Raw genomic sequence first — 57,671 nt, 5'->3', positions numbered from 1 at the left:
AAGTAGATAATGCTGTAGATGGTTTAACCTCTATGATGGAACCCTTAATTATGGCCATTCTCGGGATTTTAGTAGGGGGGCTTGTTGTCGCAATGTACCTCCCAATCTTCCAAATGGGTTCAGTGGTTGGTTAAAACCAAGGAAAGGGAATATTTTGTTTACTGATTTTTTTAGCTACTTAATCAACAACCCAACTGCGATGTATATCGCAGTTGGGATTTTTAGTCTTTGCATCGGCAGTTTTTTGAATGTGGTGATTTACCGCACGCCGAAGATGATGGAACAAGAATGGCGCACGGATTGCCAACTGTTTTTACATCCAGACCAACCGATTATTGATGAAACAAAGATTACCCTGAGTACCCCTGCTTCAACCTGTCCAAAATGTAAAACGCCAATTCGTTGGTATCAAAACATTCCAGTCATCAGTTGGATCGTGTTACGCGGAAAATGTGGAAGTTGCAAAAACCCGATCAGTAGCCGTTATCCACTGATCGAATTACTCACCATGATCTGTGCGCTGATTGTTGTTGCAGTTTTTGGTCCAACCATCCAGATGCTGTTTGGTTTGGTGCTGACTTATGTATTGATTGCCTTAACATTTATTGACTTTGACACCCAACTTTTACCTGACCGTTATACCCTTCCTTTGGCTGCACTCGGGCTTGGCGTGAATAGCTATGCCATTTATACCTCTGCAACCTCAGCCATTTGGGGATATATCATCGGCTTCTTATGCCTATGGGTTGTTTACTATTTATTTAAAATCATCACTGGCAAAGAAGGTATGGGCTATGGTGACTTTAAGCTTTTAGCTGCCTTGGGTGCATGGATGGGCCCTTTCCTGCTTCCACTGATTGTATTACTCTCTTCACTGGTGGGTGCAATCATTGGCATTATTTTGCTCAAAGTCCGTAAAGAAAACCAACCTTTTGCATTTGGTCCCTATATTGCCATCGCCGGATGGATCGCCTTTTTATGGGGTGATCAAATTATGAAAATTTATTTGGGTCAGTAAGGTCGTTGTATGACATTTGTCTTGGGTTTAACAGGTGGTATCGGTAGCGGTAAATCTGCTGCAAGCAATTGGTTTGAACTCCAAGGCATTCAAGTCGTCGATGCTGATATCGTTGCACGGGAAGTTGTTGAACCGGGGCAACCCGCACTGAATCAAATTCAGCAACAATTTGGTGATTGGGTTTTACTTGCAAATGGCGAGTTAAATCGGCGTGCATTACGTGAACATATCTTTAAAGATCCTACAGCACGTCAAGCACTTGAAGCCATTACCCATCCAGCAATACGTCAATCCATTATCCAACAATTAAACGAAGCCACTAGCCCCTATGTCATCTTGGTTTCACCACTGTTATTTGAAACCAATCAACATGAATTGACCAATCACACCTTGCTGATTGATGCCACGGAACAATTGCAAATTCAGCGTGCATCACAGCGTGATGGTCAAAATATCGAACAAATCCAAAAAATTATTCACGTACAAATGCCACGTCAGGAAAAGCAAAAAATCGCCGATGATATCGTGCTGAATGATGGTCATTTAGATCATCTTTATGCACAGCTTCGACCCTTGCATCTCAAGTACTTAGCGCACGCTGAAAAAAGCTAAATAAAAAAGCAGTCTTACTCAGACTGCTTTTTTTGTTGTTCGAGTTGCTGCTCTAGACTATCCTTTCGTCCCAACCATTTCCACGGTTGAATCGCTCCAATCCCCATCCCGACCAATCCGCACACGATTGCAAAACTTAAAGGTTCATTTAGCAGCGGCACCGCTAAAATCGCAGCAATAAAAGGTGCCAAAGTTACGATGCTTCCGGCTTTAAATGCACCTAAGCGTTTTATTGCCTCTACATACGTTAAAGTCGCAATAATCACCACAAAAATACCGTGAAAGATGACTTGCCCAATGAGCTGCAGCGGCTCAGGATCGGACCAATGTTTAGGGAAAAATATTAGATAAATTGGCACAAATACCACGGCAGACCAAATCGCAACCCCTGCCATGGCATGCCAAGCAGAGAGCTTCCATTGCTTAAGCAATACCGTAAATATCCCCCACCAAATGGCACTGATAAAAAACAGCAAATCACCGAGACCAAACGCTACACCGGTTTCCACATACATCAAATAGCTCATTAAGCTAATAGCAGAGACCATAATCACTACACTGATCCATGTATGCTTATCGAGCGGCTGTTTGAAGATCAGAAACGCGGCTATGGCTGTACATAAGGGAATACAACCATTGAGAAAAATTGCAGCATGGGCCGCAGGAGCATAATGAAACGCACTATAGGCCGTTAAGCAATAGGTCACCCCGCCGAGCATGGCAAGGATAAAAGGCTCTTTCTTCCATAAAAAAGCCGTATCTTTTTTATAAATCAAAATTGGCATTAATATACAAAATGCCAAAGCAAACCGAAGTGCGGTAATGTCCCAAGCACTGATTCCCCAATTGGCGCTTAAACGTGCTGTTAAGGTGAATCCGCCCCAAATACACATGGTAATGAAAACATATAAATAACCTTGCTTTTGGGGAGACATCATTACTTCTATTTCAATTCATTATTACGTTGACGACATGCTTCATACAATGCCATACCGGTTGCGACACTGACATTTAAGCTTTGCAAGTTTCCAGCCATTGGAATATAAACAGTTTGATCACATTGCGCCTGCGTAATAGGACGCAAACCTGTATCTTCAGCGCCCATCACCACACATACACCCGTACCAGTAAAGTCAAATTTTTGAATCGGCAACGCTTTTTCATCTAGCATGGTGCCGACCACACGCACGTTAAAATCTTCTTTGATTTGAGCCAATGTACGTGCTAAGTTGGTCACCTGAATAAACTTCACTTTTTCAGCACCACCAGCAGCAACTTTGCGGGCTGTTGGGGTAAGCGTCGCTGAACGATCACGCGGTGCAATCACGGCTTCAACGCCCATAGCTGCCGCTGTACGGATACATGCACCAAGGTTATGTGGGTCTGTAATATGATCTAAAGCCAATAGCAACGCATTGGGATTGGCTTGTAATAAAGCCTCTAAATCTTTTTCGTTTAAGACTGGATGGGGGCGTACAGCCGCGACCACACCTTGATGGAACGGTTGTCCCGCAAGTTTTTCCAAACTATCACGGCTAGCTTTTTGAATGCTGACACCAAACGGTTCTGCCAACTCAAAAATACGTTTTAAACGCTGATCATCACGTCCTTTTAACGCAAATAAAGTTAATACGCGTTCTGGCTCAAGTTCCAGTAATGACTCCACTGAATGAACGCCATAATAATATTCCGGTTTCGCCATGAACGACCTCTAATTTGCAAACTTCGAAAACTTTTAAACAGGGTATGATCACCCAGCGCACAGCTTAGGTTATCAAAAAGAAAAATCCTGCAAAGCAAGCTTTACAGGATTTATGCTATGACACATAGTTTAACCGATTTGAAGTTAAAAAACTGTGCCTAAATGGATTGAATTATTAGCCTTCTAAGTGGCACACATAATCCAAGACTTCATCTGTTTCAATTTTAAAACGGCTATTACCTGGCACGTAGAATGATTGACCCGCACGGAATAGTTCGCTTTCTTCGCTATCAGCAATTTGAACACGACATTCACCTGAAATAATTTCCATACGTTCAGGTACATGGGTTTCAAAAGTCAGCGCTTGTTCAGTTGGAAGCAACACACCCAGTGTTTTCTTGGTTCCATCTTCAAATTGCACAGTGTGGCTGATACATAGACCGCCAAAATAAACATTTGATTTTTTGATGACTGATACATGATCAAACTGTGCTGACATGCGTTTTCTCCAGATAAAGCATATTTATAATATTTTGATCGAAGTAGTTTAATTGTGCTGCAAAAACTAATCAATCAGTGTTGAAAATTTTGAGATAGATAATTACAAAAATCTGAGAAGTGGATATGTCCCAATACCATCTCACTATCTTGACATTGAGAATCTAAAACAAACTGTACTTTTGTACAAAATACTTTTTTTATTTCATCCACTAAAGTCCTAGTTAGGGTCTATAGAAACGCTGCAAAATCATTTCACAGATATACATGGATAATGAATTATATGGACGGATTTAAGAGACCAAATCATGACGTTTTAAGGCAATAACACGTTAGATTAAATACAAGAATACATACACAAACGTGTTTTGTGAGAACTTAGCAAAATGTTGGATGGTTTAAGCTCACGTTATGCAAGATCATTTACTCTTTGCATCACTACACTGCGTGCTTACGGCAGATACGAAACTAATTTCTTATTAAACTGAAATTTAGGATAGAATTATGAGGTTTTTCGTCATCTTAAAATAAAACTTATCTTGTGACTAAAACAAAACTTAATTATCTTTAACTAGAACTTTTCGCAGCTCGGATGCGTGTATGCTGACACATTTAACTCTGATCAATTTTGCATTAGCCGACCATTTAGCCATCGACATTGAACAAGGCTTTAACGTCCTGACGGGTGAAACAGGTGCAGGTAAATCTTTGCTGCTAGACGCACTATCAGCATGTTTAGGTGAACGAACAGACACCAACTATGTGCGCTATGGATCAGACAAAGCCGATGTGACAGCGACCTTTAGCTACCAAGAGCACAGTCCTGAAGCACTGTGGCTCAAAGAACACGAACTAGATGATGAGTCTGGAGAAATTCATTTACGTCGCGTGATTTTTGCAACAGGTCGCAGCAAAGCATGGATTAATGGACGTCCGAGCAGCTTATCTGAGTTAAAAGAAATTGGCCGCTTATTGGTACAACTCTATAGCCAACACAGCCAACAACAACTCTTAGAACCGCCCTATCCAAAACATTGGCTAGATCGCTATTACAATTTTTATCAGCCGGCTCAAGCCGTTCGTGATGCCTATAGCAAGTGGCAAAAGGATATTCGACAGCACCAAGCAGCACTCGATGCCCAAGCCACACGTAAGCAACGGATAGAAACGCTTGAACTTCAATTAGAAGAACTTGAAGACCTTGTGCAAACGGACTACAAAGAAATCGAGCAAGAATTTGACCGTCTCAGTCATCATGAACATATCATGCAGGATTGTAGCTATGGTCTAAATGCCCTCGATGATGCCGAGCAAAATATCACTCAAGAAATGGGCGCGATCATTCGTCGAATTGAATCGCATGCAGGACGTAGTGAACAACTTTCTGAAATTTATACGTCGCTACTGAACGCTCAAAGTGAAATTGAAGATGCCACCGCAAATTTACGTCAGTTTATTGATCGTCAAAGTTTTGATCCTGAACGTATGGACGAATTAAATACCAAACTGGAAGTTTTTCATCGCTTAGCGCGTAAATATCGTACTCAGCCTGAAGATTTAAAACAAGAATACGAAGCATGGCAACTTGAGTTAGAGCAACTGCATCAGCTGGAAGATCCTGAAACGTTGGCAGAACAAGTGGAAGTGTCTCATCAAGACTTTTTAACCAAAGCACAGCATTTGGATGATATTCGTCGTGAAGCATCTACCCCATTGGCGAAGCAGTTGACTGAACAAGTGAAGCAGCTCGCGCTCCCAGAGGCTCATTTTGAATTTAAATTTGAGCCTCTAGAACAAGCTTCAAGTGAAGGTTTAAGCTTTATTCAGCTGTTATTCACAGCCAACAAAGGGATTCCTGCTCAGCCTCTAGCACGCGTGGCATCGGGGGGTGAATTGTCACGTATCGCCTTAGTCATGCAAGTGATGAATGCTGAAAAAACCGAATCCGAAGTGTTAGTCTTTGATGAAATTGATGTCGGGATCAGTGGCGGAACGGCAGAAATTGTGGGGCGTTTGTTGGCTGATTTGGCGCAGCATGTTCAAATTCTATGTATCACGCATCAAGCGCAAGTTGCAGCACAATCCGATCAGCACTTGTTGGTGAAAAAACGTCAAACGGATCCTGCAAGCAGTACCATTATCGAATTAGAAGAAGATGATCGGATCCAAGAGCTGGCTCGAATGACTGGTGGTGTGGAGATTAGTCAAACGACCTTACAACACGCAAAACAGTTGCGACAATTAAAATTTCAACATAGTTAATTTTTGATGCTTTCAAAAAAGCCTGTGTATTCAAAGTACACAGGCTTTTTTCTTAAATACACTATTTGACAATCCCCTGATACACAAAGGCTTTCGAGCCTAAGCTATAGCGTAAATATTTATACTGCGGCTGATGTTGTTGATTGAGTAACATAACATCCACGTGTTTCGGACTGATTTTGAGATATTCATTACCGCTACGACGATCGGTTTCATAATGGCAGTCATAATCTACCGAGATTTGATCTAGTTTCTTTTGCTTAGTTTGAAATACATAAGATTTAAGTAACTGTTTTGGTCCAACTTCAACAGCTCTTAGATGATGTAGTCCACTGCAATTATCACCTTTATAATAACTCTTCACCAAATATACGGTTTTATTTTGGATGTTGATCGGCAAAATTTGATTGATATAGCCTGAGTCAAATTGATCTAAATGTTGCGTTTTTCCCGTTGCATATTGCACATAGCTGCTCCACTCCCCCATGGTGCCTCCACCAGACACATCAAAACTATAAAATTTAAGTTTTTTATCTGGTGAATATTGCACATGAACAAAACCTTGCTTTTCGAGTTGCGTAAATCCGTAGTGAAAACTGCTCGGATCTGCCGCAATGACATCCACAATTTCACGTTCTATCGCTTCATTGACCTCATAAAAATTTAAGTTTTTATATTTTTTAATTACTTGAGATTCATGTTTTTGTAAGTCAGCAATTCCTGCAAAGCCCGAAATAGGTAGGCTTACACAGAGTGCCATCCCTATTATTTTTGAATAATGTGTCATTGTTTTACCCTCAGTTTATCCTGCTATTTTAAGCAATATCAGTCATCCATCACGTATATCTTCTCCTCGCTTTTGTACTGCTGTTGTTCAAATCACCTGTCATCGCTTTACAATTCACCGTATTGTAGACCTGCCTGCACGATGAAGATATTTATCTTGCCCCTCACCGGTCGAGCATGACAAATATTGAATTTGCAGAAAAACTCATTGTTGAAAACTTGTGAGTCTAGTATGTTGATAAATACAACGTTATTCGAATGCAATTCACCCCAAGAATCAAACTTACCCCAATAAGGAGAAGCCATTAGGTGACTAAACAATACCTCACACACCGCTGCCTGATTGCTCCACCCGAAATGAACGATGAATTCTTTGCCAATACGGTGATTTATTTAGCGCGACATGATGAAGATGGCGCTCAAGGCATCATTATTAATCGTCCTTCGGGCTTGCAGATCAAAGAACTATTGAATGATTTGGAAATTGAGGCAGATAATGTGCATCCTCATGAAGTGTTGCAAGGTGGTCCTTTGCGCCCAGAGGCAGGTTTTGTTCTTCATACCGGTCAACCGACATGGCATTCGTCTATTGCTGTAGGTGAAAATGTCTGCATTACCACGTCTAAAGATATTTTAGATGCGATTGCACACAATGAAGGTGTGGGTCGTTATCAGGTGGCTCTAGGCTATGCCAGTTGGGGTAAAAGCCAATTAGAAGAAGAAATTGCTCGGGGTGATTGGCTCATTTGTGACTCAGACATGGATTTAATATTTAACTTACCTTATGACGACCGCTGGGACGCTGCCTATAAAAAAATGGGCGTAGACCGCATGTGGTTATCATCTGAGATTGGACATGCCTGATTTACCACAATATCAAATGATTATGGCCTTTGACTTTGGCACACAAAAAACAGGAATGGCTGTTGGACAAGCCCTGATTGAAAGTGCAAATCCCCTACCACTCTTTCCCATGAAAGATGGCATTCCCAATTGGGATAATCTACTCAAGATTGTGAAACAGTATCAGCCGGATTTGTTCATCGTGGGTCTACCACTCAATATGGATGATAGCGAATCTGAGCTCTCCACACGTGCGCGTAAATTTGCACGACGTCTTCGCCACCAAACCAATATTGAAACCTTAATGGTCGATGAACGCTTAACTACGCGTGAAGCGCGTGATGAATTAGATCATTATCAAGCCCAAGGCCGTGCGAAGAATCTTTCTGCCGACAGCCTTGCTGCAGCATTGTTTATTGAAAGTTGGTATCGGAATCCAGTCGGGCTAAAACCTTAAGCGCTTTCAACAAACAGGCAAATAAAAAAGCATCCAAAAGAGGATGCTTTTTTATGCGCAAGATTGATCACTCAATGCTGCGCAAATGAAATGATTGGGGATAACTTAGTTTTTATCCACAATATGAATCGTAGTGGTTCGACCCGCGACAAAAGCCAACTGATCATGCGGCACTTCATCCAGTACAATTTTCACTGGTACACGCTGTGCCAAACGGACCCAACTAAAGGTTGGATTAACATTAGCAAGCAAACCATCAGTCGATGTACGTTCACGGTCTTCAATCCCTGTTGCAACGCCTTGTACATGGCCTTTATAAACTTCAGAACTTCCCATCAGTTGGATTGTTGCAGGTGCGCCAACATAGATTTTATCCAGTTTGGTTTCTTCAAAATATCCCACAACATACAATTGTTGACGGTCAATTAAGGCCGCTACGGCTTGACCTACTTTGACATAATTCCCCGCTTTGAGTTCAAAGTTAGACAAAGTTCCATCTGTTGGGGCAACCACTTCCGAACGTTTTAAATTCAACTCAGCCAAATGCAAACTGCTATTCGCTGCTTCAATTAGGGCTTTTTGCTGCACCACACTGGCTTTGGCTTGTTCAATCGCGGCCTGAGTTTGCTCATGTTCTGCATGGGATTGATCACGTACTGCAAACATTTGATCTTGTTCTTGTTTTGAAATCGCACCGTCCATCAAACTTGCATAACGATTTGCATTTTTATCTGCAAGATTGATATTGGCTTGTGACTTCACTAGATTTGCTTTGGCTTCAGAAAGCTGTGCTTCAGCCCCTGCTAGTCCTGCTTTGGCTTTCGCCAAGTCAGATTTGGCTTGCTCAACATCCAACGCTTGACGTGCCACATCTATACGAAATAACACTTGGCCTTTTTTCACTTGTTGGTTGTCTTGAACCAAAACGTCTGTGACTAAACCCGAAACATCCGATGACACTTGAATCACATCACCACGTACACGCCCATCTCGCGTCCATGGTTCCGAATTGTAATAGTCCCAAATATGTTTCAGCGCAAGTAATGCGCCGCATAGCACGATTATCAACAATACAGGCCGAACATATTTTCGGACATTCAAATTGGTCATACGATTACCTCAATCATTTCATTTTTTTAGGGGCTTAGAACTGGCAGAAAATAAAGATTTCATGCACCAGCCAAAGCAACATTACAAATACACCCAAATAAAAAATATTGGGCATCGGCACCCAATCTTGCGCCATCCATCGGTCAAGCAAACGCATGATGACCCGCAATAACAGATAGGCCAATACCGCTTGAATCAATAGAATGGGCACATAGACGCCATACACATTTAGCTCACCCATGTTGTGCCTCGACCTGTAAATGATTTGGAATCTGCTGTGTTAGGACATGACACAAACTGCTTTGAATATTGTTCAGTGAATACTGAATTCGATGCATAACATCGTCGTTTTCCACACCCTGAACGGCCTGATTCAATCGTTGAATTCGCTCTACAATTTGCTGTTTCAAGCTCATAGACACATTCTTTTGCCCTTGTTCCATGGCCCGAAAATAGTCATCTAAATCTTGTTGTAACTCTTCGAGTTCGCTGAGCAGTGCATCATTCGGATCGAGTTTATTCATCAGTTCTTGCAAGCGGGTCAAATCAATCACCGCACTGGCTTCCACCAAAGCCCACTCGATCTGTTGTTTCAAGTTCCCTGATTGCACCATTTTGCTATTTAGGATGCCGATTCGGTCCAACATACTGCGTAAATGCACCCGAAACGGTAAGCCGTATGGCAGATATAAAGCCTGACGCAGTGCCTTGTAATGCTGTGAAAGTATGCGTTGGGCCGTCATATCTGGTGACATCGCACGCACTAAATGAATAATAAACACCGAAATAATGGGTCCCAAAACCGTCCCAATCGATGCATCAAAGAAAAACACCTGATCAAGGCTAAAGCGGTTTTGAAAATTCAACCCCATGATGGTCCCCATCAAAAGCGGCAAGCTGATCCCAATCAAAGGCGGATGTAAAAACAGCATCAGACAGAACATCACAAACGGTGCTAGCACCACGATCAACTGCCAAAAGGCGGTCACATGCGGAAAAATGCCATAGGCGTAGATGAACACCATGAACGCCGCATACATATTGGCGCGAATAAACATTTTCAATGCAGGAACAGGATTATCCATTGCCGTTAAAATACAAGCACTGATCGCAGCCATTTCAGCCATCATAAATCCAGCTTTCCAACCACTAACGATCCAAAAACCCGTAGAAATTAAAATAATCAAACATGCAGACACCCCGCCACGAATAGCACCCCCCGCATCTCGGTGCAAAGTCGGATAATGACTATTGCTCAAGGCGGTCAGTGTGGTTGGTAAAGTGGAGTCGCCTTGCTGTACCCGCTGCCAAAGCAGACGAATCGCACGAATATTCTGAATAAAATGGCGAATATCCATTTTTAGACTGCCCAAAATCACCTGCTGTGATGGCAATGCCTGTGCCTGAATCTGTTGAAAATCTTGCTCAAACTGTTCAGGCAATTGATTAAGTTTACTTTCCTCAATCTGATGTTGATCTAATAAAAACGCGGCAATATGTTCATGGGCTTGCTTGAGTGCCGTCCGATAATGTATGTCCAGACCGTCTAATTGTTTCATCCGTTCAGACATGGCCACCAAGTTACTGACCAACAAACTCAACTGATGCAAGATTTCCTGCAATGGACGTGTCATACCTTTTAAGGTGGATTTTTCATAAGACAAATGCACCGCCATGACATGTATATCCGCGATATCTCGTGCAATATTGCCGAGATTTTTTGAATAATTTTCTAGTTCGGCAGGCTCTAATAAAATCTGATCAAAAATTTCTTTGGTATCGGCAAAGGTTTTACTCACCCGTGTTTCGACTGCAGGGCCAATATGCATTGGAAATAATGTCGTAGTCACGATGGCACTACATACCACACCCACCGTAATTTCGAGAAAACGCCCCAAAGCCATATCGAAGATCGAAGCGGTATCAATAAAATACACCACGTTAAAACAGATAATGACCGTGGTATAACCCGCCAACATGGAAACATAACTACGAGGCGTACGGTCTAGCAGTGACAAATACAGGCAAAACCCAACCCAAACCGCCAAAAAAACTGTAAACAGTACTGGCATATGAATAAGATGTGGCAGTGCCACCACTGACACAGCCGCCCCTAAGAATGTTCCTAATACACGATACAAACTTTTTGAAGACGTCATCCCTGAATATGGATTCGCGATCACGAAAACGGTGCCAATTGCCCAAATCGGATAAGCCAAATTCAGTACAAAGGCCACATACAATGCCAACATGCCCGCGATGAACGTTTTGGTCGCAAAAATCCAGTCCATTTTATTGGGCCGAAAAGCGAGTATTTGTTTCGTCAGCAGCATGATTGATCTCGTCGGTTTGCTTCTTTTTAGTGAAAACGGCCTCGTATCGAATGCTTAAACATTCGACAGCACAACCTGTATCACGGCACAGGAATGACTAGAAATTTCAATAAGTAAAGAAGCGATTCAAATCGTGTTTCAAACCATTTGAATACAAAAAGTAATGTGCAACATTGCCTGCGCATCGAAAAAATTGGCAATATTTATTCAATATAGGATATTTTCACAACAATTTTGCTAAAAAAACAAATTAAAGTCAATATTAATATCTTATTTTGATAATTGACCCATATTTTAAATGCGTATTTCAATTTTTTATTATGCTTTTATCAGAATAACCCAAGAAACCCTGTGATATTTCAGATTTGTTTCATTTTCAATGTAGAAAAGCGCAACATCAGGCCGAGCAATTTGTTATAAAGTAACTTAACGATTCATTTTTATTGTGACCAAGCAGGTTCTTATGGCGCTTTCCAGTTTTGGTAAAATTCTCACCGTACTCGACTTATTTTCAGTTGCTCGTCCCATCATCAATGTCGACATTATTAGTGAAGAATTAGGCTTATCTAAACCAACGAGCTATCGCTATTTAAAAGAACTGGTTTCTGCTGAATTATTGCAGCGCCTCAGTGGGACTTCTGGCGATTACACACTGGGTTCAAAAATTGCTGTGCTTGATTTTATTTCTCGCACCACCGATCCATTGGTGCAAATTAGCATTCCCTTCATGAAAGAAATTGTGGAACGCACAGAGTCTTGTTGCTTATTGACGCATCTGAATATCGACTCATGTATTGATGTACATCATGAACTTTATAAGGACTATACTGCCTTGGCATATGGTCGAGGTAGCCCACGTCCAATGTACAAAGGCTCATCGTCTAAAGTGATTTTGTCGCAGTTACCTAAGCAACGGATTTTAGATTATTACCACCGTTTTGCGGACGAGTTATCTCAAGTTGGTTTTGCGCATAATGAAGAAGAATTTATGCAGCAAATGAAAAAGATTAAAAAGCAGGGTTATTATTTTTCCAATGGTGAAGTTGACCCGAATATGTCGAGCCTATCGATTCCGATTAAATTTTCCAGTAAAGAACCCCCGCTTGCTTTGACCCTATTGGCGTCTAAAAATCGTTTTGAATTTATGAATTTTCAAAAAGTCGTAGAAATGATGCAAGACTGTACAGCGCGTATTGAGAAAAAATACAGCAGTATGATGGAAGAATCGGACGCCATTTAAATCTGATCAGTTTGCACACAACTGATGCAATGTTGTAAAGATGATATTTAATTAATCTGATAAATTTATATTATTAATTGAATTTATTAATTATAAATATTAGATAAATTATCATAATATGATTATTGTTCTTTAGCAGTCATCTCAACCATGTGTTCCATGATTTCAGTTGATTGTCGCTATACTCTTCCTCAGAGAAAGAAAAAAGCTCATCTAGATATGGGCTTTTTTTACGGCTGTTGATCATAGAAATAACGAAAGGTTAAATTCACCCTCGGCTCGGTCACTTTCATCGACTTCATTAGGGCATGTTTCCAATACCGTTGGGTTTTCCCACGCATCACAATCAACTGTCCACTTTGCAGTAAAAGCTGTACTTTCTCTTGAGTGCTTTTATGTTTAAAGCAAAACTTTCGGCTTGCGCCAAAACTCAAAGATGCGATCACCACCTGCTGTGTGGGTGAAAGCAAAGATGGCTCATCATCACTATGCCACCCCACCGCTTGCGTACCATTTTCGTATAAATTGGCCAAACAGGAATTAAACGTCTGACCCACCCGTTGCTCAATATGTTGCTTTAAGCGCAGTAAAGCTGGATTCCAGATCAATGCCTGCTTTTGCATGCCTGAATAGTGATACTCATAATGAGCATCTCCATACCAAACCACTTTTCGTTCCGTTTGAAAATACTGTCCATGCAAAATGACTTCATCATGCTGCCAAGCCAACTGCGTGAGGAAATAGCGTAAATATTTTTCACTCTCTTCGGCGTTGAAGATCAATCCATAATCTTCAACTTCACCATCATAGGGCAGCAGGTTTGCATGCGGTTCAGGCGCAAATAATTCAAAATTCATCGGTTCAACTCAACACTGTTTGGCGCAGCACCATGATGCTGATGTCGTGAGCACATTTAAAAAATATCTTAGCCGAAAAACTCTCGTCACAAATCAAAACATTGTCATTACTTGTCGCATAGAATTTTCAGTCTTAGACTAAAGCTCATATTCACAATAAAAATAATTGCTTATGAACCTGTGGCAGCTTTTCCAAAAATTACGTCCATTCGTACAGCCATACCGCTGGCTGGTGGTCGTGACGCTGATCTTGACCTTAATTGGCTCACTCACGGCACAGGTGAATGCCCTGACACTCAAATATGCCGTAGACAGCATCAATCAGCTTTTACAACAAGGCCTTGGTCTAGCCAATGGTTGGCATATATTAATCACCATCACCGTAGTCTTACTAGGAAAAGAAGTCATCAATGCCATCGTGCAATTTGGACAAAAATCGTTTGGTGAAAAATTACGTATTTTAATTTCTCAGGATTTGTCCCAAGGCATTATTGAAAAATTTATCACCTATCGATTGGCATTCTTCGATCAACAAGACAACCAAGCAGGCAAACTCCAAACTCGAATTGATCGGGGGGTTAGCTCGCTCACACGACTGGTTCAAATCTTTTTTATTGATATTTTACCGCTATTTACCAGTGCTATTATTGCACTGGGCTTAATGTATTATGCCAATGTTTGGGTTGGCGTGGTGGCCACAATTATTGTGCCGATTTATTTTTGGCTAACTTTCAAACAATCACAAAAACTGGCAGGCAAACGCCGTGCCCTACGCGATAATTTTGAAAAGAAAAATCAGGGTATTCTGAGTATTATCAACTCGATAACGGTCATTAAATCTTTTAACAAAGAAGCCGTCGAATCGAAAAAGCAATTAAATCTGCAAAAGTCACTGACTGAAAACCAAATGCAGACACGGCAAACCAGTTATATCTTTGACGGACTCAAAACCTTTATTGAACAGGTCGGTGTGGTACTGATCATCATTCTAACAGCCTATTTTGTTTTGGATGGGCAAATGAGTATCGGGATGATTATGTATCACGTGTTGTTATTTAATAATGTCTCTGCCCCGATTCGCTCGCTGCATCGTATCTATGATGAAATTAACTCTGCGATGATTTATTCGGAAAGCTTCTTTAACATCTTAGAAGCGGATCATGAAATTGAAACCAGTGGCACTGCTCAACCTCCGATTCAAGGTCAGTTTGAATTAAGCAATGTCGACTTTAGCTATCCCAATGGTTTTCAGGCATTGCACCGCATCAACATGACCATCCAACCGAACAAAATCACCGCCTTGGTTGGTTTATCTGGGGCTGGAAAATCGACATTAATTAGCTTACTGGATAAGTTTTATCATCCTCAAGCGGGCAATATCAAACTCGATGGCATCGATTTAGAACAGATTGATACGCAGTATTTACGTGAAAATATTGGTTTGGTTTTACAAAAAAATCATATTTTCCCAGGTTCAATTTTTGAAAATATTCGCTATGGAAAAAGTACAGCCACAGAGCAAGAAGTCTTTGATGCAGCACGGAAAGCCTCGATCCATGATCAGATCTTAAAACTGCCGCATGCCTATGAAGCCGATGCCTTACTGCTCTCAGGTGGACAGCAACAGCGTATTGCCTTGGCACGTATGTTCCTAAAAAATCCGCCGATTATTTTCTTAGATGAACCGACTGCAAGTTTAGATGCTATCGCGGCTGAACAAATTAAAAATAGTCTGGATCAAATTAAACAAGGGCGTACCGTCATCATGATTTCACATAGTTTGTCGCAAATTATCGATGCCGATTACACCTATGTGATGAAAGACGGACAAATCGTAGAACACGGGGAGCATCATGATTTGTACCATCAAGAAGGTGCTTATAAGCAAATCTTCGATGCGATGGCGAAAAGTTTAAATATTGACAAAATTGCCCGTACTTTTGAAGAAGACGAAGAAACACATAGTTAATTTAGACCGAAAAAAGCCCATCATTTGATGGGCTTCGTTCATCTTGATGTTAATCAATTAACGCTGAACTTTTTGCTCAATTTCTTCAACACTGGTGTGACGGACATCTAGACCTTTCACCATATAAATCACTTGTTCAGAGATATTTCGTGCATGGTCACCAATACGTTCAAGTGAACGCAGCACCCAAAGTACATTCATGACTCGAGTAATGTGCCGTGGATCTTCTATCATATACGTCATGAGGGTACGGGTTGCCGATTGGTACTCACGGTCAATATCGGCATCGGCCAAAAGGACACGTAAAGCCTGATCTACATCCAAACGTGCAAAGGCATCAAGCGCATCATGAATCATCACGCGGACTTGGTTGCCAATATGACGTGTTTCCATATAGCCACGCGGTGAACCACCCTCTTCACACAAGCTTTGTGCAATACGGGCAATTTTTGCCGCTTCATCACCAATCCGTTCTAAATCGGTGTTGGCTTTCGACATCGCAATCACCATGCGTAGATCAATCGCAGCAGGATGACGACGTGCCAAAATTAGGGTAAGCGCTTCATCAATTTCAGTTTCCATACGGTTCACCGTATTGTCTTGAAATTGAACATCGATCGCCATCGTTGCATCCGTATCCAATAAGGCATGAATGGCATTTGCAACCTGCTGCTCCACCAAACCACCCATGGTCATAAATTTGGTATGCACATCCTGCAATTCTTCATTGAATTGCGAAGAAATGTGATGGTTTAAAACAGGATTATTAGGCAAAGCGAGTCTCCACTACAACGTGAATCGGCAGATTTTAGTGCCATATTAAAGCATATTGATTGTGAAACTTTTATGACCATGGATTATTTCTTTAGTAAGATCGATGGCTGATTTTTCTGATCGACCAACCACGCATTCATTTCCACTAAATCAGCTTCTGTTAATTTCCCAACTGAGGCTTTAAGTTGTAGAACATGAATTAAATAATCGTACTTGGAATTTAAATAATCTTGACGGGCTGAGAAGGCATTACGCTGTGCCAGTAGCACATCAACCATAGTTTTCAGACCTTCTTGGTACTGAGCTTGTGACGCCAAAGACACTTGCGCGGAAGAATCCATCGCGGCTTTACGTGCCTGTAATTTACTTTGATCCATTTCGACTTGCATATAAGATTTTTTTACATCGGTTTGTGCTTTTCGAATTGCTGCATCCACCTGTGCTTGGCTTTTCTCAACATTGATCGCCGCTTGCTTAATGGATTTCTGTGTCCGTCCACCATTAAACACATTCCAGTTCATTTCAATCCCCACCTGATCAAATTGACCATCTTGCGACATGATGGATTGTGGACTTTGCTTGTTATACCCATAGGTCCCTACCGCTTCAATCTGAGGATATAAAGCGGCTTTTTCGACACGTTTACCATCTTCCGCATAACGTTGTTGCATACGCGCTTGTAAAATACCTAGGTTCTGCTCCTGAGCCAGTTCTTCCCACGCTTGTACATTGTTTGGAATCGGTTTTTCAAACTGAAAATCTTCACGTAACACCGCCAAATTTTCTCGATATGGCCCAATCAACTGTTGTAATTGTTCCTGCGCCAAAACCAATTGAACATTGGTTGCCATGCGGTTGGCCCGAGCATTTTGATATTGAGCATTGGCTTCGCTGACATCACTTTTTGCCACCAAGCCTTCTTTTAATTTAGCATTCATCATGCGTAGCTGTTCCGATAGCGCCTGTTCTTCTTGTAAGTTGGCAACCGTCAATGCTTGCTGACGTAGGACATTAAAATAAGCTTCAGAGACATTTAAAATATGATCTTGTTTTTGAATCCGCAGATTGATTTCACTTAAATTAATCGAGGTCTTGACTTGCTTCAGCCCTTCCCATGCATCCCAACGAAAAATGGGCTGACGAGCAGTGAGCGCAATTTGTCTTGTTGTGGTGCTGTCTGGCATAATCAGCCCGGCTTGAGCGCCGCTTTGGTTGGAATTTTGATTTTTTCGAGTCACATTCCCAGAGATTGTTACCGTCGGGAGTAAGTTCCCATTGGCAATCCCCAAATTCAATTTATCCGCTTCATATTGTAGTTTATTGGCTTGCCAATTGGGGTCTTCTTGTTTTGCACGTTCATAAGCTTGCACAAGATCTAGCGCACACGCCCATTGACTCGTGAAAAGCAAACAAAGACCCACCACAACTTTTTTGTTCATTTTTTTTGTAAATTCCTAATATTCAAATGCCCGAGATTGAATATTCAAGCCTAAAACTAAGCAGATACTAATCATATCCTTGCAAATTTCCGTATGATTTTTATTAATTTTTTATATCAAATGCGACAAAACCGGATAATTTCAGTCGTTTTCGGACACTACTCACAACGCTATAACAAAGAACTGTACAATAGTACACATATTGCACGTGTTTCATCTATAAAATAGTCGACATTCCATCGGACAATACCACTTCTATAGCGCATCGAGTTCCTGTGTCAAAATTTTTTCAGCTGCCTGCAAAGTTTAGTGCAATGTTTTTATGTTTCAGTATGTTGAATGGATGCCAACAACAGCCTGAACCTCAACCTGCACCAGAGTTTCCCAATAATAAGACTGTTCAAAAAGAAGCAGTCGATTTGTCTTTGCTGTGCAGAAAACTTGAAAAAAACATGCTGGAAATAGACGATCAACGAACAACTTTCGCTTTAGAACAAATCAACCAAGATCTCAAAGTCTGCTTACCGCTATTAAAAGCGGACGAACAAAAAAAATTACTGCGTTTGTCCAATCAAATGTATCGCAACTTTTTACATGTTGAACGTACAGCTCAACAGCAAATGGCATTCGAACAATTTGCCTTTGATATGGCTCAGCATCCCACCATTCAACAAAATCATTATGAGCAGCTCACTGCCCGAGATCAGTATTTACTGAAACATAAAGGCCAAGCTTATGTGGAGTTGTTCGATGCAGGTGAAGGACAATTACGCTATCGCCGCAGTCCTGAATATTTAGCCAAAATTTTTGCGCCTTATATGGAAGAATCTGAGCAAGTCTTTATTGAAAAACTGGCTGAACAAAATGCACAACCTGCCTTGCTGCAACAAAGTTTAGCCATTGAGCCACAAGAGATTGCGACACGTGCAATTTTTTGGGAAGACTATCTCAAACAATATCCAGATAGCCCCTACAAAAAAGATGCACAACAATTGCTATATCAATATAGCAAATTGTTATTTATTGGTTCGGCACATAGTCCCGTTTCTAATGATTTTTCAGACCGCCTCAGTATTCAAGCCAGTTCTTTAGAAGAAATTGAACGCTTGGCTCAATTAAAAAACTCCAAATTGGCAGATCAGGCGCGTTTATTTTTAAAATTATTAGATCAAAATACTGCTGCATCTAATCAGCGATCAGAAGCGCAGCTGTTGAATTTAATTGGTGTCCGTAATCCTGATCCGCATTATAAGAAAGACTGTTTTAGTGACGCCATCTGTGTAAATCAGTCCTCTATTTAGCCAATGCAAGTTCAATTGCACACGGACCTAGCCAAAATTCTGCACTGCAAAATCGATGAAAAATAACACTGTTTTAAAACAGCCTTCATGCTAATATCCGCACAAAGCTTGACGGAGCGCAGGTAATTTCCTGCTGAGATCATCTAAATTTAGTTCGCTAAATTTAAGGATGAGTACCGTTGAACCTGATCAGGTTAATACCTGCGTAGGAATCAAGCCATCTAAAAACTTAAGCCCTTCTTATCTCTTGGTTTTACGCCTTTATTTTCAGGTGAATCCATCAGATAAACTGCCACGTTTTTGGTCGTGCTTGATTCGTTGATGTCATTCACAAGGATCATTGCAATGAACCAATTAACGAATCTCACCGCTTCAGATCGCGCTGCTCAACATGAACAAGATGCTAAAGATCTCAATCGTATTCTCCCCGCGTCAAAAAAAGTCTATATCCAAGGCTCACGTCCAGATATTCGCGTACCAATGCGTGAGATCAGCCTTACAGATACGCCTACAGGTCTGGGTGGAGAAAAAAATCTACCGATTATGGTCTATGACACCTCTGGTGCTTATACCGACCCCAATATTCAAATTGACCTGAATCAAGGTCTACCTAATGTCCGTGAATCTTGGATTGAGTCTCGAAATGATACGGAAATACTCGATACCTTAACTTCAAAATTTGGACAAGAGCGTCTTCGAGATATTCGTACTGCAGAGATTCGTTTTGCGCATATTTCAAAACCCCGTCGCGCTCGTCGTGGACACAATGTCTCTCAAATGCACTATGCCAAACAAGGCATCATCACCCCTGAAATGGAATACATTGCGATTCGTGAAAATCAGCGCCAGCGTGAAGGTGTTGATATGCGCCAACATGCCGGTCAAAATTTTGGCGCACGCAATTTAACTGAAATCACCCCAGAATTTGTACGTCAAGAAGTGGCTGAAGGTCGTGCCATTATCCCTGCCAACATTAACCACCCTGAATGTGAACCGATGATTATTGGTCGTAACTTCTTGGTGAAAATCAATGCCAACATTGGTAACTCAGCACTTGGTTCAAGCATTGATGAAGAAGTGGCAAAAATGACTTGGGCAACTCGTTGGGGCGCTGACACCATCATGGATTTATCGACAGGTAAAAATATCCATGAGACCCGCGAATGGATTATTCGCAACTCCCCTGTACCGATTGGCACCGTGCCGATTTACCAAGCTTTGGAAAAAGTTGATGGTGTTGCAGAGGACTTAACCTGGGAAATTTTCAAAGACACACTGATTGAACAAGCCGAGCAAGGTGTCGATTACTTTACGATTCACGCAGGCGTGCTGCTTCGTTATGTTCCACTCACCGCCAACCGTTTAACTGGGATTGTGTCACGTGGCGGATCCATCATGGCGCAGTGGTGCTTAGCGCATCATGAAGAAAACTTCCTGTATACGCATTTTGATGAAATCTGCGAAATCATGAAAGCCTATGATGTGTCATTCAGTTTAGGTGATGGTTTACGTCCAGGGTGTATTCAAGATGCCAACGATGAAGCTCAATTTAGTGAATTACGCACCTTAGGTGAATTGACTCACCGTGCATGGGAACATGATGTACAAGTCATGATTGAAGGCCCAGGCCATGTACCAATGCACATGATCAAAGAAAATATGGATCTACAACTCGAGGTTTGCAAAGAAGCGCCTTTCTATACGCTTGGACCACTCACCACCGATATTGCCCCGGGCTATGACCACATTACCTCTGCGATTGGTGCGGCAATGATTGGTTGGTACGGCACCGCGATGCTGTGTTATGTGACCCCGAAAGAGCACCTTGGTCTACCAGATAAAAAAGACGTCAAAGATGGCATTATCACCTACAAAATTGCAGCCCATGCCGCAGACCTTGCCAAAGGTCATCCCGGTGCGCAGGCTCGTGATAATGCATTATCCAAAGCACGCTTTGAATTCCGCTGGGAAGACCAATTTAATCTGAGCTTAGACCCTGATACAGCGCGTAGCATGCATGATGAAACTATGCCGAAAGAAGCACATAAATCAGCCCATTTTTGTTCAATGTGTGGACCTAAATTTTGCTCGATGAAAATCACACAAAATGTGAGAGATTATGCAAAAAATCAGCAAGATATGCAGCTTTCTTCAGAATCTAATCCTGAAATTGAGACAGGTTTACAAAGCATGAAAGCGGCCTATCATGAACATGGTCAAAAGTTGTACCATAAAGTGTAAAGCTTAAAAAAAATCTTTTGTATTCAACAAAATCTCGGTTAGGATGAAATGGAAGATTTCATCCTAATTAGCGCTTATGAATATTATTAAACAGGCCACATATAACAAAAAAGATTACAGCATTGAAGGGCGTGAACATCTTTATAAAGGCTTTATTCAAGTTGAAAAAGTTCAGCTTCGACACCGCTTATTCCATCAAGACAGCATGATTCCAACCATTCAGCGTGAATTGATTCATCGTCCTGAAGCAGCAGGTGTGCTGATCTATAGTCATCAACAACAAAAATTTGCCTTAATTGAACAATTCCGCATTGGAGCGATTGATGATGAAACTTCGCCATGGCAACTAGAGATCATTGCCGGCGTGCTCGATGATGATGAATCTGCTGAAAGCTGCATCCGCCGTGAAAGTTTGGAAGAATCAGGCTGTGAATTAGATGCACTACAGCATTTATTTAGTTTTTATCCCTCTGCGGGTGCCTGCGCGGAATTATTCCACCTTTATAGTGCTGAAGCAGAACTGCCTGAACATGGAGGAGTCTTTGGCATGCCTGATGAAGGAGAGAATATTCAATTGCATATCTTAGATTATGCTGATATTCCTGAATTATTAACCAATGGTCGGCTAAAAAACGCACCTGTCATTATGGCCTTGCAATGGTTACAACAACAAATACATACTACAAGGAATGTCTAAGGGGAAGGACATGACTTTAAGGGATACACCACAATACGACTGGACACTGATCCAGATCTCGGACACACATTTAATGGATCAGGAAGATCTTGAATTTGTCCGCATGAATCCAGAGCAGAGTTTTCACGATGTGATTCAACAAATTCAGTTGAACCATCATCACATCGATACGCTTGTCCATACTGGCGATCTTGCACAAGTGCCGGTAGAGCGTACCTATGCGCGTTATCTCGAATATATGCAACAGCAGCCGTTTCCGTTTTATCAGATTCCGGGGAACCATGACGAAGCGTCTTGCTTCCCATTTCATCAACAGAAAGATCGTGCTCACTGCATCGCATTAGGCAATTGGTGTCTGATTTTACTGAACAGTGCGGTCAAAGGAAAAGTCGATGGTTGGGTATCACAACAGCAGTTGGAACAATTAGATCAGTTGCTCACAGCACACCCACAGCAACATATCATTGTGGCATGCCACCACCACCCTTTTGCCATGCAATCGCATTGGATTGATCAGCACAAATTAAAGAATGCTGAACATCTGATGGATGTGCTTTCACGCCATGACAATGTCAAAATTGTACTATGCGGACACGTACATCAAGACTCGTCTAATCAATGGCGCAATATTCAGTTTTTATCGACGCCTTCGACCAGTGTTCAGTTCAAACCGCATAGTGAAAATTTTGCCTTAGATGAGGCTTTACCAGGGTATCGTGCACTCTATCTGAATGATAATGGTGAATTTAAAACTGAAGTTGTTCGGGTCAAATTAAAACAACCTCAAATTAATGTTGAAATTTCAGGTTATTAACTTTTCAATTTGATTTTTTTGCTTTACTTTATGGCTTCTAAAGGAAAAGTGATAGTTAGAATCCAAACATCAAAGACTATCAATAAGCAGAAAAAGTCTATATGATGACGACCCCCACAGAAGGAAACTCTGTGTTGGGTGGATAAAAAACTTGCATATCACCATATTTTTTGCGTATAGATATATGCATATGATGAGGAATGCCCTACATGGCGAATGACAACCAAAATCAAGTCTTAGACGAACAAACTGATGTAGTAGACGAAAAGTCTACCAAACGCGTGCGCAAATCAAAGCCAAAGGCGACTGAAGGTGGTTCTACTGCAAGCTTATTTGGTATTGAACCTTATCAGCCTAAAAAGAATGAAGAATACATGTCTGAAGGGCAACTTGAGCATTTCCGTCACATCTTATTGGCGTGGAAAGCTGAGTTAATGTCTGAAGTAGACCGTACTTTGAATACCATGCAAGACGAAAATACTGCGCTTCCAGATGTGAACGACCGTGCAACGCAAGAAGAAGAATTTGCGATTGAACTTCGTACACGTGACCGTGAACGTAAACTGATCCGTAAAATTGAACAATCAATTGAAGCGATTAAAAATGATGACTACGGCTTCTGTGAAACGTGTGGTATCGAAATTGGCTTACGTCGCCTAGAAGCACGTCCAACAGCAACTTTATGTATCGACTGCAAAACACTTGCAGAGATCAAAGAGAAGCAAAATAACGGTTAATTCTGTGTTGAGTAATTCCTCTCTAGCCCTCCCTTTAAAAAAGGGAGGGAAAGCTGCAGAGCATTACGTGGGTCGGTTTGCGCCATCGCCAACCGGCCCTTTGCATTTTGGCTCTTTAATTACAGCAGTCGCAAGCTACTGCGATGCCCGTGCCCATCAGGGGCAATGGGTGGTTCGTATCGAAGATACCGACATTCCACGTATATTCCCCGGCAGCGAAGAACATATCTTACGTTGTATTGATGCATTTCAATTCGAACCAGATACCGAGATCATTTTCCAAAAAGACCGCTTAGAAATCTATGAGGAAGTCATTGCACATTTGTATTCCCAAGACTTAATCTATGCTTGTCAATGCACCCGAAAAATGCTTGGTTCGAATCATATCTATCAAGGCACATGTCGCAATCTTGGCCTTCCCCTTCAGGATCAGGCTATTCGAATCAAAGTCGATGCACAGAACATTTGTTTTACCGACCGCTTACAAGGGATGCATTGCTCGAATCTGCAACAGGATTTGGGTGACTTTGTCTTAAAACGCCGTGATGGCATTATCAATTATCAACTTGCTGTCGTGGTTGATGACTACCTACAAGGGATGACCCATGTCGTACGTGGGGCTGATCTTTTGGACAATACCGAACGTCAAATTTGGCTCGGACAGGTTTTGGGTTATCCGCGCCTTGAATACATGCACTTGCCATTGGCAATGAATGATCAGGGACAAAAACTGTCAAAACAGAATATGGCTCAAGCTCTTGATTTAAGCCAAGCGGCACCTTTATTACAACAAGCATTACAAGCCCTACACCAACCGCCAGTCGACTTGGATACGCCGCGTATTATGCTGCAACAGGCGATTGCGCAGTGGGATATTCAACATATTCCCCATGGCACAGCATTGCCTCAAATCTATCAATAAACCCAAATATTGATCTAAGCCAATCACTCGATTTTCAATTGAATTATGCTTTAATAAAGTGATCAATCGACCATTGGAGAGCCTAATGTTTTTTATTTTTGGAGTTGGTCCGAAAACCAAAGTCATTGAAAAGAGCCAATTTACTTGCCCTGTCTGCCGAAGCAGAACTCAGTATGAGTTAAAACAGCAACGTAATTATTTTTCTTTATTTTTTATTCCATTGATTCCACTATCTAAAGCCAAGGCGAGCTTGGTCAAATGTCTCCATTGTGGAACGGAGATGCCGGCGAGTGTACTGCACCATGCATCTCCCGATCCGCAACGAGATACCAATTTAGAAGCTTGATTCTTCTTTACTTGGGTTTACTTCTTTGGTCGTCGCATCGATCTTTAAGATCAGACTCACCATAACCGCACAGATAATCAGAGAAGACCCCCCATAACTAATAAACGGTAAGGTCAAACCCTTGGTAGGAAGCATGCCCATGTTCATGCCGGCATTCACCAAAATTTGCAGCAAGAAGATAATACTAATGCCATAAGCCAAGTAGCCTGCACGTAAGTATTGATGACGTAAAGCACGATGACCAATGCGAATACAGCAGATCAACATCACAAATGACAGCGTCAATACGGTCAAAATCCCAAAGAAGCCAAATTCTTCGCCCAAAACCGCCAACATGAAGTCGGTATGAGCCTCAGGTAAATACGACATTTTTTGAATACTATGACCCAAGCCGACACCAAACCATTCACCGCGACCAAAAGCCATTAATGCATTCGACAACTGATAGCCTGCGCCTAATGGATCATTCCATGGATTTGAGAAGGACATCAAACGTTCTAAACGATAAGGTTCAAATAAAATCAAGAACACAAAGGCCATGATGATCGCACCAAAGGCAATTGCGAACTGAATCAACGGTGCACCTGCGAGGAAGAATACCCCTAGCATAGTTAAGGCAATCACCACCGTCGCCCCTAAATCAGGCTCTGCCATGACTAAACCGACAGTTGCAGCCATAATCACTGCCAATCGTACCAAGCCCTTGATGTTATTGCGAACTTCTTCAGCACGTCGTACCACATAGTCCGCGGTAAATATCGCCATCATGACTTTGGCGACTTCCGAAGCCTGTAAGGTGAAACCAGCAATACGAATCCAACGTTTAGAACCATTGACCTCTGTCCCGACAGCCAATACAGCAGCCAGTAAGATAATCGTGATAATCCATAAAAAGAAGGTGTTATTAAACCAAACATTCAACGGCACTTTATAGGCGATATAGGCAGCGGCGGCGGCGGCGGCAATCGAAATACCGTGTCGTGAAATGTAATGGAAGGCATTTTCATGCATGCGTTCTGCATAAGGCATCGATGCAGATGCCACCATGATCGAACCAATACACAACAATGCCAAAACACAGAACACCAGAACATTGCGCACGTTGACCTCGGCAGGTAACCGAGGAAGCCAACGCTCTACAACTTCATTTATTCTATTTATGGTCGTCTGAGCCAACCCAGCCATACAACTTTCCTTATCGTTCTTTTAAACGAGTGCATTCACACAATCAACAAATTGGTGTCCACGCTCACTGTAACCTTTAAACATATCAAAACTTGCGCACGCTGGAGACAATAACACCACATCATTGGCTACCGCATTTTGTTGGCACAGCTCAACTGCTTGTTTCAAACTTTCAGCATGAATCAGCGTGGTTGTCCCTTCAACCGCTTTTTCAATAATTGGACGATCTTCACCAATCAATACCGCAACTTTGGCATATTTTGAAAGTGAATCACGCAGCGCAGTAAAGTCCTGCCCTTTGCCTTGACCACCTAAAATAATCGCCACTTTACCGCCTTTGGCTTCAATCGCGGCACCTAGACCGTCAATCGCAGCTAAAGTCGCACCAATATTGGTACCTTTAGAGTCGTTATAATAACGAACACCATGCACTTCTTTGACAAATTCACAGCGGTGCTCTAAACCTTTAAAGGTTTTCAAGGTTTCCAACATGCCTTCGAGTGGCAAACCAATCGCTTCACCCAAAGCTAAACATGCCAAGGCGTTTGCCACATTATGTGTCCCTTGGATATACATATCTGCACTTTTCAGTAACCGCTCACGACCACGTGCCAACCAAATTGTGCCATCAGTATCACGTAAAATACCGAACTGATTCATATCTGGTGCATTTAGGCCAAAGCTTTGCATTGGGGTGACATCTGGAACCAATGGACGTGTTAATGAGTCATCACGGTTATACACGACTTTTTTCACCGCTTGGAAAATACGATGCTTCGCAGTGTGATAGCCCATCATATCGCCATGACGGTCCAAATGGTCTTCACTCATGTTCAACACAACAGCCACTTCTGCGGCCAAGTTCGACGTGGTTTCTAATTGAAAACTTGAAAGCTCTAAAACATAAAGTTCAGGATCATCTTTGGTGAGATCCAAAGCTGGACGACCCAAGTTGCCACCCACTGCCACTTTTTTGCCTGCATCTGCTGCCATAAGACCAAATAAAGTCGTTACGGTACTTTTCGCATTCGAACCTGTAATTGCGACAATTGGCTTATCCGTCGCACGACGTAAAATTTGAATTTCTGAAACCACAGGAATGTTGGCTGCAATGGCCGCCTGAATTTGCGGTAATTTTGGATCTAGCCCCGGGCTGATAATAATTTCTTCTGCTTGGAGTAATAAATCTTGATCCAACTGACCGAAACTGGTTTGTACATCACTTGGAATTTGATCATGACCCGGTGGGACTGCTCGTGAATCAGTGACTGCAACGCGGTAGCCATGGCTATGTAAGAAATTCACTGCGGAAACACCAGAAATCCCTAATCCGGCAACAACCTTCAATCCACCACGCTGTATTAACATTTTCGCCCCATTTTTTGGTCGGTTTTTAAATCTGACAAAATGTTAGCACTTTGCTGTTTTGAATGCTTTTTATGTTTTCACTTTCTCGCAGTTTTTTTGTGTCCGCTCGTAAAAAAACCGCCCATCTTGGGCGGTTTCTTCAAGCAATTGACGGTGAGTTTATTTCCATTTCACCGCTTGTACTTCAGCTTTTTTTGCAGATGAATTATCCGAAGCTGAACATCCACAACCGCCTGCACAGCCTGCGGCCATTTTTGGCTTTAACCATTTGGCTAGAATGCTCCAACCACGGTTTGCACAGTGCTCAGATAAAGTTGTGAAGACTGAGTTCGATGTTTTTGGAAATACCTTCTTAAACACCACGACAGCACTCCAAATCACCAATACCGCAATAATTATTGATTCAAGCATGTCTCTCTCCTTTGTTCAGCTTTTGCCATTCAAGATTCACTATCCAAAATAGCGTGTTGCAATTTGATACGTGATGAATGCCATTAGATAAGCCAAACCAAATAAATAGATAGTCATGAAACTCACCGTTTTCAAGGAGCCAGTTTCACGTTTAACTGTCGCCAGTGTCGCCAAGCAATGTGGCGCATAAATAAACCACACCAATAATGATAGACCGGTTGCCAATGACCAACCCAATGACCCATCGCTACTAATTAAATTTGCCAGACCTTGAGACATGGCATCTTCATCTGTTGCAGACAAGGCATACACCGTACCCAATGCCGCTACAACAACTTCACGTGCCGCCATCGCTGGAATTAAGGCAATACAAATCTGCCAATTAAAACCTAATGGTGCAAAGATCGGTTGTAGCACATGCCCAAGCATACCTGCCAATGAATAATCAATATCCGGCAAAGTTGCGCCTTCTGGCGGTTGCGGGAAAGTACACAAGAACCATAACAAAATCGATAAAGCGAAAATGATGCCACCGACACGTTTCAAGAAAATCTTGGCACGGTCCAGTAAACCAATCCAAACACTCTTAATATCTGGGAAACGGTAGCTTGGAAGTTCCATCAATAAGGCATGCTGTGATTTATCTTTTTGGAAGAATTTCAGCACTGTTGCCACAATTAAGGCACTCACAATCCCTGCTGCATATAATGCAAATAGTACCAAGCCTTGTAAGTTAAAGACGCCCCAGACCATTTGCTGTGGAATAAATGCCGAGATCAGCAAAGCATAAACTGGTAAACGTGCCGAACACGTCATCAACGGCGCAACTAAAATCGTTACCAGACGATCTCGGGGGTCTTGAATACTCCGGGTTGCCATAATGCCCGGTACAGCACAGGCAAAGCTCGACAGCAAAGGAATAAAAGCACGTCCACTCAAACCTGCTTTAAACATCAGCTTATCTAGTAAGAATGCTGCACGTGGTAAATAACCTGATTCTTCTAAAACCAAAATAAAGAAGAATAAAATTAAAATCTGCGGCAAGAACACCACTACACCGCCTGCACCCGCAATGATCCCATCAACCACCAAGCTGTTCAGTAGTGGATGTGAAATGTGTTCACCGACTAATTCACCGAACCAACCGAAGAAGGTTTCAATACCGTCCATAAACGGCGCAGCCCATGCAAACACCGCTTGGAAGATAATAAACATCATCACCGCTAAGGTAATTAAACCAAAGACTGGATGTAGAAAAATTTTATCAAGGAAGTCTGAGCGTTTATCTTCATGATCAACAAACATCACCACGTCTTTTAAAATTTGTTCAATTTTTTCGTGGTTAGTCCCAGAAAGATTGGTATCACTTAATGACGCATCTGGTTTTCTGAAACCTTCAGCATCCAAAGCACCCATTAAGTTTTCAATACCCGCATTACGTACAGCAACTGTTTCTACAACAGGCACACCCAAACGCTGAGACAGCTTTTGGGTATTGATTTGCATGCCACGACGGCGTGCTTCATCCATCATGTTGAGGACAAGTAAAATTGGACGACCCAAATCGATCATTTCCATGACCAAACCGAGGTGCAATTTTAAGTTTGTCGCATCAACTACACATAAAAAGACATCTTGATGCCCTTCTTCTGCAATTTTACCTTGCACGACATCACGCGTAATGGCTTCATCAGGACTCGTCGCTTCTAAGCTATATGTCCCCGGCAAATCCAAAACTCGAACAGATTTACCCGACGGCAACGTAAATTGACCAACCTTGCGCTCAACCGTTACCCCAGCATAGTTCGCAACTTTCTGACGTGTACCCGTTAAATGATTGAATAATGAAGTTTTACCACAGTTTGGATTACCAACGAGGGCAATACGTAACGCATCACTCATGCTGATGCCCCTTCCATTGCTATTTCCACTTTTTCAGCTTCTACTTTTCGCAGTGCGAAACGAGTAAACCCAACTTGAATTAAAATCGGGTCACCACCAAAAATACCTTTGGTAATCACCTGTACTTTTGTTCCGGGAACAAAACCCAAAGTCTCTAAACGGCTAGCGACTAAATCAGCCGGAGCATTGTTGCCATTCTGGTTACGATGTACCTTATGAATGACTGCGCTTTGTTTCACTTTCAAATCAGATAATCGCACGCAACTAACCCTAAAAAATTTTGAATATTATACAAACAAATGAGAATAATTAACAAATCGGATTCGATTTCAATTCTCATTTAACAATCTAGCATCGACACGACTATTTTTTTAAATTACATTGCATTAAACCATTGTGATTTCTTGGTTTAATTTCGAAAATGAGCGGCACATGTTAAATAAAAAACCACGTATTCCTACCCCAGTCCAAATTCCAGAAACACTCAGTTTTTTACACGGATATCGTGATGATTTAATTGCTCAAACCGTCAGCCCACATACCCGAAATGCATATTTATCTGATTTAATTCAATGCAGTGAATGTCATACGCATGTCATGACTGATTGGAGCAGTGACGACATTTCAGATGTCTTGCTTAGCCTGACGAAACAAGGAAAAAGCCCTCGCTCGATCGCCCGCTCACTTTCTGCACTGCGTTCATTTTTCAAGTTCTTGCGTGAACAAAAAATACGCAGCGACAATCCTGTTGCAATCCATAAAACACCCAAATTGGGTCGTGCCCTACCAAAGGATTTATCTGAAGCAGATGTTGAAGCCCTGATTAATGCCCCAGACCTCAACACCGCATTGGGTCTACGTGATCGTGCCATGCTCGAAGTGCTGTATGCCTGTGGTTTACGTGTCTCTGAGTTATTAAATTTAAGATTGGAACTGATCAATCTGAAACAAGGCTATTTACGGATTACTGGTAAAGGCAATAAAGAACGCTTAGTTCCTTTAGGACAAATGGCAGTGGAATGGATCGAGAAATATTTAGCTGAAGCACGTCCCGTCTTATACAAAAGCGCAACCGATGCTTTATTTCTCACTCAACTCGGTGGAATGATGAGCCGCCAAAACTTTTGGTACGCGATTAAACGCTATGCGCTCATTGCAGGCATTCAAGCCGAATTATCACCACATACCTTACGCCACGCCTTTGCCACGCATTTGCTCAACCACGGTGCCGACTTACGTGTCGTGCAGATGCTGCTCGGCCACAGTGACTTGTCTACCACGCAAATCTATACCCATGTCGCACAGGTTCGTATGCAAAAATTACATGCAGACTATCATCCGAGAGCTTAACGGCAGGAAATATCAGACCAAGAAGTTCTATCGTGCCCGATATTTTTTGCTATGCTTACTCACCTGTTTGATAAAGCTAAAAGAAAAGGGTTGTTTATGTTATTTACCCGTTCAAAAATTTTTCTCGCATCGACACTTGTTGCCAGCATGGCGTTAGTGGCTTGTTCTAATTCAAATAATGACGAAAAGAAAGATGCGACATTAACGGCAAGTACGCCTGCAACTGGTGAAGCTTCGAATTTATCTGAACGTAATGCTCAGCAGCGTTTAATTGATACTTTGCAATCCAATCTGCAAAAAGCCAATATCAATGCCAAAGTCACTGGGGTGAAAGCGACTGAAGTTCCTAATTTGTTTTGGGTCAGCTTTGAAGGCATGCCTGCGGTCTATGCTACAGCTGATGGTAAATACATTTTCCAAGGCGACGTGGTTCGTTTAGGTGAAAAGCAACTCTTTAATGTAGGCGATACCCTACAAGCAGAGGCTAACAAAAAATTATTTGATCAATTAAAAACTGAAGACCTACTGATTTATAAAGCCAAAGGTAAAACCAAACACGTGATTTATGTGTTTACCGATGTCAGCTGTCCTTATTGCCATAAGTTACATGAACAAATGGATGATATTAATGCTCGTGGCATTGAAGTCCGTTATATCGCTTGGCCACGTGGTGAACAACACATGCCAATGATGGAAACTATCTGGTGTAGCAAAGACCGTCGTGCCGCATTTGATAAAGCCATTGCCGGTGAGCAAATCGAGCCTGCATCATGTAAAAACCCAGTGCGCAGCATGTATGAAATGGGTCTAAATATTGGTGTGAATGGTACGCCAGCGATCTATAACGCAGAAGGCAAACACATCGGTGCTTACATGTCGGCTTCCGAACTTGAAAGTGCGCTTAAATAACTAATTTTTATAGGCTAAATGAATGTTTTTTATGGGTAGGAATAAAGTGATTTCTACCCTAGAGTCCGAACGTTTTTTTAGCTATGATCTAAACTCACTTAAAGCAATGATGAAATAAATGGAGTGTGACGTGAAACCAGTTCGTCTGGCAATCCTCGGTCTTGGTACTGTGGGTGGTGGTGCCCTTAAACTACTAAAAGAAAATGCTGCTGAGATTAAACGTCGCACCGGTCGTGAAATTGAAATTACCCATGTGGGTACGCGTCGCCCTCGTCCTGATTTAGAACTGCCTGCTTCAGTGAAGCAAAGTGCTGATTTATTGGATATCGTCCGTCAACCCGATGTAGACGTTGTAGTTGAAGTTATGGGCGGCATTCACCCTGCGTATGAAGTGATTCGTGAAGCAATCGTTCATGGCAAACAAGTGGTCACAGCCAACAAAGCTTTATTAGCTGAACACGGTAATGAATTATTTAAATTGGCCGATGATCATCACGTTCAGATTGCTTATGAAGCAGCTGTCGCAGGTGGTATCCCAATTATTAAAGTCCTCCGTGAGGGTTTGGCAGCCAATAAAATTGACTGGCTTGCAGGTATCATTAACGGTACCGGTAACTTTATCCTGACTGAAATGCGTGAAAAAGGTCGTGCCTTTGCAGACGTTCTCAAAGAAGCGCAAGAACTCGGTTATGCAGAAGCAGATCCAACATTCGACGTCGAAGGGATCGATGCGGCGCACAAGTTAACATTGCTGGCTTCTATTGCTTTTGGTATCCCACTCCAATTTGACAAAGTCTTCACTGAAGGCATCAGCAAAGTTACTGCGCAAGATGTCAAATATGCTGAGGACCTTGGTTTCCGTATTAAACATTTAGGTATTGCACGTCGTGCTGCAACAGGCATTGAGCTTCGTGTACATCCAACGCTGATCCCTGAAGACCAACTGATTGCCAATGTAAATGGCGTTAAAAATGCCGTATTGGTTCAAGCCAATGCCGTTGGTCCAACGCTTTACTATGGCGCAGGCGCAGGTGCAGGCCCGACCGCATCAGCGGTGGTTGCTGATGTTGTCGATATTGTCCGTGACATCTCATATACTGAAGATGGTGCTGGCACAATTCCACAGCTTGCGTTTGAAGCCCTAACTGATTTACCAATTCTTCCACGTGAAGAAATGACCACTGGATACTACATCCGTATTAATGCCGAAGATCAAACTGGCGTTCTTGCTGATGTGACGACTATTTTAAGCCGTGCAGGAATCAGCATTGATGCGATCATGCAACAGCCGCGCTTAAAAGACCTTATTCCTATCGTGATTCTGACTGATCCAGTTAAAGAATCTAAAATGGATGAAGCCCTTCAACAAATTCAAGCATTGCCTGTCATTCATGGCGAAATTGTACGAATTCGTTTAGAATCGCTTGATAATTAATCGGGTCGAGGGGAATATTTCAGTTCCTCTCGCCAAGCTCTACACACAATTGGAACATCATCATGTCTAATGCCAATCGTTATACTGGTTTAGTTGACCGCTATCGCGACCGTTTACCCGTATCTGCAACTACTCGCGCAATTTCTTTGGGCGAAGGTAATACGCCACTGATTAAGCTTGAGAACATTCCACGCATTATTGGCAAAAATGTTGAAATTTATGTGAAGTACGAGGGCTTAAACCCGACTGGTTCATTTAAAGACCGTGGTATGACCATGGCTGTAACAAAAGCAGTTGAAGAAGGCTCTAAAGCAATTATCTGTGCATCTACAGGTAATACATCTGCTGCAGCGGCTGCTTATGCTGCACGTGCAGGCATTAAAGCATTTGTGCTCATCCCAGAAGGCAAAATTGCCATGGGTAAAATGGCACAAGCGATGATGTATGGCGCGGTAACAATGCAAATTCACGGTAACTTCGATGACGGTATGCGTCTTGTAAAAGAAGTTGCAGATCAAGCACCAGTTACGATTGTAAACTCAATCAACCCATATCGTCTGCAAGGTCAAAAAACCATTGCTTACGAAATCGTTGACGAATTAGGTCGTGCGCCAGATTACCACTGCTTACCTGTAGGTAATGCGGGTAACATTACAGCACACTGGATGGGTTATACCGAAGCTGTAGCGAATCAGCCTAAAGAAGAATTTGTACAAGTCGTTTATGATCCTGAAACTGATCAATTCACAGGTCCAAAACCTGCGGGTCTACCAACAATGGTGGGTTACCAAGCTGCTGGCGCGGCACCATTCCTACGCGGTGCACCTGTAGAAAACCCTGAAACAGTAGCAACTGCAATCCGTATCGGTAACCCACAAAGCTGGAACCATGCTAAAGCAGTAGTCCGCGATTCAGAAGGCTGGTTCGATGAACTCCAAGATGCTGAAATCTTAGAAGCACAGCGTCTACTGTCTATGTACGAAGGTGTATTCGTAGAACCTGCTTCTGCAGCGTCTATCGGTGGTGCGATTCGTGACATTAAAGCAGGTAAAATTGCTGAAGGTTCTGTGATCGTATGTACTGTGACAGGTAACGGTTTAAAAGATCCTGACACTGCCATCAAGCAATGCCAAGATGCAGTAATGTTGTCGATTGATGCAACTATGGATCAAGTTCGCGATTCAATTCTGTCAAATATGTAATTCATATGCTGACTAAATAAAAAAGCCCTGCTCTTGCAGGGCTTTTTATATCTTGCATTCACTTCAGCATTTAAACGTTGAGTAAATCCAAATACTGAAAGAATGAAAAATCTGAAATCTTATTAAATACGTTTTGGTAACTGGCTCGCCCAATTCATTAAACGTGTCGCATCATTGGTTCGTGCAACTGAAGAATCCGCACCCAATAACACCACTACCGCTGGACGGTTATTCAATGTGGTATGCATCACTACACAGCGCCCTGCTTCATTAATAAATCCAGTTTTTGAAATATTAATATTCCAACCACCATTACGCACTAAAGCATTAGTATTGTTTGATTTCAATACGCGGTAGCCCAAATTAAAGTCATAACTTGGTGTGGTTGAAAATTGACGAATCAAACCATACTGCGAAGCGGTATTCACCAAAATACCTAAGTCACGTGCCGAAGCGACATTGCCTGGGTGCAAGCCAGTCGATTCCACATAATGAGTCGAGTTCATCCCCAATGAGCGTGCTTTCGCATTCATCGCTGCAATAAATGCAGAACGACCACCTGGATAAGTACGTGCTAATGCCGAAGCCGCTGGATTTTCAGACTTCATTAAAGCAAACAGCAATGCTTCTGCGCGGTTCATACTGTCGCCAGCACGAAGTGTTGAACTTGAGCTTTTACAACCTGAACATGAGAAATCAGACTGTTGTAAGGTAATCTTTTCAGACATGTTTAATCGGGCATCTGAAATCACTACTGCTGTCATGAGTTTGGTAATCGATGCAATCGGTAAAGCGGTATTGCTATTTTTGCTATATAGCACTTCACCAGTTTGACCATCCATAACCAGTGCTGCACGCGCATTTACAGAGGGCTGTCCTGCGTATTGATTGGTATCAATAATACGGACCGTTTTCGATGGTGCTGTCTGTACCACGCCGCCTGTACTACGTACAGAAGTAGTCACTTTCGTTGACCCTTGAGGAGATGGCTCTTCAGCGCTATAAGACACGTCACCGTTGAGTAACTGGTTTGCATCTTCAGATGACCAGCTAATATTTGACTGCTGATTTGCAGCACTATTCATCACAATTTCAGCAGAACTGAAACTGCTCATACTGAATAAAATTGACATGCCCAAAACGTGCATGAAGGATTTATTTAATTTTTTCACCATTGCTCACTCAACTCAGGATACTAAACATTTGCGCAAGACCAGCAATATGCCGTACATTGGTCACAACTACGAACATTTTTTGCTCACACATTGTGTATGAAGTTTTTCATTTCATATAAGAATAGGATTGCTAATTTTGTCGTTTCATTGCAAGCTTATTTTGCTTTATGTAACAAAAAAAACAGATTTTGATTTGAGGGAGAGTGTAGGTGATCACAGTTTTGGTGGTAGATGACCATGAATTAGTCCGTACTGGTATTTGCCGTATGCTCGAAGACCATGCAGATATCCAAGTCATTGGACAAGCCGAATCTGGTGAAGATGCGATTACACTTGTTCGCCAACACCATCCAAATGTTGTTTTATTAGATGTCAATATGCCGGGGATCGGGGGGGTAGAAACCACACGTCGCCTACTTCAAACAGCGCCAGATACAAAAGTCCTCGCCGTCAGTGGACTTGCTGAAGAACCCTACCCGTCTTTATTGTTAAAAGCAGGTGCCAAAGGCTATATCACCAAAGGTGCACCAGTTAATGAAATGGTCCGTGCGATTAATAAAGTGATGCAAGGCGGCAAATATTTCAGTGCAGACATTGCAGAACAACTGGCCAGCTCATATTTGTCTGATACACAACAATCACCTTTTGACGCCCTGTCTGAGCGTGAAATGCAAGTTGCCATGATGGTGGTCAATTGTATTAGTGCACAAGAAATTTCTGATAAATTATTCGTTAGTGTTAAAACAGTGAATACCTACCGTTACCGCATTTTTGAAAAACTGAATATTGATAGTGATGTCAAACTAACTCACTTGGCGATTCGCTACGGGTTAATCAAACCTTAACACAACGTACATCCTGTTACTTATGACACAGCGTTCAATTCATAGTGAATTGAACCAGTATCATTTAGGCCTTTGGTACAGTGCTTATCGCTTTATCATCAGTGCCTGTCTGTTACTGGTCTTTTTACTGACCTACACTCAATTCACTTCAGATTATGAATACCCACGTTTATACCTATATGTATTGACGATTTATTTGCTGTTTACCAGCATTCAATTCATGTCGCTTGGACGCTTCAAAGTCCGTATTCCAAACCAGTTACTGCTGTTATTCATTGTAGATGTCATTTCGCTGAGCTTACTGACCTTAGCCATCGATGGACCTAATTTACATTTGAGTTTGCTGTTTGTGATTACGATTTTTGCAGCATCCCTGTTATTAGATGCCCAAAAAGCTTTGGTCATCACCCTCATCGCTGTGATTTGCGTGGTGTATCAACTGTTTTTAGGTTCAATTCTTGAATTTACCTCACTCAAAAATTTAACCAACAGTGCGATTTTGGCTTTTTTATTTTGTGTGGTGTATGGCAGTGCACAAATTGCCGTGAAACGTTTTCAGTTATTGGAAAATCTGAATTTTTCGCAATCCTTAGAGCTACATCGGCTACAAAACATTAATCGCTATATTTTAGAGCAGATTGACACGGGCTATTTAGTATTGGATGAAAACTGTCATGTGGTGCTGAGTAATCCTGCTGCTTGCCATTTACTCGGCATGCCAAATTCTTATCATCATGACCAATATCCGCTGTATACCACGCAGCCCGATTTATTTGAATTACTCAAATTTGAAGATTTAAAAAGTGGTGAAAAATTCCAATTTGAATCCCAACAAAGCCAATACCACATTCAGGTACTCGTACAAAAACTCGTTGTGCCGCATCAAATGCTGACCTTGCTGATTTTACAAGATGCACAAAAACTCAATCAGCAAGTGCAACAACTAAAATTAGCCGCTTTAGGGCAACTCTCCGCCAGTATTGCTCACGAAATTCGCAATCCTTTAGCCGCAATTGTGCATGCCAATGATTTATATCCGCAAAGTGATACCGAACAACAGCACATGTTGAATCATATGATTTCACGTCAAGCGGTGCGGATCAACCGAATTATTCAAGATACCCTAAATATGGTGCGCAATAAGGAAACCCATCCTACTCGTCTGAATCTAGAACAATTTTTACCGCTGTTCCTACAAGAAGATCTAGCAGACATTCAACAGAACATTCGACTCAATGTACAAGCCAAAACTTTGATCGATTTTGATGAGGCACAGTTCAGACAAATTTTAATCAACCTAATTCGTAATGCGATTCGCCATAACAATCCGGACATGTCGTATATCGAAGTGGTGGCGCGTACGGATCAGAAAAAAGTCCAGATCGATGTCCGAGATTTCGGCAATGGGGTTGCTTTACAAAACCGTGCACAGTTATTTCAACCATTTTTTAGTACCGAAATTACCGGAACTGGTTTAGGATTATATCTTGCTCATAGCTTCTGTGAAGCGAATCAAGCACAGCTTTCCTATGTAGAACAAAAACAGGGAGCTTGCTTTAGGATTGAGTGCTTACAAGCTGTTATTTAATTGTTTTTAGGGGAAAACTGTGGATTCACAACCACTGGTATTATTAGTTGATGACGAAGAAGACTTATGTATGCTGATGCAGATGTCTTTATCAAGGATGGGGGTTAAAACGCATGTTGCACATCGCCTCGACGAAGCTAAAAAAGCCTTGTCTACCTATAGCTACGATGCCTGTCTAACCGATCTCAACTTACCCGATGGTAATGGTCTACAGCTCTTAGATTGGATGAATGAATACTGTCCGACCCTGCCCGTTGCTGTGCTAACAGCCTATGGCAACATGGACATTGCCATTGCCGCATTAAAGGCGGGAGCTTTCGACTTTGTCAGCAAGCCGATCAATCCAAAACATCTTGAACAACTGCTACAAAAAGCCCTGAATAAGCCATTGGCCGAAGACATTACTTCGCAAGATGCTTTAGAACATAAAATGTTGATTGGTGAATCGCTTCCAATCCAGCAATTGCGTCGAACTCTAAAGAAAATTGCACGTTCACAAGCACCTGTTTTTATTACGGGTGAATCTGGTACGGGTAAAGAGGTCGTGGCCAATCTGGTTCACCGTTTAAGCAACCGTAATGAAGGGCCCTTTATTGCTATTAACTGTGGGGCAATTCCCACAGAGTTAATGGAAAGTGAACTTTTTGGCCATAAAAAAGGCAGCTTTAGTGGTGCCACCCAAGACAAGCAAGGTCTGATTCAATCTGCACATGGTGGTAGCTTATTTCTGGATGAAATTGCCGAATTACCTTTAGCCATGCAAGTTAAACTGCTACGTGCTGTACAGGAAAAACGTATTCGTCCTGTGGGTTCAGACTGTGAAATTGATGTTGATTTCCGTGTGATCAGTGCCAGTCATCAGGACTTAGAAGCGCTCGTCCAACAAGGTCGCTTCCGCCAAGATTTATTCTTCCGTATCCATGTGATGGATTTAGTGTTGCCTGCCTTACGTGAACGTGGCGACGACATCCTCTTATTGGCGCAACATTTTATTCAAAAAATTAGCCTTGAATGGGAAATTGCCACTAAGCCTCTGACTGAACGTGCGAAGAGTTTCCTACTCAGCCAATATTATCCGGGTAATGTGCGTGAACTCCGCAATATTATCGAACGTGCTATGACCCTCTGCGATGATGAGCAAATTGATCTTCAACATCTGCAAAGTGCGCCATTAAGACAACCGAGTGCTCAGTTCAATTCCGCTCCAACAACGAATGATTCTGCTCAGCTTGCTGTAAACAGCAACGAACAGAGTGTGGTTCCTCGTAAACTGCCTGAAGAAGGTTTAGAGCTTTTTTTAGAAAATATCGAAAAAGAAGTGCTCATGAATGCGTTGAATTTGACTCACTGGAACAGAACCCTTGCCGCAAAAAAATTAGGCATGTCATTCCGCTCATTGCGCTATCGTTTGAAAAAATTCGGTTTAGATACCGAAGACGAAGAGTAAAAGTTTTCCAGCGTATTGCTGTTTATTTTTGATTCAGCAATAACTCTGCAACATGATCGACATAGTGATCTTCACGTGCATCATGTTGCAGCGGATAGTTATAGTCTGGCTGCACTCCAATTCCTTCAATCATTTTGCCATTCGGTGTCAGATATTGCGACACAGTCATTTGTAAAGCCGCACCATTACTCAATGGAAATAGTTTTTGAACCACACCTTTACCATAACTTTTCTCACCCGCTACCCATGCACGTTTATGCTCTTTTAATGCTGCGGTAAAGACCTCTGCGGCAGAAGCAGAACGATTGTTGATTAAAATACCAACTTTCATATTTTGAAATTCAAAACTCGGTAAAGCCTGAAACTGTTGGTCACCCTCAGATCGACTTCGAGTCGACACAATAATGCCCTGATTCAAAAACAAATCGGCAGACTCCACTGCTGCGGACAATAACCCGCCGGGGTTATTTCTTAAATCAAACAATACGGCTTTGACACGTGAACCATGACTTTCAATTAAACGCTTAATTTCATTGGCTGTATCTTGTTGAAAAACTTTTACGTGTAAGACTAAAACCTGATTATTTAATAATTTAGATTCTATATCTGTTTCAACTTTAGTGTTTCTGACCAGATTGACCGGTTGACTTGCAGTTATCAATTGTAGATTCAGCGTTGAGCCTATACTGCCAGTGAGTAGGTGTCGCACTTGATCTTGATTGAGTTTTTTGAGTTCTTGATCATCAATTTTAAATACCGCCGCGCCATTTTTCAGACCTAGCTTTGCAGAATCTGCATCAGGCTTTAAATTGGTGATGACCCATTGCTGTAGACCTGCATCAAAGCGCAAATTGAAATCGACACTCGCAATATCGCCTTCAGTGTATTGCAAAAGCTGCTTATAGTCTTCAGGTGAAAGATATCGTGAATAGCGGTCTAAACCACTGACCATGCCTTTGATGGCTTGTTGGAATAATGCATCGTCATTTTTTTCAACGACATAATTTTCTTTGACAATGCCATAGATCTGAACAAATTGTTGGATGGATTCGACAGGTACTTCGGCATAACTTTGTTCATAGCTGCCATCAAATTCATCGAAAGCCGACTTTGCTTTGTCGGCTCCCCATGTCGAATGACTAGAACACAGCAGCAAGGCTGTAAGGCTTACAACTGACGTCCAGTGTGCTTTAGTCATTCATGCTTCCTTACATTTTAAGCTTCAAGAGTAATCAAGTTACGACCTTGCATTTCTGTTGGTACAGGAATGTGCATAAGCGTTAACAGTGTCGGCGCTACGTCAGCCAAAACACCACCTTCTGCAATTGTTGCATTGGTCGGGCCAACATAGATAAACGGTACAAGTTCAGTGGTATGTTGAGTATGCACCTGACCACTTTGGTAATCCTGCATTTGCTCTACGTTACCATGATCGGCAGTCACGAGCATGTGACCTTTATTTGCCATCACAGCTTCATATACACGGCCTAAGCACGTGTCTACAGCCTCAACCGCTTTGACTGCTGCATCAAACACACCGGTATGGCCAACCATATCACCATTGGCATAGTTCACCACCAGTAAGTCGTACTCACCTGAATTAATTGCGGCAACCAATTCATCAGTGACTTCATAAGCGCTCATTTCTGGTTTTAAATCATAGGTCGCAACGTTTGGTGATGGAATCAAAATACGTTTTTCACCCGGATATTCATCTTCACGACCACCACTGAAGAAGAAGGTCACGTGTGCATATTTTTCAGTTTCAGCAATACGAAGTTGTGTTTTACCCAAATTAGACAGGTATTCACCAATCGAGTTATGCAACGCTTCTGGCATATAAGCCACAGGTGCATCAATTGTCGCTTGGTAACGTGTCAACATGACAAATTTTGATAAAGCGGGAACCACTTTACGTTCAAAACCTGCAAAATCTTTTTCCACAAATGCTTTGGTAATTTCACGCGCACGGTCAGCACGGAAGTTCATAAAGACAACGCTATCACCATCTTGGATCGGTGCTAAATCACCAATACGCGTCGCTTTCACAAATTCATCTGATTCTTCAGCAGCATAAGCCTGCTCTAGACCTTCAACAGCAGTCGCTGCTGTACGCACTGCTTCACCTTCAGTTAAAAGACGATAGGCTTGCTCAACACGATCCCAACGGTTGTCACGATCCATTGCAAAGTAGCGACCAATCATGGTGGCAATACGACCTTGACCCGGATACTGAGCAAACAGCGCATCTAACTTTTCAAGCGAAGGTTGTGCACTTTTTGGCGGTGTATCACGACCATCAAGGAATGCATGAAGATAAACTTTTGCACCGCGTTTTAATGCCAATTCAGCCATCGCCACAATGTGATCTTCATGTGAATGCACGCCACCTTCAGACAATAAGCCCATGATGTGCACTGCACCATTGGCAGCTTTGGCTTTTTCAACCGCATCAACTAAAACATCATGTTCAAAGAATGCACCGGTACGAATATCTTTGGTAATACGAGTAAAGTCTTGATACAGCACACGTCCTGCACCAAGGTTCATGTGGCCCACTTCAGAGTTACCCATTTGTCCATCAGGTAAACCAACGTCTTCGCCAGAGCCTGAAATCAATCCATGCGGATGCTTTTCCTGCATTGCAGTCAAGTTAGGTCGTTTTGCTGCTAAAAAGGCATTGTCCTCGACCGCTTCGCGATGACCCACACCATCCATAATTACCAATACGTGTGGGATTTTGCCAGCAGTTGCATCCGTCATAATGAACACTCTTTCGTTTATAAATTAATCATACTATCTTACCGAATTTTCGGTGAAGACTCTATGTGACAACCATGGTTTATCTAGGTCATCAACATTGTTTTACTCAATCTTGCATGCACTTAACGTGCGCGGTGCAGCAGATAACCACCCGCTACAAACATCAAAATAATTGGTATAAAGACGAACCATGCAGGCGATGGCGCGTACACCAAACTTGCATAACCCAAGAAATCTTGTAAGTAGTAAAAACCCAGTCCAGCAAATAAGGCAATCACCAAGCGGAAACCCATCGACTGTTGACGTAAAGGTCCAAAAATAAATGAACACGCGATCACCACCAAGGCAATTAAAGCAAAGGGTGAACCAAACTTTTGCCAAAACGCCAATTGGTAAGTTTTCGGGACTTGGCTATATTCATGCATATAGCTCATAAAGCTCACCAATTGACTCGGTGATAGGTCTTCAGGGTCAATGGTAACCATATGCACATATTTAGGTTGCAACGCCAATGAAAGCGGCTGTTCAACATTTTTCTTTGAGACGGCATCACCCGTCGCTAATAGATCCACTTGTGTTGAATTTTGTAGCGACCAAGAGCCATTTTTGACAAAATTCCCTTGCTCCGCATCCAAAGTGCCTCGCAAACGATATTTTTCATCAAAATCAACAACCTGAACATCTTTAATTTGACCTTGCGAATTGGCATAGTCAATATAAATAAAGCGCTGACCTTCACGCGACCAATAGCCTTTGACTTCACCCAACTCAGCCGCAGTGCGGTGACTTTTGACGCTTTTGGCTTGTTCATTTGTATAGGGAATGACCCATTCGCTTAATGCAAAGGATAAAACCACCAAAATGAGTGCCGAACGAATCACCCAGCCCACAATCCGCCAAAGGCTGATGCCGACCGAACGCATCACAATCAATTCACTGTTTGAAGCTAGAGTCCCTAAACCCAATACCGCGCCAATCAAGGCTGAAATCGGTAAAATTTCATATAAATAATTCGGTGAACTCCATAACACATACTGCAAAGCATTCCATGCGTTATAACCTTCTTTCAGCGAGCCCAATTCACCTAAATAAGTAAAAAGCACTTGTAAGCCAGCCAATACCGCGGTCGCACCAAGCATGGCTAAAGCAGTAGTTTTGGTCACATGTTTTGCAACTATACGACGTGCCAACATTTTAAGACCTCACTCGCTGAATTTGTTTCTTAATTTTGGGCGCTAATTTTTGTTTACGCGAGAACAATGCTGCTGCAATACCGTAAATCACTAAGACCAGTGGATAAGCCCAGATGCCCATTTCATCTTTACTGATCCGCGTTTTGATCGCCATTAAGGCTACGATTAAACTGGCAAAAATAAGTAAAGCTGGGAACAGTTTTAGGTAACGCCCTTGACGAGGACTGACCTCAGACAAAGCAGTGGCAAGCAATAACGCCACCAAAATAGCGAACGGCACAAAGATTCGCCAACCGAGTTCACTGGCAACCACAGGATCATGACGGTTATCCCATAACTTCGAGCTTGGTAAAGCTTCTACTTCGGTACTTTCAAATTTTGCTTCTTTATCATTTTCTAAACGTAAACGATAACTTTGGAATTCAGCTTGAGAATAACGCGGTTGCCCCGGATAGATTTCGTAACGGCGGCCTTCAACTAAATCAACCACATTGGCATTGTCATCGGGCACTTCGACGCGGGTCGCTTCTTTTGCCAAAATAATGACATCAGGCTTGCCCTCTTTTTCTGCACGCTGATAGAAGAAAATATCTTTTAAGTTTTTACGGTCTTCTGACAAGTCCCCTGCATAAATGGTATAGGGCCCAGAGGAAATAAACTCTTTCGGTCGAACCAAGTCAAAGCCTGTTCGTACCGCTTGTGAAGTCGTTAATGCTTCAAACTGACGGATGCCCCAAGGCGACGCCCACAGCATCAAAAATGCTTGAACAGCCATAAAGACCACGGTCATCGGCACCAATAAACGTGACAATTGATTACGACTGACACCACTACCATTGAGCACAGCCATTTCATGATCGACATACAGACGACCAAAGACCAACATCAGACCAATAAAGAAACCGAGCGGAAGAATTAAGGTTAAAAATTCAGGCAAACGGTAGCCAATGATGCTAAATAAAATACTTGCATCTAAACGACCCTGCGCCGCCACACCAAAGTACTTGATCAAACGACCACCCATCATGATCAAGGTCAATAAGGCAATCACAACCAGTGATGTCGACACCACTTGCTTGACCAGATAACGCCGAATAATCAAATTAATTCTTCCAAAAATAGGGCCAATAAAAACTAGCGTTAGTTTACCCGAATGTAGAAAATATAAAACCTATACCCTTGTTGCTCATTGAAACTCTATTCATATAAATGTTTCAATGGTTTAATGGTTTATAAATTTAAAAAGGCATAAATACCGCACATGAAACTTTCTATTAATACGTCATTCCAAACGAATGCGTCCAGCCAATATTTGTTGATATTAGTAGATTCTGAGCACGTTACAAATGCAGCTACTTCATATCAAATCAATGATTTAGATAATTTAATTGAAGCAACTCAATTTAAAGCAGCACTCAATGAAAGTCTGCCTTTGGTGGCGAACATTGCCGCTTGTCGCAATAGCGCACTTTTAGGCCTCGGCAAAGTTGCTGAATTACAGGTCAATAAATTTGCAAAAATTGCACAAACCATTATTAAAGCGTCACAAAAAAAATTCAAACAGATCAGTGTCGATATCTCTGCCCTACCACAAGAACAACATTATTTATTTGCACTTAGCCTGACCCAAGCGGCTTATGCATTTGATGAATACAAGTCTAAGAAAAATGAATTTGTTTTGGAGCAGATCCATTTAATCGCTGCTGAAAGTCCATTAACCACTGCACAGCTTGAATTAATTTCTGCAGTGCAATCAGGTCAAAGTTTTACTCGTGACCTAGGTAACCGTCCGGGCAATATCTGCTTCCCTGAATATTTAGCCGAACAAGCTCAAGCGCTTGCAGCTGAATTCCCTGATCAACTCAAAGTGACTGTACTCGATGAACAGCAAATGGCTGATCTCGGTATGGGTGCTTTCCTTGCTGTGAGCAAAGGTTCTGACCGTCCAGGCCGTATTATTACCATCGAATACCTATCAAACCGTGAAGAAGCACCAGTGGTGCTTGTTGGTAAAGGTGTGACTTTTGATACGGGTGGTATCTCACTTAAACCGGGTGCAGGCATGGACGAAATGAAATTCGACATGTGCGGTTCTGCATCAGTTTTGGGTACCATCCGTGCGCTGTGTGAAGCGAAATTACAAATTCATGTTGTGGGCGCAATTGCTGCTGCAGAAAACATGCCATCTGGTCATGCCACTCGCCCGGGTGACATCGTAACCACCATGAGCGGTCAAACCGTTGAAATTTTAAATACCGATGCCGAAGGTCGTTTGGTACTGTGCGATACCTTGACCTATGTAAAACGCTTTAACCCTGCACTGGTGATTGATATTGCAACCCTTACCGGTGCATGTGTTGTGGCACTGGGTTCAGTCCTCACCGGTATGTTCACTCCTGATGATGAACTGGCTGCTGAATTGACCGCTGCAGGTCAACATAGCTTTGACCGCGTATGGCGCATGCCCGTGATTGAAGATTATCAAGAACAACTTGATTCTCCATTTGCAGATATTGCCAACATTGGTGGGCCAAAAGCTGGCTCTGTGACCGCTGCTTGTTTCCTTCAACGCTTTACGCGTGAATACCGTTGGGCGCATTTAGACATTGCTGGGACTGCATGGAACTCTGGTGCAAATAAAGGCGCAACAGGTCGTCCTGTACCATTATTAATGCAATTCTTAGCGAATCGTGCTCAAGCGAATGGCTAAAGTTAGCTTTTATTTATTTGAAAAAAGTCCTGAACGACAAGTCGAAAGCACTTGTCGTTTATGCCGTAAGATCCTGCGTCAGCCTGTACGTATTTGGCTACATTGTGCTGACCCAGACTTACAGCAACAACTTGATGAACGCCTGTGGAGTTTCGATCACACAGGTTTCATTCCCCATGGTATCGATCAACCCGAGGCAACGGTCTGTATTTCTACCCAATTGCCTGAGCAAGCCGACTGGATTGTGTTTAATTTTAACGATCAAGCACTTGAACAGTTCGCAAGTTTTAGTCACATTATCGAAATTATTGAAAATAACGAACCCGCTAAAATTATCGGGCGTGAAAAATATAAACAATATCGACGTTTGGGCGTTCAACCGCAGACCCATAAACTTTAACGTGATATTGGTTTTACCCTATTTGCAAGGAGGTGCACCATGGCATTGAATGTCGGTCCAGACTTTAAACAGCGCTGGTTAAAAGTACCTGAAGCTATTCGTCAGACCTTTATTGATGACCTTGGTCGCGTTTGCGATGTACTCAATCCTAGTACAGACATTAAACAATGGCTGGTCAATGACCAACAGCAGCAGCAAGTGTCTTTTGACAAAATTGAGTCTGCCTATGCAGATTTGAAAGCACAGCTGATTGAAGATGCTCGTATTCGCAAACAACTGGCTTTAGAAAAAGCCTTAGAAGAAAAACGTGAAGCAGAACAAGCCTATGCAGAACAACTGAAACGTGACGAAGAGTTACGCTTTGCTGCACAAACGCAAGCGCTCACCATGATGCAGCATAATCTTAATCGTGAAGTACAACACTATGCCGCTCGCTATCATAAAAATCCTGAAACGGGTTTAGCGGGATTAAGTCAAAGCTTATCGGTTAGCGAAGGACAGATGTTGTCAGAACTCGAAAGTGTACGCGTGCGTTTGGAACTTGAAGCAGAAACGCAAATCGAAATGGCCGTCAGTGATTTCCGTGCAAAATTGAAAACAGCCGCACAAGAAGAAATTGACTATATCTTAGAAAACTCCAATTTTTCGACAGAATCTACATCGTCCCAAGCATCTTAAGCCGTGCATCGAAATCTGGTCACTGTCATTAAACTGACATGTATTTGCAACATGATGTTCATATGACTGAAGCATTGTCCCTCAAAATACAATGCTTCAGGCATCCTAAAAATATAATCATGCATCCAGATGGGAATTCAATATGGACATCATTCACCAGATTACCCAGAAAATATCCTCTCTATCTGCTGGAGAACAATGGGACATTCGTGCCAAAGATCTTTGGCTGAGTCATTCAGACTTTCACAGTATTTCGGTGTATCTCAGCCGTGAATCAGAAAAAGGTGGTTTTAGCATTCAGCAACCGCCCCACAGCTCGATTTTTCAAACCCTTGATGTAGTGACCGTTACAAAACACTAAGTGGTCATCTACTCCATAAAAAAAGCCCACAACTGTGGGCTTTTTTTATGTCTAAGTTTGGCTTAGACCAAATCTGCAACTGCAGAAACGGTATGTCCTAGGAAATAACCGATACCGAGTAATAATCCAATCCAGATGAAACCACCTAGCACGTTATAGAACATAAATGTGCCAAGGTTCATGCGTGCAGACCCAGCAGCAAAAGGTGCAAAAGAACGTACAAAGGGTACAAAGCGTGCGACTAAAATCGTTTTACCACCATGCTTCATAAAATATTTATTGGTTTTGACCATATATTCGGGCTTAAAGTAACGTGTGTGCTTATTAAAGTACTTAATGCCTAGCACGCTGCCCGTGTAGTAATTGACGCAGTAGCCCAAGACCGATGCGACAAATAACAGCAGCCCCATAGTGTGTAAATGCACCACTTCCGTTGTTGAGCATAATGCGCCGATGGCAAGCAACAGGCTGTCTCCTGGCAGGAAGAACATAAATACTGAACCCGTTTCTGAAAATATCACCAGAAATAAAATGGCATAAATCCACACACCATAATTTTCCAATAACATGGGTAACCACTGTTCCAGATTCAGTAAGAAATCAATCATTATCACCTGTCTGATTATTCATCATATATGTCATACCGCGACGCATTATCACCAAAAATAAAAAAACAGTCTAATTTTTCAATCAGACTGTTTGGTTTTCTTCGGTATCAACTTATTTCAAGAAGCCATTTTCAGCGAGAAAATCTAAGCTAATTTTCGATTGCGCTGTGGTCTCAGCGGCTTTATCACCGAGCAATAAACGCTCAATATAACGTGCTAAAACATCCACTTCCAAGTTCACTTTAGCCCCAGCTTTCCACGTACCGATATTGGTTCGTTCAGCCGTGTGCGGAATTAAATTTAAGCTCAGCACATTGCCACGTAAATGGTTAATTGTCAGGCTTATACCATCCACGGTCACAGAGCCTTTTTCTGCTAAATAGCGTGCAATTTCTTTCGGTGCGGTCACTTCAAAATAAATTGAACGTGCATCTGAACGAACTTGAGTGATTTCACCCACTGCATCGACATGACCACTGACAATATGTCCACCAAAACGCGTGGTCGGCAACATGGCTTTTTCCACATTTACTGCCTGCCCTGCTTTCCAGTGTTCCAAAGTGGTCCGATTTAAACTTTCACGTGATACATCAGCTGCATACCAATTGCTACCAAAGTCAATCACGGTTAAGCAAATGCCATTGGTGGCAATCGAGTCCCCCAAATGCACATCCGACATGTCTAAATCTGTCTGGATACGCAAGCGGACATCGCCGCCCACGTTTTGAATGCTTTCAACTTTACCTAGACTTTCAATAATGCCTGTAAACATGTTCAATCCCTGAAAAATATGGGGCGATGATTTTTACCACAAATCAAGTTGCGTGCTCACACCAGAGGTATCAACCCCACCCAATTCTGCAAAATGGTGCAATTGACTCAACAACTGACGGATTGGTGGACCTGATTTGGCATGCGTATCCGTGATGACAATAAACTCTAGTACGCGCGCACGTTCAGACTGACGCTGCTTGCTCACACGGTAACGTGGTACATCTTGCGTCAATAAGCTTACTCGACCACGTTTTAAATTGGCTTGTAACAAATCTGTGGCGCTGATATTACCATCGGTTGAATAGCTCGTCAGGATGTAACGTGCATTGATGGTTTCTAATAATTTTTCATAAGCTTCTTTCGCATGCTTCGAAGAATTATACGGACTTGGACGTTCTTTACGCCATGCACGATCGATTCCGCTCTTAAAACCCTTGGTGTCTGGTGTTGGTAAATCCACCTGATCCCATAACGTTAAAGCATTCAACACATGGTAGTTACTGCTGTAAGCGTGCTGGTTATACGGTGGATCGAGATAAGCCACATCCACTTCAAAGCCACTCATTTGATTAGCCAAATGCTGTGCGTCGACACACCACATTTCAGCGGCGGGTTTTTTCGGATCACCAATTTCACAAAAACGACTTGGGGTCAGCCATAACAATGAACCGATACGATCTAAGGCTGCTTGGGTTTTACCGCCCCAACCATGATGGAAACTTTTAAATACACCGCTGGTATTGCTGACAAAACTTGCTGAATACAATAACGGCGCTAACAAAGCACTCATTTCCACATCATCAATCGCGCCTTGAGCTTGCCAAGTTGCAATTTGCTGACGAATCGCATCGATACGCATACCGTTACGGCGTTTAAAGAATAAGCGGTCACGTGCAGGATCGTAGATTTCATCATTACGTGGACACAAGTTATGGGTCACCCAACCTTTCACTTCTGGCAAACGGTTCAGATAATCAATCGCTTTCTGATAGCCACCCAACTCTTTAAACGCTGGTGCTTCAACGCAAGAGAGAATCGCGCTGTTCAAGGCGTGGCTGTAGGGTTCCCAGTCATTGGCAATAACACGATAGCCGTTTTGACGTGCCAACCGTGACACTACACCCGAACCTGCAAAAAAATCTGCAAATATCGGCGCACGACCATCTTCGCGTTTTAAGGTTCCCGTTTGCTCAAGTGCTTCTAAAATCAGATGTAATAGACGGCGTTTGTTTCCCAAATAAGGAACCAACTGATGGAAAAGATATTCGTCTGTGGTACGAGCCGCATGACGACGTTTGTGATAAACCGTAGACTCTGAATTCATAGCGTCTCTTGAGAAGGGATTAAACTTAAGCGAATGTCATCACCCAATTGAGTGACATCTTTCAGCTTAAATCGAAGCTGCTCTGCCATGCGGTCAAATTCCGCATTAAACATCGCACGTGCTGACTGACCCAACAAGGTCGGTGCAACATAACTGATCATTTCATCGATCAAATGTTCTTGTAAGAAAGCGGTCGAAAGTGTCGCACCAGCTTCCACAAGGACATCATAAATTTGGAACTGTTGAACACAGACTGCTAACAGATCGGCCAATGGCTGAATTTCAAATTGTACCACGCCCAAGTCAGCAAGTTCCTGACGATATGGCCCCATGACCATCACGGTTTCAGGTTGCTGCAATATTTTTGCGCTTAATGGCAAGCGGCCTTGACGATCTAGCACGATACGTTTCGGCTGAACCACGTTATGCATGTCAACAGTATCATCGAGCTGACGTACGTTGAGTAAGCAATCATCGGCTAATACAGTCTCAATCCCAGTGATTACGGCACCTGATATCGCACGCCAATGTTGTACATCTTGTCGCGCCATTGCACCAGTAATCCACTTAGACTCACCCGAGGCCATGGCCGTACGCCCATCAAGGCTTGATGCAACTTTGAGGCGGACATAAGGCATGCCCGTCGCCATGGCTTTTAAAAAGCCCGAGTTCAATTGATGCGCTTCTGCTTCACAAATACCTGTGATCACGTCAATGCCAGCATCACGTAGGATTTGTACACCTTTACCCGCAACCAATGGATTGGGATCGGGACAGGCCACAACGACTTGAGCAACACCTGCTTCCACCAAACCTTTGGCACAAGGTGGCGTACGTCCATAGTGTGCGCAAGGCTCCAAAGTCACATAAGCGGTTGCGCCACGTGCGGCCTCACCTGCATCACGCATTGCAAAGACTTCTGCATGCGGCTGACCCGCTTTGGGATGAAAGCCTTCACCAACCAATTGACCATCTTTGACAATTACACAGCCCACATTGGGATTGGGACGCGTGCTGTATTGCCCCTGCTGTGCCAATGCAATTGCACGCCGCATCCACTGTTGATGCTGCTGCAACGTCACTTGATCTAACTCAGACATGTAATCACTCATGATAAAAATGGAAGCAGATGTGCATTAGTGCTCACGCTGCTGCATTTGTTCAATTTGACGACGAAAAGCTTCTACATCTTGGAAGTCTTGATACACAGAAGCAAAACGCACATAAGCCACATGGTCTAAAGCAAACAAAGACTGCATAACAATTTCACCAATGGTGCGTGATTTCACGTCACGTTCACCCAAACGGCGAATTTGCAATTGAATATCACTGAGTACCGTTTCAATTTGCTCTTGCGTTACTGGACGCTTTTGCAAGGCATGCATCAGCGAGCGGCGGAGCTTGGCTTCATCAAAAGGTTCGCTCTTTGAATCAGACTTGATGACACGCGGCATCACCACTTCATAGCTTTCAAAAGTTGTAAAACGTTCACCGCAACTAATACATTCACGGCGGCGGCGTATCTGACAGCCTTCAGCAGCAAGACGTGAGTCAATCACTTTACTGTCTTCAGCGTTGCAAAATGGACAATGCATAGCGGTTAAATTGAACAAATCCGAATGGATTTAGAGTGTAGCAAAAATTTTGAAATTTGTAGAGCTTTACGCTAGATATGGAAAAAAAACAGCCCTTTCGGGCTGTTTTACACAATATATTGATTTACTGTGATCTTATTATTCTACACGTTCACCATGTTGACTTAAGTCTAGACCCATACGTTCGTCATCAGCTTCAACACGGATGCCAATCACTAGATCAATCACTTTCAAGATAATGAATGTCATCACAGCTGAGTAAGCAATGGTCGCTAGTACACCTTCGACTTGAACCCATAATTGATGCATTAAGTTGCTCGGTGCTTTATCACCCATGATGAATTCGCTGGCAAAGAATGCTGTAAGGATCGCACCCACGATACCACCGACACCATGCAGACCAAACGCATCCAAAGAGTCATCCGCTTTCAACGCACGTTTCAGCGCAGTAATACCCCAGAAGCAAACCACACCACCGATCAGACCCATCGCTAGAGCGCCGCCAACTGTTACAAAACCAGCCGCAGGTGTAATCACTACAAGACCTGCTACCGCACCAGAAGCGCCACCCAAGACAGATGCTTTACCACGAACTACTTTTTCAGTAATTAACCATGCCACTGCTGCTGCCGCTGCTGCAACTTGTGTTACCACCAATGCATAACCAGCTGAACCATTTGCACCTAGAGCAGAACCACCGTTGAAACCGAACCAACCTACCCATACAAGGCTTGCACCGATGACGGTTAAAGTTAGGTTATGTGGCGCCATAGATTCACGGCCAAGCCCCATACGTTTACCAAGCATATACGCTGCAACAAGACCCGCAATACCTGAGTTGATGTGAACAACCGTACCACCCGCAAAATCAAGCGCACCGTCGTTTCCTAACCAACCACCACCCCATACCCAGTGGGTAATTGGTGCATAAACCACAACACTCCAAATTGCGATGAACGCAACGAAAGCACCGAATTTCATACGTTCTGCAATCGAACCGCTAATAATGGCAACGGTAATGATGGCAAATGTCATTTGGAAAATAACAAAAAGAATCTCTGGAATCGTACCGGACAAGGCTTCTGTGGTGATACCCGACAACATAAATTTGTCTAAGCTACCGATAAAGGCATTACCTTCACCAAATGCTAAGGTATAACCCACAATCACCCACGTTAAGCTCACGACACCTGCCGCAACGAAACTGTGTGCCATCGTGCTGAGTACATTTTTCTTACGGACCATACCGCCGTAAAATAATGCTAAACCGGGAATTGTCATGAGTAAAACAAGTGCAGTGGACACTAAAATCCATGCTGTATCACCTGTATCGAGCTTAGGCTCTTCTTCTGCAGGTGCTGGCGCTGCTTCAACTGGAACTGCAGTTTCTGTTGTATTTAGCGTTGTTGTATTTGCAGTATCAACTACTGTGACTTCTTCTGTAGGTGCTGTTGCGCTTTCTTCAGCCCACGCAACAGAACCACCTAAAAGTGCACTGGACAAGCCGAGTGCAATTAGCATCTTTTTCATTCGTATCCCCCGACCTGATTTTCTGAGTTATTAGCTACTCAGCAAACTTCATGCCAATTTTTTAAACGGCATCTGCACCTGTTTCACCAGTACGGATACGGATGACTTGTTCCAGATTGCTTACAAAAATTTTACCGTCGCCAATTTTTCCTGTGCTTGCAACACGAGTAATGGATTCAATTACGGTATCGACCATTTCATCACTGATTGCGATTTCGATTTTTACTTTTGGTAAGAAATCAACCACATATTCAGCACCACGATAAAGTTCAGTGTGACCTTTCTGGCGACCGAAGCCTTTAACTTCAGTGACAGTGATCCCTTGAACACCATTTTCAGAGAGTGCTTCACGCACGTCATCTAATTTAAAAGGTTTTACAATTGCAGTTACGAGCTTCATGTTTTGTTTTCCTTCGGCTTATTTCACCTGTAAGGTTTTATGTTCAATTTTCATGCCAATATGACTACAGTCGGGGGAAAATAGTCAGCCCAGCATGAGATTTCTTTATAACCTATTTTATACGGATAATCTTGCGTATGCTTATAAAAATAGACGTTTTTACTAGAAGAATTACGATTTTACTGATCGATTAAACGCATATTTAAATGAAAGCACTATGGTCATGAATGTGGCGATGTTAAACTGCTGCCACCAAATCACTGAGGATGGTCTAAACAATGATTGAAACCTTATTACAAGCGATATTAGAACAAATCGATCAGCCGAAAAAAGACGTCGAACATAATCTTCGCAGCTTACTCAATGAAGCTGTGAGCAAAATGGATCTCGTGTCGAAAGAAGAAATCGAACGCCAACGTACTGCACTGAATAATGCCAATTTACGTTTAAATGAATTGTTGAAACACGTCGAAGAACTCGAACAAAAAATTCAGAACAAAAAATAAGCACCTTTTTAGTGCAACAAAAGACGCATAACGATTAAAAATAATGCACCATAACGGAACAATAATATGTCTTTTGCCAAAATCTATACTCGGGGTTTGCTCGGCTTAAATGCACCCCAAATTGAAGTTGAAGTCCATGTCAGCCAAGGTCTGCCTTCATTGACCATTGTTGGCCTACCTGAGGCCGCCGTCCGTGAAAGTAAAGACCGTGTCCGCTCTGCGATTATTAATAGCGGCTTTCAGTTTCCGACCAAACGTCTGACCATTAATCTTGCACCCGCAGATTTACCGAAAGATGGTTCACGTTTAGATCTCGCCATAGCTTTAGGGATTCTGATCGCGTCGGGACAACTTCCTGAAAATGCAGCAGATGGTTTTGAATTTATTGGAGAATTAGCACTTGATGGTTATTTACGACCTGTCAGTGGCATCTTAAGTATAGCCATTGCCTGTCAGCATATCGGGCATCATCTGATTCTACCGGCACTCAATGCCGATGAAGCGGCGCAACTGCCGGAGTTCCAAGTCTTTCCTGCGCAGCATCTTAAGGATGTGTGTGAACATTTAAGTCGTTCAGCCTTAATCAGTAGCCATCCCTCGACATCGTCAGCCAATCAACACAGTTACCCTTTTGATTTATCTGATGTGAAAGGTCAACTGAGACCACGTCGTGCTTTAGAAATTGCGGCTGCAGGCGGTCATTCCCTACTATTTCGTGGCCCTCCGGGCACAGGCAAAACTCTACTCGCCTCGCGTTTAGCCAGCATTCTGCCCCCCTTAGATATGCAAGAAAATTTGCAAGTCGCGAGTATTTATTCCATTGCAGGTGCAAATCATCATTTTGGGCAGCGTCCATTTCGTGCGCCGCACCATACCGCATCTGCGATTGCCCTCGTCGGTGGCGGATGTCACTTACAAAAATAAAAGCTAGTTTACAAAAATAGAAGCTAGTCAAATATATAAAAATAGACTATTAATAACTCATAATTTCTTTTTTATAATAACCTTTATTAGAGTATATTCTGATATGACCTCTATTGACTCATTTCCTGATGATGAAATCGAACGAGTTGTCTACCTATATAGTTGTTTAAAGTTAAATTCGAGTTCTGAATCTGACAATATATTAATTGAAGTTCTACTTGTTGAGCTTGATGCGGCAAACCCTAATCGTTTAAATGTATCTGAAAATTCTTACAACAAATATGATGTCACTTTTCGAGATTTGGATACAGTACAAATTGGCACAATATGGAAAGGCCAAACACGAATAGAGGGAAGAAAATTCTCTTTTAATAACTGTCTGAGAACAGTTAATTTTGAGTTTGATTTTTCCATTAACGAACCAAAGATCATTAGATTTGATGCTAAGATTCCTGATTCAGACGAATACTACTTATATAATGAAAAAATATTCATTCCTAAAAATGAATACAGTGCAAATGTGCCTTTTAGATATTACCCATTTTTAATGAGTAAATATTGTATTTTAAAATCAAATGATAATATCGAAGTACTTACAAGTTGTATTCATTCACTCCATGCTTTTTATATCCCTGCAAGAAAGGACATTAGAGGCCATATCATCAATGAAAATTACAGTATTTCACATATAGTTGATTTATTTTTAGAAAAATATGAAATTCAAAATGTTGAAAATGTTGAAAATGTTGAAAATGTTGAAAATGTTGAAAATGTTGAAAATGTTGAAAAAATATCTGTTGTACTGAAAAAAAATATGGTTAAAACCATAGGAAAAGAAGCGATCACATTTTTGGCAAATCTAGCACTAAACAAAAACACCCAAGAAAAAGTGCTAAATATACGAAATTCGTTAAATGACATAAAACTCGATAAAACTGGAAAGCCATATCCATCTAGATTTCCTAGTGTAATTCCTCCGCATTCAACAACAATGAGCTTAACTGCCGAAGGTATTTGGCTTGAAAATGGAAAACGATTTTTAATTACACACGTATCTAAAGTTTCTCCTATTGCTGATTTTCCTATAGTAGCTTATGCACCTGTAACAGAATCAGAGGAACAGATAGAAACCATTGATAAAGATAAAGTTCATAGACAAGGTCGAAACAAAAAAAAACGCAATAACACTCGTATCAACACCCAAGAAGACCCATCTCACAACAGAGGTGAAAATAAAAAACAGACTGATATTTCAGTAGATTTTACTGACTTCGATATTGAGATTATTGAAGAAGTAATTGAAACTGAATCAAATATACAATATATTGAAAGTAAAGAAAAAAATGAAAATAAAGATGAAGAATCATCAGGCAACCGTTATGGCAATAGAAAGAATAAACCTACAAAATCTGAAAATTCAGAAAAAAAACCGAATAAACTAGATGTAGATGATCTTGCTCTTATATTTAGTAGTTTAAAAAACATTGAAGCTAAAAAAGATTCTACTAAATTAACTAAAGTATCTTGCATTGATCAAAGTGGAAATCTTTCAGACACCTTTTCACTTTTACAGATAAAGCCCATCGTTAAATTCCCTATTCATAATACTTGGATTAACGATGACGTTGGAAGATTACTTTTGTTTTTAAAGTTAGAGTTAGCCGAATTTCATGATCATCTTTACCTTATTGATATTAAGAAAAATAACAAAAATAATGAAGCATTTTGTTTTTTTCTATTTATTACCAAAGAGATGCTTAATGAAAAAAATATAACCATGATTTGTGAAGCAATTGAGGGGAAAAAAGGAACAAAAAAATGGTTCGATATTTGCAAGACTAACTTCAATCAAAAAAGAGCCATGAAGCACATGCATACTGACCAAGCTGATTGGGTTGCAAGTTTTAATAAAATTTTCAAAATATTAATAAAAAAGAAAAAATTATAAATAGAGAATTAAATTTACTAAAATATGCTTCGTATTTATTGAAGAATTACGAAGCAGGGCGAATTCAAACATGAGGTGCGACAGTTTGAAAAGTCTTATGATAATCAACAAGCTGAGCAAATTTCTCTAATGGTGTAAGCCAATCTAACGCTTTTCTAGGACGAGTATTCAGTGACATGGCA

At 42.0% G+C, this 57,671-nt stretch carries 55 protein-coding genes, 2 pseudogenes and 1 riboswitch (1 of these 58 running past the window's edge); of the genes and pseudogenes, 29 read left to right on the top strand and 28 right to left on the bottom strand.

The genetic code is table 11. The annotated features are described in order from the left end of the window. From FTU29_RS14805 to coaE, 3 genes are all read left to right on the top strand, one after another. Positions 1-134 carry the end of a type II secretion system F family protein gene (locus FTU29_RS14805; RefSeq protein WP_078189420.1) on the top strand. 1,096 nt of this gene lie to the left of the window's left edge, so 134 of the gene's 1,230 nt are visible here — the last part of the coding sequence; its start codon lies off the left edge, out of view; its stop codon occupies positions 132-134. 65 nt (positions 135-199) lie between these two features. Beyond that, positions 200-1,018 carry an A24 family peptidase gene (locus FTU29_RS14800; protein WP_078189546.1) on the top strand — a complete coding sequence of 273 codons (819 nt, stop codon included), beginning with the start codon at positions 200-202 and terminating at the stop codon, positions 1,016-1,018. A gap of 9 nt (positions 1,019-1,027) precedes the next feature. Next, on the top strand, positions 1,028-1,630 hold the full coding sequence (coaE, locus tag FTU29_RS14795) for a dephospho-CoA kinase (protein ID WP_180122607.1): 603 nt from the start codon (positions 1,028-1,030) through the stop codon (positions 1,628-1,630). 14 nt (positions 1,631-1,644) lie between these two features. Here coaE and FTU29_RS14790 read toward each other — a convergent pair whose 3' ends face one another. From FTU29_RS14790 to FTU29_RS14780, 3 genes are all read right to left on the bottom strand, one after another. After that, complete coding sequence (locus tag FTU29_RS14790) at positions 1,645-2,565, bottom strand: DMT family transporter (RefSeq protein ID WP_373423634.1); 921 nt, start codon at positions 2,563-2,565, stop codon at positions 1,645-1,647. 8 nt (positions 2,566-2,573) lie between these two features. Continuing rightward, positions 2,574-3,332 (bottom strand): 23S rRNA (guanosine(2251)-2'-O)-methyltransferase RlmB, encoded by a 759-nt coding sequence (gene rlmB, locus FTU29_RS14785; protein ID WP_078192567.1) that lies wholly within the window; start codon positions 3,330-3,332, stop codon positions 2,574-2,576. A 175-nt stretch (positions 3,333-3,507) separates the two neighbouring features. Then, a complete protein-coding gene (locus tag FTU29_RS14780) occupies positions 3,508-3,831 on the bottom strand; it encodes a pyrimidine/purine nucleoside phosphorylase (protein ID WP_067763086.1) in 324 nt (107 codons plus the stop codon). Between the two features lie 599 nt (positions 3,832-4,430). Between FTU29_RS14780 and recN the strand changes: the two genes are divergently transcribed. Next, the gene (gene recN, locus FTU29_RS14775) at positions 4,431-6,092 is read left to right on the top strand and encodes a DNA repair protein RecN (protein WP_180122606.1); all 1,662 of its coding nucleotides are present in this window, start codon (positions 4,431-4,433) and stop codon (positions 6,090-6,092) included. Positions 6,093-6,153: 61 nt separating this feature from the next. Here recN and FTU29_RS14770 read toward each other — a convergent pair whose 3' ends face one another. Then, complete coding sequence (locus FTU29_RS14770) at positions 6,154-6,879, bottom strand: hypothetical protein (RefSeq protein ID WP_180122604.1); 726 nt, start codon at positions 6,877-6,879, stop codon at positions 6,154-6,156. 308 nt (positions 6,880-7,187) lie between these two features. Here FTU29_RS14770 and FTU29_RS14765 point away from each other — a divergent pair, with 308 nt between their 5' ends. Continuing rightward, positions 7,188-7,742, top strand: coding sequence for a YqgE/AlgH family protein (locus FTU29_RS14765; protein WP_078189425.1), 555 nt, complete (start codon positions 7,188-7,190; stop codon positions 7,740-7,742). Then, entirely contained in the window at positions 7,735-8,178 is a 444-nt protein-coding gene (gene ruvX, locus FTU29_RS14760) for a Holliday junction resolvase RuvX (RefSeq protein WP_078192570.1), read from the top strand. Before FTU29_RS14765 ends, ruvX begins: the two co-directional genes overlap by 8 nt. A gap of 105 nt (positions 8,179-8,283) precedes the next feature. On the opposite strand, the gene FTU29_RS14755 is transcribed toward ruvX, so the two are convergent. From FTU29_RS14755 to FTU29_RS14745, 3 genes are read right to left on the bottom strand one after another with little or no spacing between them, the layout of a single operon-like run. Further along, on the bottom strand, positions 8,284-9,288 hold the full coding sequence (locus tag FTU29_RS14755; RefSeq protein ID WP_180122602.1) for an HlyD family secretion protein: 1,005 nt from the start codon (positions 9,286-9,288) through the stop codon (positions 8,284-8,286). 34 nt (positions 9,289-9,322) lie between these two features. Next, the gene (locus FTU29_RS14750) at positions 9,323-9,529 is read right to left on the bottom strand and encodes a DUF1656 domain-containing protein (protein ID WP_168378210.1); all 207 of its coding nucleotides are present in this window, start codon (positions 9,527-9,529) and stop codon (positions 9,323-9,325) included. Then, positions 9,522-11,621, bottom strand: a complete 2,100-nt coding sequence (locus FTU29_RS14745; RefSeq protein ID WP_180122600.1) for an FUSC family protein — start codon at positions 11,619-11,621, stop codon at positions 9,522-9,524. Before FTU29_RS14745 ends, FTU29_RS14750 begins: the two co-directional genes overlap by 8 nt. Positions 11,622-12,084: 463 nt before the next feature. Here FTU29_RS14745 and FTU29_RS14740 point away from each other — a divergent pair, with 463 nt between their 5' ends. After that, on the top strand, positions 12,085-12,861 hold the full coding sequence (locus tag FTU29_RS14740; protein WP_180024252.1) for an IclR family transcriptional regulator: 777 nt from the start codon (positions 12,085-12,087) through the stop codon (positions 12,859-12,861). 230 nt (positions 12,862-13,091) lie between these two features. On the opposite strand, the gene FTU29_RS14735 is transcribed toward FTU29_RS14740, so the two are convergent. Then, positions 13,092-13,718, bottom strand: coding sequence for an alpha-ketoglutarate-dependent dioxygenase AlkB (locus FTU29_RS14735; RefSeq protein ID WP_180122598.1), 627 nt, complete (start codon positions 13,716-13,718; stop codon positions 13,092-13,094). A 172-nt stretch (positions 13,719-13,890) separates the two neighbouring features. Between FTU29_RS14735 and FTU29_RS14730 the strand changes: the two genes are divergently transcribed. After that, positions 13,891-15,687 (top strand): ABC transporter ATP-binding protein, encoded by a 1,797-nt coding sequence (locus tag FTU29_RS14730; protein ID WP_078189432.1) that lies wholly within the window; start codon positions 13,891-13,893, stop codon positions 15,685-15,687. A 57-nt stretch (positions 15,688-15,744) separates the two neighbouring features. Here FTU29_RS14730 and phoU read toward each other — a convergent pair whose 3' ends face one another. Together phoU and FTU29_RS14720 are read right to left on the bottom strand one after the other, a co-directional pair. Beyond that, positions 15,745-16,461 (bottom strand): phosphate signaling complex protein PhoU, encoded by a 717-nt coding sequence (gene phoU / locus FTU29_RS14725; protein WP_078189433.1) that lies wholly within the window; start codon positions 16,459-16,461, stop codon positions 15,745-15,747. A gap of 83 nt (positions 16,462-16,544) precedes the next feature. Further along, a complete protein-coding gene (locus FTU29_RS14720) occupies positions 16,545-17,900 on the bottom strand; it encodes a TolC family outer membrane protein (protein ID WP_180122596.1) in 1,356 nt (451 codons plus the stop codon). A gap of 314 nt (positions 17,901-18,214) precedes the next feature. Here FTU29_RS14720 and FTU29_RS14715 point away from each other — a divergent pair, with 314 nt between their 5' ends. From FTU29_RS14715 to FTU29_RS14685, 7 genes are all read left to right on the top strand, one after another. Continuing rightward, the gene (locus tag FTU29_RS14715; protein ID WP_180122610.1) at positions 18,215-19,201 is read left to right on the top strand and encodes a hypothetical protein; all 987 of its coding nucleotides are present in this window, start codon (positions 18,215-18,217) and stop codon (positions 19,199-19,201) included. A 102-nt stretch (positions 19,202-19,303) separates the two neighbouring features. Further along, a riboswitch (TPP riboswitch) is annotated at positions 19,304-19,430 on the top strand. Between the two features lie 116 nt (positions 19,431-19,546). Continuing rightward, positions 19,547-21,442, top strand: a complete 1,896-nt coding sequence (gene thiC / locus FTU29_RS14710) for a phosphomethylpyrimidine synthase ThiC (protein WP_180122594.1) — start codon at positions 19,547-19,549, stop codon at positions 21,440-21,442. A 76-nt stretch (positions 21,443-21,518) separates the two neighbouring features. Then, positions 21,519-22,139: an NUDIX domain-containing protein gene (locus FTU29_RS14705; RefSeq protein WP_180122592.1), complete on the top strand. Its 621-nt coding sequence runs from the start codon at positions 21,519-21,521 to the stop codon at positions 22,137-22,139. Positions 22,140-22,149: 10 nt separating this feature from the next. Next, positions 22,150-22,953, top strand: a complete 804-nt coding sequence (gene cpdA / locus FTU29_RS14700) for a 3',5'-cyclic-AMP phosphodiesterase (RefSeq protein ID WP_180024249.1) — start codon at positions 22,150-22,152, stop codon at positions 22,951-22,953. Between the two features lie 209 nt (positions 22,954-23,162). Beyond that, complete coding sequence (dksA, locus tag FTU29_RS14695; protein WP_078189438.1) at positions 23,163-23,690, top strand: RNA polymerase-binding protein DksA; 528 nt, start codon at positions 23,163-23,165, stop codon at positions 23,688-23,690. 4 nt (positions 23,691-23,694) lie between these two features. Beyond that, entirely contained in the window at positions 23,695-24,612 is a 918-nt protein-coding gene (gene gluQRS, locus FTU29_RS14690; RefSeq protein WP_373423632.1) for a tRNA glutamyl-Q(34) synthetase GluQRS, read from the top strand. 85 nt (positions 24,613-24,697) lie between these two features. Continuing rightward, entirely contained in the window at positions 24,698-24,958 is a 261-nt protein-coding gene (locus tag FTU29_RS14685) for a zinc-ribbon domain-containing protein (protein ID WP_078189439.1), read from the top strand. Here the strand turns inward: FTU29_RS14685 and ftsW are convergent. The 5 genes from ftsW to FTU29_RS14660 all read right to left on the bottom strand — a co-directional run bounded on the left by ftsW (position 24,947) and on the right by FTU29_RS14660 (position 30,084). Continuing rightward, on the bottom strand, positions 24,947-26,143 hold the full coding sequence (ftsW, locus tag FTU29_RS14680; protein ID WP_078192579.1) for a putative lipid II flippase FtsW: 1,197 nt from the start codon (positions 26,141-26,143) through the stop codon (positions 24,947-24,949). The genes FTU29_RS14685 and ftsW overlap by 12 nt on opposite strands. A 21-nt stretch (positions 26,144-26,164) precedes the next feature. Then, positions 26,165-27,511 (bottom strand): UDP-N-acetylmuramoyl-L-alanine--D-glutamate ligase, encoded by a 1,347-nt coding sequence (murD, locus tag FTU29_RS14675; protein WP_180122587.1) that lies wholly within the window; start codon positions 27,509-27,511, stop codon positions 26,165-26,167. A gap of 159 nt (positions 27,512-27,670) precedes the next feature. Beyond that, positions 27,671-27,922 (bottom strand): DUF6587 family protein, encoded by a 252-nt coding sequence (locus FTU29_RS14670; protein ID WP_180122586.1) that lies wholly within the window; start codon positions 27,920-27,922, stop codon positions 27,671-27,673. A gap of 39 nt (positions 27,923-27,961) precedes the next feature. After that, positions 27,962-29,824, bottom strand: a complete 1,863-nt coding sequence (gene feoB, locus FTU29_RS14665) for a ferrous iron transport protein B (RefSeq protein ID WP_180024246.1) — start codon at positions 29,822-29,824, stop codon at positions 27,962-27,964. After that, the gene (locus FTU29_RS14660; RefSeq protein ID WP_078189444.1) at positions 29,821-30,084 is read right to left on the bottom strand and encodes a FeoA family protein; all 264 of its coding nucleotides are present in this window, start codon (positions 30,082-30,084) and stop codon (positions 29,821-29,823) included. The genes feoB and FTU29_RS14660 overlap by 4 nt, the downstream gene beginning before the upstream one ends. A 172-nt stretch (positions 30,085-30,256) precedes the next feature. On the opposite strand from FTU29_RS14660, the gene xerD reads away from it, so the two are divergent. The 4 genes from xerD (at position 30,257) to thrC (ending at position 34,720) form a co-directional block, all read left to right on the top strand. After that, complete coding sequence (xerD, locus tag FTU29_RS14655) at positions 30,257-31,174, top strand: site-specific tyrosine recombinase XerD (protein ID WP_180010677.1); 918 nt, start codon at positions 30,257-30,259, stop codon at positions 31,172-31,174. A gap of 96 nt (positions 31,175-31,270) precedes the next feature. Next, on the top strand, positions 31,271-32,083 hold the full coding sequence (locus tag FTU29_RS14650) for a DsbC family protein (RefSeq protein ID WP_180122585.1): 813 nt from the start codon (positions 31,271-31,273) through the stop codon (positions 32,081-32,083). Between the two features lie 130 nt (positions 32,084-32,213). Then, complete coding sequence (locus FTU29_RS14645) at positions 32,214-33,518, top strand: homoserine dehydrogenase (protein WP_078192857.1); 1,305 nt, start codon at positions 32,214-32,216, stop codon at positions 33,516-33,518. Between the two features lie 62 nt (positions 33,519-33,580). Then, a complete protein-coding gene (gene thrC / locus FTU29_RS14640; protein ID WP_078192584.1) occupies positions 33,581-34,720 on the top strand; it encodes a threonine synthase in 1,140 nt (379 codons plus the stop codon). Positions 34,721-34,842: 122 nt separating this feature from the next. On the opposite strand, the gene FTU29_RS14635 is transcribed toward thrC, so the two are convergent. After that, positions 34,843-35,892, bottom strand: coding sequence for a serine hydrolase (locus FTU29_RS14635; RefSeq protein ID WP_143221671.1), 1,050 nt, complete (start codon positions 35,890-35,892; stop codon positions 34,843-34,845). 212 nt (positions 35,893-36,104) lie between these two features. Between FTU29_RS14635 and FTU29_RS14630 the strand changes: the two genes are divergently transcribed. The 3 genes from FTU29_RS14630 to FTU29_RS14620 are packed head-to-tail and all read left to right on the top strand — an operon-like array spanning position 36,105 to position 39,775. Beyond that, the gene (locus tag FTU29_RS14630) at positions 36,105-36,740 is read left to right on the top strand and encodes a response regulator (RefSeq protein ID WP_111884856.1); all 636 of its coding nucleotides are present in this window, start codon (positions 36,105-36,107) and stop codon (positions 36,738-36,740) included. Between the two features lie 22 nt (positions 36,741-36,762). Continuing rightward, complete coding sequence (locus FTU29_RS14625; RefSeq protein WP_180122584.1) at positions 36,763-38,328, top strand: PAS domain-containing sensor histidine kinase; 1,566 nt, start codon at positions 36,763-36,765, stop codon at positions 38,326-38,328. 19 nt (positions 38,329-38,347) lie between these two features. Continuing rightward, positions 38,348-39,775 carry a sigma-54 dependent transcriptional regulator gene (locus FTU29_RS14620; protein WP_180122583.1) on the top strand — a complete coding sequence of 476 codons (1,428 nt, stop codon included), beginning with the start codon at positions 38,348-38,350 and terminating at the stop codon, positions 39,773-39,775. A 22-nt stretch (positions 39,776-39,797) separates the two neighbouring features. Here the strand turns inward: FTU29_RS14620 and FTU29_RS14615 are convergent, their stop codons facing one another. From FTU29_RS14615 to lptF, 4 genes are all read right to left on the bottom strand, one after another. Next, a complete protein-coding gene (locus FTU29_RS14615; RefSeq protein ID WP_078192589.1) occupies positions 39,798-40,973 on the bottom strand; it encodes a S41 family peptidase in 1,176 nt (391 codons plus the stop codon). A gap of 17 nt (positions 40,974-40,990) precedes the next feature. Further along, entirely contained in the window at positions 40,991-42,538 is a 1,548-nt protein-coding gene (gpmI, locus tag FTU29_RS14610; protein WP_078192590.1) for a 2,3-bisphosphoglycerate-independent phosphoglycerate mutase, read from the bottom strand. Between the two features lie 122 nt (positions 42,539-42,660). Next, entirely contained in the window at positions 42,661-43,731 is a 1,071-nt protein-coding gene (gene lptG / locus FTU29_RS14605) for an LPS export ABC transporter permease LptG (RefSeq protein ID WP_180022072.1), read from the bottom strand. Position 43,732: 1 nt separating this feature from the next. Next, on the bottom strand, positions 43,733-44,833 hold the full coding sequence (gene lptF / locus FTU29_RS14600) for an LPS export ABC transporter permease LptF (protein WP_180122582.1): 1,101 nt from the start codon (positions 44,831-44,833) through the stop codon (positions 43,733-43,735). 159 nt (positions 44,834-44,992) lie between these two features. Here lptF and FTU29_RS14595 point away from each other — a divergent pair, with 159 nt between their 5' ends. The 4 genes from FTU29_RS14595 (at position 44,993) to FTU29_RS14580 (ending at position 47,880) form a co-directional block, all read left to right on the top strand. Further along, positions 44,993-46,441: a leucyl aminopeptidase gene (locus FTU29_RS14595; RefSeq protein ID WP_180122580.1), complete on the top strand. Its 1,449-nt coding sequence runs from the start codon at positions 44,993-44,995 to the stop codon at positions 46,439-46,441. Continuing rightward, on the top strand, positions 46,434-46,841 hold the full coding sequence (locus FTU29_RS14590; protein WP_180122578.1) for a DNA polymerase III subunit chi: 408 nt from the start codon (positions 46,434-46,436) through the stop codon (positions 46,839-46,841). Before FTU29_RS14595 ends, FTU29_RS14590 begins: the two co-directional genes overlap by 8 nt. 39 nt (positions 46,842-46,880) lie before the next feature. Next, positions 46,881-47,519, top strand: coding sequence for a hypothetical protein (locus FTU29_RS14585; RefSeq protein ID WP_180122577.1), 639 nt, complete (start codon positions 46,881-46,883; stop codon positions 47,517-47,519). Positions 47,520-47,661: 142 nt separating this feature from the next. Further along, positions 47,662-47,880: a hypothetical protein gene (locus FTU29_RS14580; protein ID WP_078192596.1), complete on the top strand. Its 219-nt coding sequence runs from the start codon at positions 47,662-47,664 to the stop codon at positions 47,878-47,880. 62 nt (positions 47,881-47,942) lie between these two features. Here the strand turns inward: FTU29_RS14580 and FTU29_RS14575 are convergent, their stop codons facing one another. The 7 genes from FTU29_RS14575 to glnK all read right to left on the bottom strand — a co-directional run bounded on the left by FTU29_RS14575 (position 47,943) and on the right by glnK (position 54,111). Further along, entirely contained in the window at positions 47,943-48,488 is a 546-nt protein-coding gene (locus FTU29_RS14575) for a VTT domain-containing protein (protein ID WP_078192597.1), read from the bottom strand. Between the two features lie 112 nt (positions 48,489-48,600). Beyond that, positions 48,601-49,260, bottom strand: a complete 660-nt coding sequence (locus tag FTU29_RS14570; protein ID WP_078192598.1) for a riboflavin synthase — start codon at positions 49,258-49,260, stop codon at positions 48,601-48,603. Positions 49,261-49,293: 33 nt separating this feature from the next. Further along, positions 49,294-50,586, bottom strand: coding sequence for a DNA adenine methylase (locus FTU29_RS14565; RefSeq protein ID WP_078189462.1), 1,293 nt, complete (start codon positions 50,584-50,586; stop codon positions 49,294-49,296). Further along, positions 50,583-51,686 (bottom strand): bifunctional diaminohydroxyphosphoribosylaminopyrimidine deaminase/5-amino-6-(5-phosphoribosylamino)uracil reductase RibD, encoded by a 1,104-nt coding sequence (ribD, locus tag FTU29_RS14560; protein WP_180122575.1) that lies wholly within the window; start codon positions 51,684-51,686, stop codon positions 50,583-50,585. Before ribD ends, FTU29_RS14565 begins: the two co-directional genes overlap by 4 nt. A 36-nt stretch (positions 51,687-51,722) precedes the next feature. Continuing rightward, complete coding sequence (gene nrdR / locus FTU29_RS14555; RefSeq protein ID WP_067763170.1) at positions 51,723-52,181, bottom strand: transcriptional regulator NrdR; 459 nt, start codon at positions 52,179-52,181, stop codon at positions 51,723-51,725. 138 nt (positions 52,182-52,319) lie between these two features. After that, positions 52,320-53,711 (bottom strand): ammonium transporter, encoded by a 1,392-nt coding sequence (locus FTU29_RS14550; protein ID WP_180122573.1) that lies wholly within the window; start codon positions 53,709-53,711, stop codon positions 52,320-52,322. A gap of 61 nt (positions 53,712-53,772) precedes the next feature. Next, positions 53,773-54,111: a P-II family nitrogen regulator gene (gene glnK, locus FTU29_RS14545; RefSeq protein WP_067763174.1), complete on the bottom strand. Its 339-nt coding sequence runs from the start codon at positions 54,109-54,111 to the stop codon at positions 53,773-53,775. Between the two features lie 278 nt (positions 54,112-54,389). On the opposite strand from glnK, the gene FTU29_RS14540 reads away from it, so the two are divergent. The 3 genes and pseudogenes from FTU29_RS14540 (at position 54,390) to FTU29_RS14530 (ending at position 57,489) form a co-directional block, all read left to right on the top strand. Next, entirely contained in the window at positions 54,390-54,617 is a 228-nt protein-coding gene (locus FTU29_RS14540; RefSeq protein WP_078189551.1) for an accessory factor UbiK family protein, read from the top strand. A 66-nt stretch (positions 54,618-54,683) separates the two neighbouring features. Continuing rightward, a pseudogene (locus FTU29_RS14535) lies at positions 54,684-55,523 on the top strand (YifB family Mg chelatase-like AAA ATPase); the annotation flags it as partial. A gap of 121 nt (positions 55,524-55,644) precedes the next feature. Continuing rightward, a complete protein-coding gene (locus FTU29_RS14530) occupies positions 55,645-57,489 on the top strand; it encodes a hypothetical protein (protein WP_180122571.1) in 1,845 nt (614 codons plus the stop codon). 64 nt (positions 57,490-57,553) lie between these two features. Here the strand turns inward: FTU29_RS14530 and FTU29_RS14525 are convergent. Beyond that, positions 57,554-57,671, bottom strand: a pseudogene (locus FTU29_RS14525) (IS30 family transposase); the annotation flags it as partial.

It is taken from the genome of Acinetobacter sp. YH12086, assembly GCF_013419345.1.
GTDB lineage: Bacteria > Pseudomonadota > Gammaproteobacteria > Pseudomonadales > Moraxellaceae > Acinetobacter > Acinetobacter amyesii.
The sequence above is the reverse complement of the archived record's forward strand: the minus strand, read 5'-3'. Positions and strand labels throughout refer to the sequence as shown.

What these genes read in the sequence shown, in the direction of transcription:
- FTU29_RS14800 (WP_078189546.1), top strand. Translation starts at nt 200, where the DNA reads ATGTATATCGCAGTTGGGATTTTTAGTCTTTGCATCGGCAGTTTTTTG.
- coaE (WP_180122607.1), top strand. Translation starts at nt 1,028, where the DNA reads ATGACATTTGTCTTGGGTTTAACAGGTGGTATCGGTAGCGGTAAATCT.
- FTU29_RS14790 (WP_373423634.1), bottom strand. Translation starts at nt 2,565, where the DNA reads ATGTCTCCCCAAAAGCAAGGTTATTTATATGTTTTCATTACCATGTGT.
- rlmB (WP_078192567.1), bottom strand. Translation starts at nt 3,332, where the DNA reads ATGGCGAAACCGGAATATTATTATGGCGTTCATTCAGTGGAGTCATTA.
- FTU29_RS14780 (WP_067763086.1), bottom strand. Translation starts at nt 3,831, where the DNA reads ATGTCAGCACAGTTTGATCATGTATCAGTCATCAAAAAATCAAATGTT.
- recN (WP_180122606.1), top strand. Translation starts at nt 4,431, where the DNA reads ATGCTGACACATTTAACTCTGATCAATTTTGCATTAGCCGACCATTTA.
- FTU29_RS14770 (WP_180122604.1), bottom strand. Translation starts at nt 6,879, where the DNA reads ATGACACATTATTCAAAAATAATAGGGATGGCACTCTGTGTAAGCCTA.
- ruvX (WP_078192570.1), top strand. Translation starts at nt 7,735, where the DNA reads ATGCCTGATTTACCACAATATCAAATGATTATGGCCTTTGACTTTGGC.
- FTU29_RS14755 (WP_180122602.1), bottom strand. Translation starts at nt 9,288, where the DNA reads ATGACCAATTTGAATGTCCGAAAATATGTTCGGCCTGTATTGTTGATA.
- FTU29_RS14750 (WP_168378210.1), bottom strand. Translation starts at nt 9,529, where the DNA reads ATGGGTGAGCTAAATGTGTATGGCGTCTATGTGCCCATTCTATTGATT.
- FTU29_RS14745 (WP_180122600.1), bottom strand. Translation starts at nt 11,621, where the DNA reads ATGCTGCTGACGAAACAAATACTCGCTTTTCGGCCCAATAAAATGGAC.
- FTU29_RS14740 (WP_180024252.1), top strand. Translation starts at nt 12,085, where the DNA reads ATGGCGCTTTCCAGTTTTGGTAAAATTCTCACCGTACTCGACTTATTT.
- FTU29_RS14735 (WP_180122598.1), bottom strand. Translation starts at nt 13,718, where the DNA reads ATGAATTTTGAATTATTTGCGCCTGAACCGCATGCAAACCTGCTGCCC.
- FTU29_RS14730 (WP_078189432.1), top strand. Translation starts at nt 13,891, where the DNA reads ATGAACCTGTGGCAGCTTTTCCAAAAATTACGTCCATTCGTACAGCCA.
- FTU29_RS14720 (WP_180122596.1), bottom strand. Translation starts at nt 17,900, where the DNA reads ATGAACAAAAAAGTTGTGGTGGGTCTTTGTTTGCTTTTCACGAGTCAA.
- FTU29_RS14715 (WP_180122610.1), top strand. Translation starts at nt 18,215, where the DNA reads ATGTTTTTATGTTTCAGTATGTTGAATGGATGCCAACAACAGCCTGAA.
- thiC (WP_180122594.1), top strand. Translation starts at nt 19,547, where the DNA reads ATGAACCAATTAACGAATCTCACCGCTTCAGATCGCGCTGCTCAACAT.
- FTU29_RS14705 (WP_180122592.1), top strand. Translation starts at nt 21,519, where the DNA reads ATGAATATTATTAAACAGGCCACATATAACAAAAAAGATTACAGCATT.
- cpdA (WP_180024249.1), top strand. Translation starts at nt 22,150, where the DNA reads ATGACTTTAAGGGATACACCACAATACGACTGGACACTGATCCAGATC.
- dksA (WP_078189438.1), top strand. Translation starts at nt 23,163, where the DNA reads ATGGCGAATGACAACCAAAATCAAGTCTTAGACGAACAAACTGATGTA.
- FTU29_RS14685 (WP_078189439.1), top strand. Translation starts at nt 24,698, where the DNA reads ATGTTTTTTATTTTTGGAGTTGGTCCGAAAACCAAAGTCATTGAAAAG.
- ftsW (WP_078192579.1), bottom strand. Translation starts at nt 26,143, where the DNA reads ATGGCTGGGTTGGCTCAGACGACCATAAATAGAATAAATGAAGTTGTA.
- murD (WP_180122587.1), bottom strand. Translation starts at nt 27,511, where the DNA reads ATGTTAATACAGCGTGGTGGATTGAAGGTTGTTGCCGGATTAGGGATT.
- FTU29_RS14670 (WP_180122586.1), bottom strand. Translation starts at nt 27,922, where the DNA reads ATGCTTGAATCAATAATTATTGCGGTATTGGTGATTTGGAGTGCTGTC.
- feoB (WP_180024246.1), bottom strand. Translation starts at nt 29,824, where the DNA reads ATGAGTGATGCGTTACGTATTGCCCTCGTTGGTAATCCAAACTGTGGT.
- xerD (WP_180010677.1), top strand. Translation starts at nt 30,257, where the DNA reads ATGTTAAATAAAAAACCACGTATTCCTACCCCAGTCCAAATTCCAGAA.
- FTU29_RS14650 (WP_180122585.1), top strand. Translation starts at nt 31,271, where the DNA reads ATGTTATTTACCCGTTCAAAAATTTTTCTCGCATCGACACTTGTTGCC.
- thrC (WP_078192584.1), top strand. Translation starts at nt 33,581, where the DNA reads ATGTCTAATGCCAATCGTTATACTGGTTTAGTTGACCGCTATCGCGAC.
- FTU29_RS14625 (WP_180122584.1), top strand. Translation starts at nt 36,763, where the DNA reads ATGACACAGCGTTCAATTCATAGTGAATTGAACCAGTATCATTTAGGC.
- FTU29_RS14615 (WP_078192589.1), bottom strand. Translation starts at nt 40,973, where the DNA reads ATGACTAAAGCACACTGGACGTCAGTTGTAAGCCTTACAGCCTTGCTG.
- gpmI (WP_078192590.1), bottom strand. Translation starts at nt 42,538, where the DNA reads ATGACGGATGCAACTGCTGGCAAAATCCCACACGTATTGGTAATTATG.
- lptG (WP_180022072.1), bottom strand. Translation starts at nt 43,731, where the DNA reads ATGTTGGCACGTCGTATAGTTGCAAAACATGTGACCAAAACTACTGCT.
- FTU29_RS14595 (WP_180122580.1), top strand. Translation starts at nt 44,993, where the DNA reads ATGAAACTTTCTATTAATACGTCATTCCAAACGAATGCGTCCAGCCAA.
- FTU29_RS14590 (WP_180122578.1), top strand. Translation starts at nt 46,434, where the DNA reads ATGGCTAAAGTTAGCTTTTATTTATTTGAAAAAAGTCCTGAACGACAA.
- FTU29_RS14585 (WP_180122577.1), top strand. Translation starts at nt 46,881, where the DNA reads ATGGCATTGAATGTCGGTCCAGACTTTAAACAGCGCTGGTTAAAAGTA.
- FTU29_RS14580 (WP_078192596.1), top strand. Translation starts at nt 47,662, where the DNA reads ATGGACATCATTCACCAGATTACCCAGAAAATATCCTCTCTATCTGCT.
- FTU29_RS14575 (WP_078192597.1), bottom strand. Translation starts at nt 48,488, where the DNA reads ATGATTGATTTCTTACTGAATCTGGAACAGTGGTTACCCATGTTATTG.
- FTU29_RS14570 (WP_078192598.1), bottom strand. Translation starts at nt 49,260, where the DNA reads ATGTTTACAGGCATTATTGAAAGTCTAGGTAAAGTTGAAAGCATTCAA.
- FTU29_RS14565 (WP_078189462.1), bottom strand. Translation starts at nt 50,586, where the DNA reads ATGAATTCAGAGTCTACGGTTTATCACAAACGTCGTCATGCGGCTCGT.
- ribD (WP_180122575.1), bottom strand. Translation starts at nt 51,686, where the DNA reads ATGTCTGAGTTAGATCAAGTGACGTTGCAGCAGCATCAACAGTGGATG.
- nrdR (WP_067763170.1), bottom strand. Translation starts at nt 52,181, where the DNA reads ATGCATTGTCCATTTTGCAACGCTGAAGACAGTAAAGTGATTGACTCA.
- FTU29_RS14550 (WP_180122573.1), bottom strand. Translation starts at nt 53,711, where the DNA reads ATGAAAAAGATGCTAATTGCACTCGGCTTGTCCAGTGCACTTTTAGGT.
- glnK (WP_067763174.1), bottom strand. Translation starts at nt 54,111, where the DNA reads ATGAAGCTCGTAACTGCAATTGTAAAACCTTTTAAATTAGATGACGTG.
- FTU29_RS14540 (WP_078189551.1), top strand. Translation starts at nt 54,390, where the DNA reads ATGATTGAAACCTTATTACAAGCGATATTAGAACAAATCGATCAGCCG.
- FTU29_RS14530 (WP_180122571.1), top strand. Translation starts at nt 55,645, where the DNA reads ATGACCTCTATTGACTCATTTCCTGATGATGAAATCGAACGAGTTGTC.